The 53,702-nt window shown below is 60.7% G+C and carries 60 protein-coding genes and 5 pseudogenes (1 of these 65 running past the window's edge); 33 read left to right on the top strand and 32 right to left on the bottom strand.

Features of this window, described 5'->3' with window-relative positions; translation table 11 throughout:
* Positions 1-30 carry the beginning of a phosphate/phosphite/phosphonate ABC transporter substrate-binding protein gene (gene phnD, locus ACFP9U_RS01565; RefSeq protein ID WP_378618507.1) on the bottom strand. The gene continues 918 nt to the left of window position 1, outside the view, so the window shows 30 of its 948 coding nt (coding positions 1-30); its start codon is at positions 28-30; the stop codon falls past the left edge of the window.
* A 174-nt stretch (positions 31-204) separates the two neighbouring features.
* Between phnD and ACFP9U_RS01560 the strand changes: the two genes are divergently transcribed.
* From ACFP9U_RS01560 to ACFP9U_RS01530, 7 genes are all read left to right on the top strand, one after another.
* Complete coding sequence (locus tag ACFP9U_RS01560) at positions 205-537, top strand: ArsR/SmtB family transcription factor (protein WP_378618505.1); 333 nt, start codon at positions 205-207, stop codon at positions 535-537.
* Between the two features lie 11 nt (positions 538-548).
* Positions 549-1,058, top strand: coding sequence for an arsenate reductase ArsC (locus ACFP9U_RS01555; RefSeq protein ID WP_378618504.1), 510 nt, complete (start codon positions 549-551; stop codon positions 1,056-1,058).
* Positions 1,059-1,122: 64 nt separating this feature from the next.
* Positions 1,123-2,166, top strand: a complete 1,044-nt coding sequence (gene arsB, locus ACFP9U_RS01550) for an ACR3 family arsenite efflux transporter (protein WP_378618591.1) — start codon at positions 1,123-1,125, stop codon at positions 2,164-2,166.
* 164 nt (positions 2,167-2,330) lie between these two features.
* A complete protein-coding gene (arsH, locus tag ACFP9U_RS01545) occupies positions 2,331-3,062 on the top strand; it encodes an arsenical resistance protein ArsH (protein WP_378618502.1) in 732 nt (243 codons plus the stop codon).
* Positions 3,063-3,144: 82 nt separating this feature from the next.
* Positions 3,145-3,465 (top strand): ArsR/SmtB family transcription factor, encoded by a 321-nt coding sequence (locus ACFP9U_RS01540; RefSeq protein WP_378618501.1) that lies wholly within the window; start codon positions 3,145-3,147, stop codon positions 3,463-3,465.
* A gap of 383 nt (positions 3,466-3,848) precedes the next feature.
* On the top strand, positions 3,849-4,829 hold the full coding sequence (locus ACFP9U_RS01535; RefSeq protein WP_378618500.1) for a sodium-dependent bicarbonate transport family permease: 981 nt from the start codon (positions 3,849-3,851) through the stop codon (positions 4,827-4,829).
* A gap of 4 nt (positions 4,830-4,833) precedes the next feature.
* Entirely contained in the window at positions 4,834-5,145 is a 312-nt protein-coding gene (locus ACFP9U_RS01530; protein WP_378618499.1) for a P-II family nitrogen regulator, read from the top strand.
* Between the two features lie 244 nt (positions 5,146-5,389).
* Here the strand turns inward: ACFP9U_RS01530 and ACFP9U_RS01525 are convergent, their stop codons facing one another.
* Both ACFP9U_RS01525 and ACFP9U_RS01520 read right to left on the bottom strand, forming a co-directional pair.
* Positions 5,390-6,397, bottom strand: coding sequence for a TerC family protein (locus ACFP9U_RS01525; RefSeq protein WP_378618498.1), 1,008 nt, complete (start codon positions 6,395-6,397; stop codon positions 5,390-5,392).
* Positions 6,398-6,495: 98 nt separating this feature from the next.
* On the bottom strand, positions 6,496-6,759 hold the full coding sequence (locus ACFP9U_RS01520) for a zf-TFIIB domain-containing protein (RefSeq protein ID WP_322452835.1): 264 nt from the start codon (positions 6,757-6,759) through the stop codon (positions 6,496-6,498).
* Positions 6,760-7,107: 348 nt separating this feature from the next.
* Here ACFP9U_RS01520 and ACFP9U_RS01515 point away from each other — a divergent pair, with 348 nt between their 5' ends.
* On the top strand, positions 7,108-8,295 hold the full coding sequence (locus tag ACFP9U_RS01515; RefSeq protein ID WP_378618497.1) for an AI-2E family transporter: 1,188 nt from the start codon (positions 7,108-7,110) through the stop codon (positions 8,293-8,295).
* Between the two features lie 215 nt (positions 8,296-8,510).
* Here ACFP9U_RS01515 and ACFP9U_RS01510 read toward each other — a convergent pair whose 3' ends face one another.
* Positions 8,511-8,915: a tyrosine-type recombinase/integrase gene (locus ACFP9U_RS01510; protein ID WP_378618496.1), complete on the bottom strand. Its 405-nt coding sequence runs from the start codon at positions 8,913-8,915 to the stop codon at positions 8,511-8,513.
* Positions 8,916-9,579: 664 nt separating this feature from the next.
* Between ACFP9U_RS01510 and ACFP9U_RS01505 the strand changes: the two genes are divergently transcribed.
* Positions 9,580-9,855, top strand: coding sequence for a hypothetical protein (locus tag ACFP9U_RS01505; protein ID WP_378618495.1), 276 nt, complete (start codon positions 9,580-9,582; stop codon positions 9,853-9,855).
* Between the two features lie 80 nt (positions 9,856-9,935).
* Here ACFP9U_RS01505 and ACFP9U_RS01500 read toward each other — a convergent pair.
* Together ACFP9U_RS01500 and ACFP9U_RS01495 are read right to left on the bottom strand one after the other, a co-directional pair.
* A pseudogene (locus ACFP9U_RS01500) lies at positions 9,936-10,193 on the bottom strand (BrnA antitoxin family protein).
* Between the two features lie 270 nt (positions 10,194-10,463).
* On the bottom strand, positions 10,464-11,300 hold the full coding sequence (locus ACFP9U_RS01495; RefSeq protein ID WP_378618494.1) for a helix-turn-helix domain-containing protein: 837 nt from the start codon (positions 11,298-11,300) through the stop codon (positions 10,464-10,466).
* A gap of 158 nt (positions 11,301-11,458) precedes the next feature.
* Between ACFP9U_RS01495 and ACFP9U_RS01490 the strand changes: the two genes are divergently transcribed.
* Positions 11,459-12,466 (top strand): MBL fold metallo-hydrolase, encoded by a 1,008-nt coding sequence (locus ACFP9U_RS01490; RefSeq protein WP_378618493.1) that lies wholly within the window; start codon positions 11,459-11,461, stop codon positions 12,464-12,466.
* A gap of 372 nt (positions 12,467-12,838) precedes the next feature.
* Entirely contained in the window at positions 12,839-13,708 is an 870-nt protein-coding gene (locus ACFP9U_RS01485) for an alpha/beta fold hydrolase (RefSeq protein ID WP_378618492.1), read from the top strand.
* A gap of 184 nt (positions 13,709-13,892) precedes the next feature.
* Here the strand turns inward: ACFP9U_RS01485 and ACFP9U_RS01480 are convergent, their stop codons facing one another.
* On the bottom strand, positions 13,893-14,480 hold the full coding sequence (locus ACFP9U_RS01480) for a CGNR zinc finger domain-containing protein (RefSeq protein ID WP_378618491.1): 588 nt from the start codon (positions 14,478-14,480) through the stop codon (positions 13,893-13,895).
* A gap of 115 nt (positions 14,481-14,595) precedes the next feature.
* Here ACFP9U_RS01480 and ACFP9U_RS01475 point away from each other — a divergent pair, with 115 nt between their 5' ends.
* Positions 14,596-15,501: an alpha/beta fold hydrolase gene (locus tag ACFP9U_RS01475; protein WP_378618490.1), complete on the top strand. Its 906-nt coding sequence runs from the start codon at positions 14,596-14,598 to the stop codon at positions 15,499-15,501.
* Between the two features lie 616 nt (positions 15,502-16,117).
* Here ACFP9U_RS01475 and ACFP9U_RS01470 read toward each other — a convergent pair.
* The 3 genes and pseudogenes from ACFP9U_RS01470 to ACFP9U_RS01460 form a co-directional block, all read right to left on the bottom strand.
* A pseudogene (locus ACFP9U_RS01470) lies at positions 16,118-16,564 on the bottom strand (SDR family oxidoreductase); the annotation flags it as partial.
* A 153-nt stretch (positions 16,565-16,717) separates the two neighbouring features.
* Positions 16,718-17,389 (bottom strand): hypothetical protein, encoded by a 672-nt coding sequence (locus ACFP9U_RS01465; protein WP_378618489.1) that lies wholly within the window; start codon positions 17,387-17,389, stop codon positions 16,718-16,720.
* Positions 17,386-17,964, bottom strand: a complete 579-nt coding sequence (locus tag ACFP9U_RS01460; protein WP_378618488.1) for a TetR/AcrR family transcriptional regulator — start codon at positions 17,962-17,964, stop codon at positions 17,386-17,388. The genes ACFP9U_RS01465 and ACFP9U_RS01460 overlap by 4 nt, the downstream gene beginning before the upstream one ends.
* A gap of 68 nt (positions 17,965-18,032) precedes the next feature.
* Between ACFP9U_RS01460 and ACFP9U_RS01455 the strand changes: the two genes are divergently transcribed.
* The 3 genes from ACFP9U_RS01455 (at position 18,033) to ACFP9U_RS01445 (ending at position 19,279) form a co-directional block, all read left to right on the top strand.
* Positions 18,033-18,410 (top strand): nuclear transport factor 2 family protein, encoded by a 378-nt coding sequence (locus ACFP9U_RS01455; RefSeq protein ID WP_378618486.1) that lies wholly within the window; start codon positions 18,033-18,035, stop codon positions 18,408-18,410.
* 120 nt (positions 18,411-18,530) lie between these two features.
* Positions 18,531-18,896: a nuclear transport factor 2 family protein gene (locus ACFP9U_RS01450; RefSeq protein ID WP_378618485.1), complete on the top strand. Its 366-nt coding sequence runs from the start codon at positions 18,531-18,533 to the stop codon at positions 18,894-18,896.
* Between the two features lie 101 nt (positions 18,897-18,997).
* Complete coding sequence (locus ACFP9U_RS01445; RefSeq protein WP_378618483.1) at positions 18,998-19,279, top strand: putative quinol monooxygenase; 282 nt, start codon at positions 18,998-19,000, stop codon at positions 19,277-19,279.
* Positions 19,280-19,619: 340 nt separating this feature from the next.
* Here ACFP9U_RS01445 and ACFP9U_RS01440 read toward each other — a convergent pair whose 3' ends face one another.
* On the bottom strand, positions 19,620-21,086 hold the full coding sequence (locus tag ACFP9U_RS01440) for an MFS transporter (RefSeq protein ID WP_378618481.1): 1,467 nt from the start codon (positions 21,084-21,086) through the stop codon (positions 19,620-19,622).
* Positions 21,087-21,210: 124 nt separating this feature from the next.
* Here ACFP9U_RS01440 and ACFP9U_RS01435 point away from each other — a divergent pair, with 124 nt between their 5' ends.
* Positions 21,211-21,810, top strand: a complete 600-nt coding sequence (locus tag ACFP9U_RS01435; RefSeq protein WP_378618480.1) for a TetR/AcrR family transcriptional regulator — start codon at positions 21,211-21,213, stop codon at positions 21,808-21,810.
* 297 nt (positions 21,811-22,107) lie between these two features.
* Here the strand turns inward: ACFP9U_RS01435 and ACFP9U_RS01430 are convergent, their stop codons facing one another.
* Positions 22,108-22,572, bottom strand: a complete 465-nt coding sequence (locus tag ACFP9U_RS01430) for a winged helix-turn-helix transcriptional regulator (protein WP_378618478.1) — start codon at positions 22,570-22,572, stop codon at positions 22,108-22,110.
* A gap of 107 nt (positions 22,573-22,679) precedes the next feature.
* Between ACFP9U_RS01430 and ACFP9U_RS01425 the strand changes: the two genes are divergently transcribed.
* Positions 22,680-23,132, top strand: coding sequence for a nuclear transport factor 2 family protein (locus ACFP9U_RS01425; protein ID WP_378618477.1), 453 nt, complete (start codon positions 22,680-22,682; stop codon positions 23,130-23,132).
* 46 nt (positions 23,133-23,178) lie between these two features.
* Here the strand turns inward: ACFP9U_RS01425 and ACFP9U_RS01420 are convergent, their stop codons facing one another.
* From ACFP9U_RS01420 to ACFP9U_RS01410, 3 genes are all read right to left on the bottom strand, one after another.
* Positions 23,179-23,871 carry an SDR family NAD(P)-dependent oxidoreductase gene (locus tag ACFP9U_RS01420; RefSeq protein WP_378618475.1) on the bottom strand — a complete coding sequence of 231 codons (693 nt, stop codon included), beginning with the start codon at positions 23,869-23,871 and terminating at the stop codon, positions 23,179-23,181.
* A 333-nt stretch (positions 23,872-24,204) separates the two neighbouring features.
* On the bottom strand, positions 24,205-25,263 hold the full coding sequence (locus ACFP9U_RS01415; RefSeq protein ID WP_378618474.1) for an acyltransferase family protein: 1,059 nt from the start codon (positions 25,261-25,263) through the stop codon (positions 24,205-24,207).
* A 296-nt stretch (positions 25,264-25,559) separates the two neighbouring features.
* Positions 25,560-26,072, bottom strand: a complete 513-nt coding sequence (locus tag ACFP9U_RS01410; RefSeq protein WP_378618472.1) for a DUF995 domain-containing protein — start codon at positions 26,070-26,072, stop codon at positions 25,560-25,562.
* Between the two features lie 223 nt (positions 26,073-26,295).
* On the opposite strand from ACFP9U_RS01410, the pseudogene ACFP9U_RS01405 reads away from it, so the two are divergent.
* The 7 genes and pseudogenes from ACFP9U_RS01405 to ACFP9U_RS01380 form a co-directional block, all read left to right on the top strand.
* Positions 26,296-26,556, top strand: a pseudogene (locus tag ACFP9U_RS01405) (IS3 family transposase); the annotation flags it as partial.
* A 147-nt stretch (positions 26,557-26,703) separates the two neighbouring features.
* Complete coding sequence (locus ACFP9U_RS01400) at positions 26,704-27,156, top strand: Lrp/AsnC family transcriptional regulator (protein ID WP_378618471.1); 453 nt, start codon at positions 26,704-26,706, stop codon at positions 27,154-27,156.
* Positions 27,157-27,433: 277 nt separating this feature from the next.
* Positions 27,434-27,739 (top strand): annotated as a pseudogene (locus tag ACFP9U_RS25435) (ArsR/SmtB family transcription factor); the annotation flags it as partial.
* A 12-nt stretch (positions 27,740-27,751) separates the two neighbouring features.
* Positions 27,752-28,198, top strand: a complete 447-nt coding sequence (locus tag ACFP9U_RS25430) for an SRPBCC family protein (RefSeq protein WP_417629213.1) — start codon at positions 27,752-27,754, stop codon at positions 28,196-28,198.
* Between the two features lie 37 nt (positions 28,199-28,235).
* A complete protein-coding gene (locus ACFP9U_RS01390) occupies positions 28,236-28,655 on the top strand; it encodes a GFA family protein (protein WP_378618468.1) in 420 nt (139 codons plus the stop codon).
* 101 nt (positions 28,656-28,756) lie between these two features.
* Complete coding sequence (locus ACFP9U_RS01385; protein ID WP_378618466.1) at positions 28,757-29,560, top strand: hypothetical protein; 804 nt, start codon at positions 28,757-28,759, stop codon at positions 29,558-29,560.
* Between the two features lie 216 nt (positions 29,561-29,776).
* On the top strand, positions 29,777-30,841 hold the full coding sequence (locus tag ACFP9U_RS01380; protein ID WP_378618465.1) for a proline racemase family protein: 1,065 nt from the start codon (positions 29,777-29,779) through the stop codon (positions 30,839-30,841).
* A 234-nt stretch (positions 30,842-31,075) separates the two neighbouring features.
* Here ACFP9U_RS01380 and ACFP9U_RS01375 read toward each other — a convergent pair whose 3' ends face one another.
* The 3 genes from ACFP9U_RS01375 to ACFP9U_RS01365 form a co-directional block, all read right to left on the bottom strand.
* Positions 31,076-31,279, bottom strand: a complete 204-nt coding sequence (locus ACFP9U_RS01375; protein ID WP_378618463.1) for a hypothetical protein — start codon at positions 31,277-31,279, stop codon at positions 31,076-31,078.
* Between the two features lie 783 nt (positions 31,280-32,062).
* Entirely contained in the window at positions 32,063-32,590 is a 528-nt protein-coding gene (locus tag ACFP9U_RS01370; RefSeq protein WP_378618462.1) for an AAA family ATPase, read from the bottom strand.
* A 307-nt stretch (positions 32,591-32,897) separates the two neighbouring features.
* Positions 32,898-34,079, bottom strand: a complete 1,182-nt coding sequence (locus tag ACFP9U_RS01365) for an MFS transporter (protein ID WP_378618590.1) — start codon at positions 34,077-34,079, stop codon at positions 32,898-32,900.
* Positions 34,080-34,211: 132 nt separating this feature from the next.
* Between ACFP9U_RS01365 and ACFP9U_RS01360 the strand changes: the two genes are divergently transcribed.
* On the top strand, positions 34,212-34,778 hold the full coding sequence (locus ACFP9U_RS01360) for a TetR/AcrR family transcriptional regulator (RefSeq protein WP_378618460.1): 567 nt from the start codon (positions 34,212-34,214) through the stop codon (positions 34,776-34,778).
* Positions 34,779-34,992: 214 nt separating this feature from the next.
* Here ACFP9U_RS01360 and ACFP9U_RS01355 read toward each other — a convergent pair whose 3' ends face one another.
* Both ACFP9U_RS01355 and ACFP9U_RS01350 read right to left on the bottom strand, forming a co-directional pair.
* Positions 34,993-35,712, bottom strand: coding sequence for a transporter substrate-binding domain-containing protein (locus ACFP9U_RS01355; protein ID WP_378618458.1), 720 nt, complete (start codon positions 35,710-35,712; stop codon positions 34,993-34,995).
* Positions 35,709-36,071, bottom strand: a complete 363-nt coding sequence (locus ACFP9U_RS01350) for a MerR family transcriptional regulator (RefSeq protein ID WP_378618457.1) — start codon at positions 36,069-36,071, stop codon at positions 35,709-35,711. Before ACFP9U_RS01350 ends, ACFP9U_RS01355 begins: the two co-directional genes overlap by 4 nt.
* Before the next feature lie 325 nt (positions 36,072-36,396).
* Between ACFP9U_RS01350 and ACFP9U_RS01345 the strand changes: the two genes are divergently transcribed.
* Both ACFP9U_RS01345 and ACFP9U_RS01340 read left to right on the top strand, forming a co-directional pair.
* Positions 36,397-36,735: an antibiotic biosynthesis monooxygenase family protein gene (locus ACFP9U_RS01345; protein WP_378618455.1), complete on the top strand. Its 339-nt coding sequence runs from the start codon at positions 36,397-36,399 to the stop codon at positions 36,733-36,735.
* 19 nt (positions 36,736-36,754) lie between these two features.
* Positions 36,755-37,627 carry a sigma-70 family RNA polymerase sigma factor gene (locus tag ACFP9U_RS01340; RefSeq protein ID WP_378618453.1) on the top strand — a complete coding sequence of 291 codons (873 nt, stop codon included), beginning with the start codon at positions 36,755-36,757 and terminating at the stop codon, positions 37,625-37,627.
* 164 nt (positions 37,628-37,791) lie between these two features.
* Here the strand turns inward: ACFP9U_RS01340 and ACFP9U_RS01335 are convergent, their stop codons facing one another.
* A complete protein-coding gene (locus ACFP9U_RS01335) occupies positions 37,792-38,829 on the bottom strand; it encodes a GlxA family transcriptional regulator (protein ID WP_378618452.1) in 1,038 nt (345 codons plus the stop codon).
* A gap of 237 nt (positions 38,830-39,066) precedes the next feature.
* Between ACFP9U_RS01335 and ACFP9U_RS01330 the strand changes: the two genes are divergently transcribed.
* The 3 genes from ACFP9U_RS01330 (at position 39,067) to ACFP9U_RS01320 (ending at position 41,632) form a co-directional block, all read left to right on the top strand.
* Positions 39,067-40,368, top strand: a complete 1,302-nt coding sequence (locus tag ACFP9U_RS01330) for an FAD-binding oxidoreductase (RefSeq protein WP_378618450.1) — start codon at positions 39,067-39,069, stop codon at positions 40,366-40,368.
* An 82-nt stretch (positions 40,369-40,450) separates the two neighbouring features.
* Entirely contained in the window at positions 40,451-40,684 is a 234-nt protein-coding gene (locus ACFP9U_RS01325) for a hypothetical protein (protein WP_378618449.1), read from the top strand.
* A gap of 357 nt (positions 40,685-41,041) precedes the next feature.
* Positions 41,042-41,632: a thermonuclease family protein gene (locus ACFP9U_RS01320; protein WP_378618447.1), complete on the top strand. Its 591-nt coding sequence runs from the start codon at positions 41,042-41,044 to the stop codon at positions 41,630-41,632.
* Between the two features lie 128 nt (positions 41,633-41,760).
* Here the strand turns inward: ACFP9U_RS01320 and ACFP9U_RS01315 are convergent, their stop codons facing one another.
* Positions 41,761-42,522: an ion channel gene (locus tag ACFP9U_RS01315; RefSeq protein ID WP_378618446.1), complete on the bottom strand. Its 762-nt coding sequence runs from the start codon at positions 42,520-42,522 to the stop codon at positions 41,761-41,763.
* 239 nt (positions 42,523-42,761) lie between these two features.
* Positions 42,762-43,046, bottom strand: a complete 285-nt coding sequence (locus tag ACFP9U_RS01310) for a TrbG/VirB9 family P-type conjugative transfer protein (RefSeq protein ID WP_378618444.1) — start codon at positions 43,044-43,046, stop codon at positions 42,762-42,764.
* Positions 43,047-43,074: 28 nt separating this feature from the next.
* Here ACFP9U_RS01310 and ACFP9U_RS01305 point away from each other — a divergent pair, with 28 nt between their 5' ends.
* A complete protein-coding gene (locus ACFP9U_RS01305; RefSeq protein ID WP_378618443.1) occupies positions 43,075-43,251 on the top strand; it encodes a hypothetical protein in 177 nt (58 codons plus the stop codon).
* 173 nt (positions 43,252-43,424) lie between these two features.
* Here the strand turns inward: ACFP9U_RS01305 and ACFP9U_RS01300 are convergent, their stop codons facing one another.
* The 4 genes from ACFP9U_RS01300 to ACFP9U_RS01285 all read right to left on the bottom strand — a co-directional run bounded on the left by ACFP9U_RS01300 (position 43,425) and on the right by ACFP9U_RS01285 (position 46,536).
* Positions 43,425-44,387, bottom strand: coding sequence for a DMT family transporter (locus ACFP9U_RS01300; RefSeq protein ID WP_378618441.1), 963 nt, complete (start codon positions 44,385-44,387; stop codon positions 43,425-43,427).
* Positions 44,388-44,442: 55 nt separating this feature from the next.
* Positions 44,443-45,297, bottom strand: a complete 855-nt coding sequence (locus tag ACFP9U_RS01295; protein ID WP_378618440.1) for an arylamine N-acetyltransferase family protein — start codon at positions 45,295-45,297, stop codon at positions 44,443-44,445.
* Positions 45,294-45,896 carry a DUF6506 family protein gene (locus ACFP9U_RS01290; RefSeq protein WP_378618438.1) on the bottom strand — a complete coding sequence of 201 codons (603 nt, stop codon included), beginning with the start codon at positions 45,894-45,896 and terminating at the stop codon, positions 45,294-45,296. Before ACFP9U_RS01290 ends, ACFP9U_RS01295 begins: the two co-directional genes overlap by 4 nt.
* A 64-nt stretch (positions 45,897-45,960) precedes the next feature.
* A complete protein-coding gene (locus tag ACFP9U_RS01285) occupies positions 45,961-46,536 on the bottom strand; it encodes an NADPH-dependent FMN reductase (protein WP_378618437.1) in 576 nt (191 codons plus the stop codon).
* Between the two features lie 91 nt (positions 46,537-46,627).
* On the opposite strand from ACFP9U_RS01285, the gene ACFP9U_RS01280 reads away from it, so the two are divergent.
* The gene (locus tag ACFP9U_RS01280; protein ID WP_378618435.1) at positions 46,628-47,566 is read left to right on the top strand and encodes a LysR family transcriptional regulator; all 939 of its coding nucleotides are present in this window, start codon (positions 46,628-46,630) and stop codon (positions 47,564-47,566) included.
* Positions 47,567-47,854: 288 nt separating this feature from the next.
* Here the strand turns inward: ACFP9U_RS01280 and ACFP9U_RS01275 are convergent, their stop codons facing one another.
* From ACFP9U_RS01275 to ACFP9U_RS01255, 5 genes are all read right to left on the bottom strand, one after another.
* Positions 47,855-48,244, bottom strand: coding sequence for a cupin domain-containing protein (locus ACFP9U_RS01275; protein WP_378618433.1), 390 nt, complete (start codon positions 48,242-48,244; stop codon positions 47,855-47,857).
* Between the two features lie 67 nt (positions 48,245-48,311).
* Complete coding sequence (locus ACFP9U_RS01270; RefSeq protein ID WP_378618432.1) at positions 48,312-49,721, bottom strand: amidase; 1,410 nt, start codon at positions 49,719-49,721, stop codon at positions 48,312-48,314.
* Between the two features lie 12 nt (positions 49,722-49,733).
* Positions 49,734-51,056, bottom strand: a complete 1,323-nt coding sequence (locus ACFP9U_RS01265) for a TRAP transporter large permease (RefSeq protein ID WP_378618430.1) — start codon at positions 51,054-51,056, stop codon at positions 49,734-49,736.
* Entirely contained in the window at positions 51,049-51,534 is a 486-nt protein-coding gene (locus tag ACFP9U_RS01260) for a TRAP transporter small permease (protein ID WP_378618428.1), read from the bottom strand. The genes ACFP9U_RS01265 and ACFP9U_RS01260 overlap by 8 nt, the downstream gene beginning before the upstream one ends.
* A 73-nt stretch (positions 51,535-51,607) precedes the next feature.
* Positions 51,608-52,612 carry a DctP family TRAP transporter solute-binding subunit gene (locus tag ACFP9U_RS01255; RefSeq protein WP_378618427.1) on the bottom strand — a complete coding sequence of 335 codons (1,005 nt, stop codon included), beginning with the start codon at positions 52,610-52,612 and terminating at the stop codon, positions 51,608-51,610.
* Positions 52,613-52,963: 351 nt separating this feature from the next.
* On the opposite strand from ACFP9U_RS01255, the pseudogene ACFP9U_RS01250 reads away from it, so the two are divergent.
* A pseudogene (locus ACFP9U_RS01250) lies at positions 52,964-53,702 on the top strand (thiolase domain-containing protein); the annotation flags it as partial.

Below are 53,702 nucleotides of genomic sequence, written 5' to 3'. Positions count from 1 at the left end.
GGCGGCCAGAGCGGCGGCGATACTTTTCATGACGTTCTCCATCGGCTGAATGCTTGGACCGAGGCCGAGCTATCGCAGGCGCGTATCAGTTATGTGACAGTTGTTGTGCTGCTCTTCCCACCCACGCCCCCTACCCTCAAGTTCGAGGTTTACGCGATGCGGTTCTCAATGCTATATGACTCATAAATCGGGAAACACAGATATATGGAAAAGAGAACTGCTCTTGTCGCCCTGGCGGCGCTCGGCCAGGAAACCCGGCTCGAGATCTTTCGACTCCTGGTCAAAGCAGGAGCGGACGGAGTTCCGGCGGGCGAAATCGCCTCGCGGCTCAATACCGTGCAGAACACCACCTCGACTCACCTGAAAACCCTTACCCATGCGGGACTGGTTCGGGCCCAGCGCGAGGGTCGCGTCATCCGGTACTACGCCAATATGACCGGCTTCCGCGATCTTCTCGCTTATCTGATGGAAGACTGCTGCAACGGTGCGCCGGAACTTTGCCGCCCCGTGATCGAGGCCGTGACATGCGACTGTTAGGAGATGATCCCGTGAACGATAGAGTTTTCAACGTCCTGTTTCTATGTACGCACAATTCGGCCCGGTCGATCATCGCCGAGTGCCTCTTGAACCGGCATGGAGAAGGCCGTTTCAAGGCCTTCAGCGCCGGCAGCCAGCCGCGCGGCAGGGTGCATCCCTACGCGCTCGATCTGCTCCGCCAGAGGGGCTACGAAACCGCCGGGCTGCGTTCGAAGTCCTGGGACGAATTTGCGGGGCCGGACGCGCCGAAGCTCGATTTCGTTTTCACCGTCTGCCACGATGCCGCCAATGAAACCTGCCCGGTCTGGCCCGGCCAGCCGGTGACGGCCCATTGGGGCGTTCCAGACCCGTCCACCGCAACCGGAACCGAGGCGGAACAGCGCTTTGCCTTTGCCGATACGCTGCGCATGCTGCGGCAGCGGATTTCGATTTTCGTCAATCTTCCGGTAGGCAGCCTCGACAGGCTCAGCCTGCAGAACCGGCTGGACGAGATCGGCCGCAACATGGCGAAAGCCGGCTGAAACAAAGACAAGGACCACCATGACCGATCATGCGATCGAGACCGGAGAAACCGCTCCGGCAGGCATCAGCTTTTTCGAGAAGTACCTGACCATCTGGGTGGCGCTGTGTATCGTCGCGGGAATCGCCCTTGGCCATGCGCTGCCGGGGGTCTTCGGCATCATTGCCGCCGCCGAGGTCGCCCAGGTGAACCTTCCCGTCGCGGTGCTGATCTGGCTGATGATCGTGCCGATGCTGCTCAAGGTGGATTTCGCCTCGCTCGCCCAGGTCGGCAACTACTGGCGCGGCATCAGCGTCACGCTGCTCGTCAACTGGGCGGTGAAGCCGTTCTCGATGGCCTTGCTCGGATGGCTGTTCATCGGCTGGCTCTTTCGCCCGTACCTGCCAGCGGGTCAGATCGATTCCTATATCGCCGGCGTCATCATCCTGGCCGCCGCTCCCTGCACCGCGATGGTCTTCGTCTGGTCGAACCTGACGCGCGGCGAGCCGAACTTCACGCTTTCCCAGGTGGCGCTCAACGATGCGATCATGATCGTCGCCTTCGCGCCCATCGTCGGCCTGCTGCTCGGCCTTTCGGCGATAACAGTGCCTTGGGAAACGCTGCTTCTGTCCGTGGTGCTCTACATTCTTCTGCCGGTCATCGTGGCACAGGTGCTGCGCCGCAGGCTGCTGGCGACGGGCGGCCAAGCCGGGCTGGACGGGTTTCTCGCGAAATTGCAGCCGCTCTCATTGGTGGCACTGCTTGCCACGCTGGTGCTGCTCTTCGGCTTCCAGGGCGAGCAAATCATCGCCCAGCCGCTGGTGATCGCGCTTCTGGCAGTGCCGATCCTGATCCAGGTCTACTTCAATTCGGGACTTGCCTATCTGCTCAACCGCCTGTCCGGCGAGCAGCATTGCGTGGCCGGCCCTTCGGCGCTGATCGGGGCATCGAACTTCTTCGAGCTCGCCGTCGCTGCGGCCATCGTGCTCTTCGGCCTCAACTCGGGTGCCGCCCTTGCCACGGTCGTCGGCGTTCTGGTGGAAGTGCCGGTGATGCTGTCGGTGGTCTGGATCGTGAACCGCAGCAAGGGGTGGTACGAACGCGGCGGGGCAGTTCGGGCGAAGGCTTGACGCGGATCGCGCCATGGTCATCGATGCGGACGGCCGGTGCGCCGGTTAAATTCGATATTCTTCGAAATAGGGTTGACTGCGTTTTCCAGTACCGCTATCGGTATTTCGAATTAAGTCGAAATACCGATAGCGGGACGCACCTGCGCTCGTCCGGGAGAATGCGAATGACCGATACCGCCCAGCCGGTGGACAGTTTCCCCAGCCTCGTTGAAGAGCAGTTCCGGCCGATCGATCCCACGGCATTGTTCGACGCGCCCCGCTCCATCCATCCGCCACGCATCCTCATGCTCTATGGTTCGCTGCGACAGCGCTCCTATTCCCGGCTGGCGACGGAGGAAGCAGCGCGAATTCTTCGGCGGTTGGGCGCGGAGGTGCGGATTTTCAGTCCCGCGGGCCTGCCGCTGCCGGACTCCACATCGGCCGACCATCCGAAAGTGCAGGAACTGCGGGACCTTTCCATGTGGTCGGAAGGCCATGTCTGGTGCTCGCCGGAACGTCACGGCTCCATGACCGGCATCATGAAGGCGCAGATCGATTGGCTGCCGCTCTCGCTCGGCGGTGTGCGGCCGACCCAGGGGCGCACGCTCGCTGTCATGCAGGTCTGCGGCGGCTCGCAGAGCTTCAACGCCGTCAACCAGCTTCGCGTGCTCGGCCGCTGGATGCGCATGTTTACCATCCCCAACCAGTCCTCCGTGGCCAAGGCGTTCGCCGAGTTCGACGAGGCCGGACGCATGAAGCCGTCGCCCTACTACAACCGCATCGTCGACGTGATGGAAGAATTGACGAAGTTCACGCTGCTCCTGCGCGACCGTGCGAGCTATCTCACTGACCGCTATTCAGAGCGGGTGGAGAACGCGGAAGAGGTGGCGAAACGGGTCAACCAGCGTTCGCAGTGAGGCCTCTTGCTCCAGTCGCGCAATTTCGATCTTCATCGAAACTCAATTGACCCGCCCCCGCACGCGCGCATAGGCTAATTCCATGAACCACGAACAAGCCGCAGCACAGCTTGAGGCACTGGGAAACCCGACCCGACTGAAAATCTACCGCATACTGGTGCGCGCCGGCGCGGAGGGTATATCGGTCGGCCGGGTCCAGGAGAAGCTTGGCATTCCGGCTTCGACGCTCTCGCACCATTGCAAGCGCCTTTGCGACACAGGCCTGGTTACCCAGGAGCGGCAGGCGACGACATTGATCTGCCGGGCCAATTATCCGAGCATGCAGGCGCTCATCGGGTACTTGGAGGACGAGTGCTGCCTCGATGGAACCTGCCCGCCGGTGGCAAGAGAAACGGCATCCTGAGCAGCTCTCTTTTTGCCTCAATCGTTCGAATTCACGAGAAAATTCATATGGGCGATGTGCCAGCAGCCTCTCCCGTGGCCGTCATCGGCACTGGCCCTGTCATACCATGCGCACGTAGCCTTAGAGGGGTGAAACCGCTCAGGACCGCATATTCGGAGCCTTGGCCCCGCTGTCAGGCTCCGCCCAACCTGGAACCGTCGAGCGTTTCAGGGAGGTGGACGGACGGGTGACCTTCAGCATGTCAGACGCGGAATCCGCTTAAGCTGACGGCCGAAAGCCGGTGCGGCAATAGATCGCCTACGCGAGCTGGTCGCCGAATGTCCGGCCGCCTTTTCGTACCGCAAACTTCCCTCTATGTTCCCGCGAGCTTTCAAGGGACGGGTATGGACGATATCCTGGCGCTGGCGGGGGCCAATCTGGTCTCGCCGATCATTCTGAGTTTCGTGCTCGGGCTCGCGGCGGCTCTCGCCCGTTCCGACCTGAGCTTTCCCGAAGCGATCGCCAAGGGGCTGTCGCTCTATCTCCTGTTCGCCATCGGCTTCAAGGGCGGGGCGGGCGTGGCGGCCCATGGGGTCGATGCGCGGCTGGTGGCGGCACTGCTTGCGGGTGTGGTGCTTTCTCTCCTCCTGCCCTTCATCGCCTTCGTGCTGCTGCGCTCCCTATCGAAAGTGTCCGCCATTGATGCGGCAGCGGTTGCCGGCCACTACGGATCCATCTCCATCGTCACCTTCGTGGCCGCAAGCTCGCTTCTTACCGGGCTCGGGATCGCGGCCGAGAGCTACATGGTCGCGGTGGCCGCGGCGATGGAGGCACCGGCGATTCTTTCGGCGCTGTGGCTTGCGGCCAGGCGTGGCGGCAAAGCCGAGCAGGTGGGAGGCGATCTGTGGCGCGAGATCCTGCTCAATGGCTCGATTGTCCTGCTTCTCGGCGCGTTCGCCATCGGTTGGGTCACGGGTGAAGAGGGGCTGGCGGAGATCGGCAGCTTCATCGTCGAGCCGTTCAAGGGTGTGCTGTGCCTGTTTCTGCTCGACATGGGCCTGGTGGCGGGCCGGGGGCTGCGCGGCAGCCGGGGCGTGCTGTCGCCGGGTGCCGTCGCCTTCGGCCTTCTGATGCCACTCGTCGGCGCCGTGCTCGGCCTTGCCGGCGGGCTGGCGCTGGGGCTTTCTTTGGGCGGTGTGGTGCTGCTCATGGTCCTGGCGGCGTCCGCCTCCTATATCGCCGTGCCCGCAGCCATGCGGGTAGCGCTGCCCGAGGCCAATCCCGCCTTATCGCTGACGCTCGCCCTGGGAGTGACCTTTCCGTTCAACCTGACGTTCGGCATTCCGCTCTATATGATGTTGGCCGCCGCCGTGACGGGGAACTGAAGACATGAAGATGCACAACGCCAAGCGCGTGGAGATCATCATCGAAGCGGTGATGGAGCGGCAGCTTACCAACGCACTGAACGATGCCGGCGTGACCGGCTACACCGTATTGCCGGTGAGCGGCGGATCGGGACGCTCGGGCCAGTGGAGCCGCGAGGGCCAGGTTGGACGCGCCGGCGGCATGGTCGCCGTCATCTGCCTCATCCGCCCGGAGCGGCTGGACGGCCTGCTCGAAGCTGCCTTTGCTGTCGTCGAACGTCACATCGGGGTCGTCAGCGTGTCCGACACGCAGGTGCTCCGGGCCGAGCGCTTCTGACCGGGCCCTGCGGGCCAAAGGATCAGGGCGCCACCATGGATATTGCCCAAAGCACGACCGCCACTTCAGCCAGCCGCGCCCACAGCGCGGGCCGGCATACCGGCCGGCGCTGCGATAGACCCTCACGACCGTGACCACCAGTTACGGCAGCGGAAGGAGATGAACGGCAAATGCCGCCGCCGGAGTGCCGGCAGCGAGCAGTGCGAGGACTATCCCCGGGAAAGCTGACCCGCGCGCGCGTCGGCTACTCCGTATTGGCAGGCTTCTCGGCCGCTCTCTCGGCGGGGCTCCCCGGCACCCAGCCCGTGGGCAGGGCCTGGGGCTCCGGAGCCATGCCGCGCGTGCGGATGAGCGACAGGACGATCGAGCCACCGATGAGCACCACCGTAGTCAAAAGCGCAAGCTCCGTGGGCACGAATTTGCCGCCATAGAAGTAGTTCGCGATCATCTTGAAGCCGATCACGACCAGCACCAGCGACAGCGCGTATTTCAAATAGATGAAGCGCGGCACGATGCCGGCCAGCGCGAAATAGAGCGCGCGCAGGCCCAGAATGGCGAAGACGTTCGACGTGTAGACGATAAAGGGGTCCGTGGTGATGGCGATGATTGCCGGAATGGAATCCACAGCGAAGACGAGGTCCGTGAACTCGATCATCACGAGCACGAGGAACAGCGGCGTGGCGTAGAGCAAGCCGTTCTCGCGGATGAAGAAGCGCTTGCCGTGAAAGGTCTCGGTCAGGCGAAAACGCCGCCGAACCGCTCTCAATACGATATTGTTTTCGAGGTCCGGCTTCTGATCGGCCACGATCAGCATCTTCACCCCGGTTGCGATGAGGAAGGCGCCGAACAGGAGGGCCATCCAGGCGAACTGGTGGATGAGCTGCACACCGGCGAAGATGAGGACGCCGCGCATGAAGAGCGCGCCCAGGATTCCCCAGAAGAGCACCCGGTGCTGGTACTGTGCCGGCACCGAGAAATAGGTGAAGATCAGGACGATGACGAAGATGTTGTCGACGCTGAGCGACTTCTCGATGAAATAGCCCGTCAGGAAGTCGATGCCGTCCTGACTACCCCGCAGCCAGAACAGGCCTGCGCCGAACAGGAGGGCGAGCACGATATAGAAAAGGCTCAGCCACAGCGCTTCGCCGACCTTGATCTCGCGCTCCTTGCGGTGGAGGACGCCGAGGTCGAAGGCCAGCAGCGCCAGGACGAACAGGTTGAACCCGACCCAGAGCCAGATACTCGATTCCATGGTTTTGCTTCCGCTGATCCTCCCGTGCCGGGAGGGGAAAAATGGAGATGGACGAAGAATGGCCGGGCCCTGGCGGGCCGGCCGTCACCGGATGGCGGTCAGAAATCGAACAGTTCGCCGAGCAGCGACTTGCGCTTCTTGTGGCGCGGCTGGTCGTATCCGGACTCGCGATATTGCGGCCGGGCCTCTTCCTGCCGATGTGGCCTCTCCGCGCGCGGCGCTTCGGCGGCGCTGGACCGCTCGATCAGCTTGTCGAGCTCCCCGCGGTCAAGCCAAACGCCGCGGCATTTCGGGCAGTAATCGATTTCGATCCCCTGCCGCTCTGTCATCATCAATTCTGTCTGGTCGATCGGGCATTTCATAGTGTCGCTCCATGATCCGGCCGTGCCGCGGCCAATCGGGCTGCGGCTTGCAACCATTACCTGGAGGACGACGGGGCTTCGAAAAGGGTCGGCCAACAAGCAAGATGCGCGTATCGCAGCTAACTCGAAGTCCGACATCACAATGCCGTGGCACTGCCAGAGGGGCCCGGACCGGGGAAATCTGGGAGCGCGTCGGGCGGCTTTCAAGCCCGTGCGCTGAGAATTTCCCGACGATCCTTCAGCTTGTTCTCGATGCCTTGCCGCCCTGACAGCCATGCGCCGGTTTTGCCCTTGCATTATGGCTCATCTCATGGCTCCGATGCTCGATGGCTTTGGAAAGGTTCGGTTATGGATCCACGCGACGGTGAACTTTCGAAGAGACGCTTGGAGCCTCGCTGGCTCGGCTCCTCTTCTCCGTCGCGCATTGCACTGATCCCGCCGCTGTCGGTTGCGCGTTGGCTTCTGGTCCTCGTCCTTGCCGCCGGAATCTATTTCTTTCGCGACTTTTTGGTGCCCGTCCTTGCCGCGCTGGTCATCGGCTTTGCGAGCTGGCCGCTCTACAGGACGCTGCTGAAGCAGGTCGGCGGCAATCGAACGGTCGCGGCGACCATCGCCATCCTCCTGATCCTCGCCTTTCTCATCGTACCGATCGTCCTGGCGATGAGCTACGCGATCAAGGAGATCGGCATCTGGTTCACCTGGGCGGTGGAGACGAACGAATTGGGTGCGCCCACGCCAGACTGGATCGCGGCCTTGCCCGGAGTCGGTGAATGGCTGAGCCGGCAGTGGGGCAGATATGTCGGCGAACCGGGCGCGATCGGCGAGATGGTGCAGATCACCAGCGGCGCCAATATCGGCAACATCTCCCGCGCGGTGCTGGCGGCGGGGAGCGGGCTGTTCGATCTGTTCCTCACGCTGCTGTTCATGATGATCGTTCTCTTCTTCGTCTATCGCGACGGCGAGGGCTTCGTTGCCCAACTCGACAGGCTGGGCGAGCGCATTCTGCCGGCGCGTTGGGAACGGATTTCGCGCGTGGTGCCGGCAACCATCGGTTCCACGGTAACGGGGATGACGCTGATCGCGATCGGCGAAGGCATCGTGCTCGGGATCGCCTATTGGCTCGCCGGTGTGCCTTCGCCCGTGACGCTGGGCGTCCTCACCGGGTTCATGGCGCTCGTGCCCGGCGGCGCGCCGCTGTCCTTCACGCTGGTATCCATCTACCTGGTGGCGAGCGGTTCGCCCATCGCGGGTCTGGCCCTCTTTGCATGGGGCAGCACGGAGCTCTTCATCGTCGACAAGACCCTCAGACCAAGGCTGGTCGGCGGGCCGATCCAACTGCCTTTCCTGCCGACCTTCTTCGGCCTCGTGGGTGGCGTGAAGACCATGGGCTTCCTTGGTCTGTTCGTCGGCCCGGTCCTCATGGCATTGCTGGTGGCCATCTGGCGCGAGTGGCTTTTCGAGACGATGCCGCCGACATTGCCCTCCAGGGATCCCGATCCCGTGGGGTCAGGTCGGACGTCCGAGCCTGATCAGTGACCGATACCAGATCGAAACCCAACCGACGCTTCGCTGGTCCGGTTCCACGGGAGCACTCCAACACGCGTTGCCGGTTCTCGGACGATTTAATAACGAACGTGGGTGCGGACGATTATCTATGGCTACGCGATGAGCCGCTTTTTTGAACAAGGAGATAGAGCCCATCGCCGTCGGCGCCCGGAGGGTGACAATCGCCAGCCGGAAGACACTGCCGATCACGCCGCGCAAGCGCCGCGCAAGCGCCGCGCCGTTTCTCTTCGGCCGCTCTTTTCGAACTTCTGGAGGAGTTGGAGAATTTCCGCCGGAGTGATCTCTTTGATGGGACGCTTGACGAGCGGGCTGACCAGGTCTTCGAGGAGCCACTTGGTTTTGGTAACGGTGGCCGCCCCCGCCTTCCGTTCCTCCATCCGCCTGACATGTTCCTCGGCGATTAGGCCTAAGGTGGTGCGTGCTTCCGTGATGGCCGCAATCTTCTCCTCCCTGCGTTTTGTAGAGGGGTTGATACCGGCAATAAGCAGCCTCTTAGCTTCGTCGCACTTTTCTCTCGCGTCGAGAAGCGACACCAGCGGGTATTTCCCAAAGGAAAGGATATTCTCCTTCTCCAGGTAGCGATAGCGCAATTGCCTGAGCTTGGAGCCACTTTTTTGGACGAGGAGATGGAGCCGTCGCCGTCGGCGAGACGATACGGCTTGTCCTTGGGTTGGCGTTCTTGCAGGCGAAGTCGGAAAGCGGCATGGGTAGCGGGCCTCCGGGGTAATGGGTGATACCCGGATCGTTACCCACAAACTGATGCGTTGCAATGGTACGTGGCGCGGCGCCATGAGCAGACAGAACCAGATAGCCCATTGATTTCATTGATGGAATGGACGCTGTGAGGAGCCATGGGAAGGGGCGGAATCGAAGATTGGAAAATTGCGCTTGTTTTTTAAATAGTTGATGATTGTCCGGTGGAGCTGATAACCAACAGAAATACCAACAAAATATTTCTGTGGATTGGTTCGGTTCCCGCATATACTTCAATCGGCTTCATCCTACAGCACTGGCGCGAGGCTTCACCCTGCTTGGGGCTCCGGCTGCGGGCCGGCAGCTTCCGGCGTCCAGAACTCGATAGCAGACATACCACCCGGTGGAATTAAGGCCTCAGACGAGCCCTTGTGGTCATCAACGGCCAGTACCGGATTGGCGGTATGCTGCTGTGGCCGGGTTTAACGGCGGTGCCTACGCTGCGGAAAAATGATATCTTTCCATTGCTCTCGACGTGGGAGCCTTGTCGGAGGAATTGTGATGGAGTTGTTTTCGATACGACGCCGCAGCGCTTGGGCCGATGCCTCAGAGCTAGAAGCGACTGCAGCCAAGTCTGCCCGCATCGGTGATGAGGAAATGCCAGACCGCGGCTTCAGCCATTCGGGCTGTACGTTCGAGACCGCCGAAGGCAAAAACGTGGAGCTGAAAGATTGGAGAAGCGCTGCGGGCGTGGATGTGCCGCTGTCGAACATCTCGTCGACACGCTGTTTGCGCCGCTCTTTCCCGTCAGCAAGCGCATTCGCCTTCTCGGCGTGACGTTGTCGTCGCTCGACGAGGGATCGCCCGGCGAGAAAGATCAACTTCGGCTGCAGATCTAAGCGCGCCAGACGATCACGTCAGTCGTCGTGACCGTTTGTCCTCGGCAGCGGTCTCTTGGTGATAATCTGCCGCAAAGCGTCGTTGATCCGATCCTGCCAGCCTGGCCCGTCTTTTTGGAAATAGTCTAGCACGGTGCGATCGATCCTGATTGAAACAACCTCTCTGACATCTGGTGCACCGACGGTTCACGGACCGCCGCCGCCGGCCTCTTGTCTGGCTTAAAGGCAGCCTCGGCGGCTGCCCAGGGATTTATGTCGGCCTGGCGGATTTGCCATTTGATGATCCTGACTGTGCGTTACGTCGGTCGAGGCGGTGCGATGCATACCATAACCCATATGCCATCAGGCTTCCGAATGATGCATTCGAAAGAGAAAGGCTGGACTGTCAGGCCCGGCCAAATAAGGTTTTAAACCTCCAGAGGGGGACGCGCCGGACGTATGGGAGGATACGCCCGACGCGATGCACATGTGGGTCGGCTTGAATGATGTTTCAATGAAATTGGGGTGGGCCACTGTGGCTACTTCATAGAACCAAGGATGCAGAAGCTACAATGCCAATACTGGGAGGTTGGCCCCTTCTTCATGGTGCGCAGTGTTCCTGAGGCCGAGAAGACTGACTGATGGCGGTGCACCGAAAGTCCGGCGGAAATCATTGGTGAAATGGGCTTGGTCCGCAAAGCCCGCTGCATGGGCGGCTGTTGTAAAATTGCTTCCGTTCGCAATCTCGCTTATGGCTACGCGCATTCGGTTCCAAGCCCGGTAGCGACGGAAAGGCACGCCCACCTCCCGAGTGAACATTCGCTGAAACTGGGACGCGGATAAACCCGCGTTCCTTGCCAGCTTCATCACGGGCGTCAGCTTGTCTGAGTGAATTCGCAGGTAATCAGCGGCCGCAGAAACACGCGGATCCATGCGCTTGGCGGCTCGCAGTTTGGAATAGGCGAGTAGGTCGTCTAATGCTTGGCCGGCCCATCTTGCGCTGGCACTGTCCTCCCACAGCTCACGCATGATGGAGAACTCGCCGCTGCGGCCAACAAGGACGCCGTCCACTTCCCAACTATCGCCGGATAGTGGCACGAGCGCGTCGACACCACCAACACTTGGCTCAACATAAAAGACCGCCAATGGATAACCGGCGAGATCAAGTTCGTGAAGCACTCCGGCGGGAATGACGGCTGTGCGGCACCAATGCCAACGACCTCCGTGGATTCGCAACCCGAATTTGCTGTACATTCCGGCCAGGTAAACGGGCGCCCCATGCTGATGAAGCCTATTGTATTGAAGCGGCCCTACGAAAAAGGTGCGCATTTCGTCCACATGCCAAAAGGGGCGGAGCCCTGGACTTACGGCAGCACGTTCGTACAAGCCATCTGGAGCAGGCACAGCTAACCTCCCATTGCTTGCGACCGCCGGGCCCTCATCCCGGTCGCAGCACGCAGTGTAAGCGAACCGTGCAGAAATAGAATGGCAGCACGGACAGGCACTTTGCCAGCAAGTGGAACCGCACTAGCAGGGATCAGTGGCTACGGAGGATACCGCACATGCTTCTACCTCGCTCGACCTTATCTCGGCGAAAAGTTATCGCCTCGGCTGCTACGTTGACAGCAGCTCCGGCGATGTTCGGTCTGTTCGCGTCGGCAGCACATGGCGCCGCAATGCCGCTTGGTCCGTCAATGCCCACCCACTATCGGTTCAAACTCGGCGAGTTCGAAGTAACCAATATTCTCGATGCCGGCGCAGTGATCGATGGACCCTGGCCGATCGTAGGGCATGATCGACCGCAGGCGGAAATCGAAGAGCTGATGCGCCAGAGCCTGCTTCCCGAAAGTAAGTTCCAGCCCGGCTTCACTCCCACGATCGTGAACACCGGAAAAGAGCTCATTCTTTTTGATACCGGTAACGGCGCGGATGGCTTCGTCCCGCGGCCGCATGGCGGCTGGCTTGCGAATCTGCTGGACCCAGCCGGGTTTGCCGCCGAGCAGATCGACCTCGTGGTCCTAACCCATGCGCACCCCGATCATATTGGTGGCTTGATGGAGGGGGGAGAACCGCTGTTTCCCAATGCTCGATATGTAATTGGAGATGCGGAGTTCGATTTTTGGTCGTCCGAGGATCGTCTCGCTGCAGCTCCCGACGACAACGAACATACGTCGGCCAGACTCTTCGCGACGAACGTTGCTCCTTTGGCCGAACGTATAAGCTTTATCAAACCAGGTGACGAGGTTGCCCCCGGCATTCACGCCGTTGAAGCCTACGGACACACCCCAGGACACTTAGCCTTCCACATTGAAAGCCAGGGCAAGCAGCTGTTCGTGTGGGGTGATTGCGCACATCACGAGGTAGCATCGCTAGCGCACCCCGAGTGGCATGCCTTCTTTGATATGGATAAAGCGAAGGGTGCGGAAACCAGACGGCGCATTTACGATATGGTTGCGACTGACCGGCTTCCCGTCGCTGGCTACCACACGTCGTTCCCTTCCCTTGGGTTTGTCGAGAAAAAGGATGGAGGCTACCGCTGGCTGCCGATTTCCTATCAGCTCAATTTATAGGTCTCACTCGATCCCGTACCGCAGGTTCATACTGTGAAAGTCCTTCGTAGTTCTCCTTCGGCCACAATTAGCAAAGAGGAGAACGAAAGGTCGAATGGGGGCCGCAAGCGGTCTGTCCGTTATCGGGTTAAGTTCAGCGCATTGCTGCTCGGCAGCTTAGGGGCTGAGAGCGGTCCGTCCCGTTTCGGTCAGCGATCGGCATAAGCTGCCGTTCCGTTGCCGACCTCCGATCCGCCCACCAGCATGTGTCCGCTGTTCTCGGTTCCATAGCCGAACCGGACGGACCATGTTCCATCAATGACCGTTCTAGCGATGCAGGTGCTTGGGAACCTTGACCCGGAAAGGCGCCCTTCCGCAAATGGGAGCGATCGCATGGATACACGTGTCAGGCACAGCAGGGTCCAGACTGGGCAGGTTGACACCTTTTACCGAGAGGCGGGCCCAGAACACGCGCCTGTTGTTCTCTTGCCGCACGGCTATCCCTGTTCATCCTACGAATTCCGCAACTTGATGCCGAGACTGGCGGATAAATGGCGGCTTATTGCTCCTGACTATCCTGGGTTCGGCTATAGCGGTACACTAGATGATTTCGACTACAGCTTCGACGGCTACGCCAGGTGGCTCGATCAGTTCGTGCAGCAGTTGAAGATCGAGCGTTTCGTGATCTATCTCCATGATTTCGGCTCACCGATCGGCGCTCGGTTGGCAATCATGCGACCCGAGAGAGTTGTTGCCCAGATTATCCAGAACGGTGACATCCCGTACGAAGATGCGCTTGGTCCAAAATATGCCGACATCGAAAAGGCCTGGTCGCTGCCGGATAACGAAATGCACGCTGCCGCTGCCATGCGTGAGGCTGTCACCGAAGAGAACTTCCGCGATGAGTTCCTGAACGATATCCGCGAGGAACTTGCCGACCTCGTCCCACCAGACCTTTGGCAGTTGCACTGGTTGCAGATGACCGAGCGGCGAAAGGACGTCACTGCAGACATCTTGTTCGGCCTCAAGGCAAACCGCCAATGGTTTCCCGAACACCGAAAATATCTTCAACAGCACAGGCCCCCCACATTGATCGTCCGGGGCCCGCAGGATCACTACATGCCCGAAGGGTCGGCGCGCGCCTATCTGCGCGACTTGCCCGATGCCGAACTGCATCTGTTGGATGGCGGTCATTGGCTGCTTGAAACTAACCTCGAGGAAGTCGTGTCGCTTATCCGGCCGTTCCTCGACCGGATCGAATAGCTTCTTCCAGTGACGGCAGCTATCTGCAGTTCATTGGAGAGCGGTCTGTTCGCATGGGCGGGGGCTTCGTTGAACCCTCATTATCAGCGTCGGCGATGAGATCTCAGTTCCCGTGACGGCCGGCGATCTCCCCCATAACCTTGGTCTCCCGCCCACGGTGTCACGATGAATCCGTTCGCCTAGTTCAGTGCTCCCTGTGGCGCGACACCTTCTCGCGGTTTCCACAGGTCCGCATGCTGCACCAGCGTCGTTTCCCGCCACGCGACGTGTCTAGGAAAAGCCAGCCGCAGCGTGGACATTCGCGCAGCCTTTCGCGCGGCAGGGTGAAGATGGCTTCCACCGACAGCAGGGCCAGGAAGGCGGTAACAGCGGCCGGGTCCCGCCACTCATTCAAGGTGAATTCCGGTCGTGCGCCATTCGGTTCCAGGGATCCGGCGGCAAGCCCCCTAGCTGCATCAGAAAGCAGGAAGCCCAGCGCCTCCACAGGCGGGGGCTCGCCCGCGGCGATCGCCCCGAAGACCCGGGCCGAGGCCTCCCGCACCGCGTGGACCCATTCCACGAAGGGTCTGCCTGATAGGGCGGCGACCGCTTCTGCCTGGCGAGCATCGGCGAGCCCCCGCGCCTTGAACCAGTTTCCGATGTCCCGAGCGGATTTGAGCAATTCGTTATCGGGCTCGGGCACGCGACGGTTGAACACGGCGTTCGCGAGGTCGAGGGCGGGATGCCCGCCGATAAAATGCTCCGGTACCCATTTCGTCTCAGCGTCCGCCACGGAACTTAACCTCATTATTGGCGTTATCCGGTTACATAGCTCTGTAACCGCAATACTACGGCAGTCGGGTTTCAGAGGCCAGGGCGGGTCCGGCACGAAAAGGAGGAAATGAGAGATGCAGAACTATCGCCACAAGACTCGCCACGAGACCATCGATGTCAACGGCCTAGATATCTTCTACCGGCATGCCGGCGATCCTGAAATGCCGGCTATCCTCTTGCTGCATGGCTATCCGACGTCGTCCTATATGTACCGCAACCTCATCGAGCCTCTGGCGGAATCAGCCTATGTCATCGCGCCGGATCTGCCTGGTTTCGGCTACTCCTCAACGCCATCCGCAGATGCTTACGACTACACGTTCGGGAACATCGCTGAGACGATCGATGCGTTCCTCGCTGCGTTGGGAGTCGAGAGGTTCTTCCTGTATATCCACGATTTCGGCGCGCCCATTGCCTATTATCTTGCGACGCGCCGACCGGAGCGCGTCCGGGGCCTGATCGTCCAAAACGGTAATGCCCATGACGAGGGGTTGGGCGAGGGATGGGATGCCCCGAAGGCGTACTTTGCCGACCCCAGCGAGGAGAACAGGGCCAAGCTGCCCGACTGGATGAATTTCGAGACGACCCGATACCAATATGTCGGAGAGCAGCCGGAGCGCTTGGCACGTCTCTATCCTCCCGAGGGCTGGCATCTTGACTGGGAGCGCCTGTCGCGGCCCGGAATCATCGACATCCAGTTCAAGATATTCTCCGACTATGGGTCTCACATTCGGCGTTTCCCAGAGATCCGGGCCTACCACAGGGAGCACCAGCCGCCATGCCTTCTGCTTTGGGGCAGGCACGACCCCTTCTTCGATATCAATGAGATTATGGCTTATCACCGAATTCTCGATGCGCTGGAGATCCACGTCTTCGAAAGCGGTCACCAGCTTCTGGAAACCCATCACCGGGAGTGCGCGGCTCTTATCGCTCGATTCGTACTGGACGTGGAGGCCGGGGCGTTTCGAGATTCCGCCAAGTGACGGCGGAGAGATCGGCGAGGTGCATGAGCGTTGCCTTGGCGGCTCCGGTTCGACCGGAGCCGCCGCTGCTCTTGCGTAACCGCGACCTATAACGCGGTCGCCGGCTATGTCCGTTTCCACGCGGTGGCGAAGCGGTCATCCGCGGATCCTCTGCGGAAGTCGAGTTTGGGTCAACTCGGCCGGGGCGATGATGTTTCTCTGGCGTGCTCCAGCGTAGGAGATAAAACGAGAGGGTATCGAGTCCAGGGAGCGCTGCCACCAATACAGTCCTGCAACCGAATTCATTTGGTGAGGTATACCCACATGCATTCGGAATCGCGCTGCGACACGCTCTCGCGGGATCGAGTACCTCCAAGATAGTCTGGACTTCCAGTTAAGCTATCGAACCGCAGGCAGCGCCAGGAGCGACTATTCGGATGTGTTCCGGAATGGCTGCAGTGGGCCACAGCTGACTGTCCGCTATCCGGAAGCATTTCGCTGAAGCGGACAATCCGCATGCGACCCCAATCCGGCACAGCAATTTACAGCTCCACCCGGTGGGGAGCGGCCGGCAGCCTTCGGACCAAAGCTCGCAACGCGAGGGGCGCACGCCTCGGCTCCCCTCGCGTCTTGATGATCAAGCGCCAAACGCGCCATCAATCGTATGCATCGCTCCTGTCACGAAGCTGGCCTCCGGCACTGCCAGCCAAGCTACCATCCCGGCGACTTCCTCAGGCCGCCCGTGGCGCTTGATGGCCATGAAGCTGTGCATCAGGTCCTTCATCGGCCCGTCCGCCGGATTCGCGTCGGTATCGATCGGTCCCGGCTGCACGATATTCACCGTGATCCCGCGCGACCCGAAATCCCGCGCCAACCCTCGCGCTAGTCCCTGTAGGGCCGACTTGCTCAGCGCGTAGGACGCCATGCCTGCGACGGGCATTCGGTCACAGTTCACGGAGCCGATCACGATGATCCGGCCGTCCTCCGGCATCTGCCGCGCCGCCTCGACAGAGGCATGATAGGGAGCGTGGATATTGATCCGAAACAGCCGATCGATCGCGTCCGGGTCCTGGTCCAGCGCATCCAAGGCTCGCCGAAGCCACTACGGCTGACCGCAGATCGCGCCGCAGGTTAGCATGACCATGCATCCGATGAGCGCGAAACATTTGGTCGTTTGGTTGCCTCCATCCGTAGTCGGAAGGTGCCGCCGCAGGCTCTCCGATGTTCTGGCCGTTGTTCAGCGTCCCTCATCACTCAGCATGTGATCCGCCAGGCTGTAGCAGTGGCTCGCCTGATAGGCGTTCCGGCCCCGGTTCATGTGGGTCAGGTTGAACGCCCGGATGGCCCGCAACGCCCGGCTCGCCGCGAGGAATTTGCCGATCGAGGAGAAGCCGCGGACCTTGATGCCGAACATGTCCTCGCCTCGGGGAAAGAAATAGCTGATGTCTTCCGGCGTCACGACACAGCGCTCAAGAAAAGCCTCGTCCACCTCGCCCTGATCGAGTGAATGGTCGGTGGTGAAATCGGAAAGTTGCGTCACGAAGAGCGCGCGGACGCCCTCGCCGTCCGGATGGAGCGAGAAAAGCTCCATCCAACTCGCATTGACGCGAACGAGCGCCTTGCCCGGAGTCGACGGCAGACAGGAAACCGACCAGTAGAGCCGCTCGGTCCGGCGTGGGATCGGGATGCAGTCGCGGCCGTAGCGCCGGAGAATCTCCAGGACTTCTTGCGCCTGCGGCCGGCGCAGCAGCTTCTCGAACCGCGCGGCATATTTGAAACGCAGTTCCAGGGACTCCGACCGCTCGTCGGCGTCGGCCACGATTGTCTTGCCCTCCATCCAATCGCGCTGTTGCTGGAGATCAAGGAATCGGCGCAGACCGGTAGTGCTTGGGCGGCGAGCGGCGCTCATCGGCGGTCCAGCAGTCTCGTCACCGCCTCGTGAACAAGGGCGGGGACGCTTTCGGCATCATCCAGATAGGCACTTTCCAGCAGGCCGTCCGAAAGCGCGACGAGGAGGGAAGCGGTGACAGAAGGAGCTGGGTCCCCGTCCTCCGCGAGAAGATTCTCGAGGCTGTTGTGATACCAAACGCGGCGCGCATTGATCGCCTGCCGCACAGGGCTGGCTGGATCGGGATATTCGGCCGCCGCGTTGAGGAACGGACACCCCCGCCAGCCTCCGAAAGTCACAGCCTCGCTGATACGCCCCATGATAGCCGAGATCATTTTCCGAGGAGGTTGCTTCGGAAGCGCGGCCACTGCCGCCCGCCCGAGTCGGTCTATCTCCTCAAGATAGGCGACGACGAGGTCATCTTTCGAGGGAAAATGATTATAGAAGGTCGCTTTGGCCACGCCGGCTTCCGCGATGATGCGATCGATGCCGACAGCATGGATGCCCCCCTCGTAGAAAAGCCGTGTTGCGGTGTCGAGCAAGCGACGACGCGCGGAACCTGCTTCAGGCTGGCTTTCAGCTTTTTTTTGCCTCATCGCTTGACTCTAACAGACAGGTCTGTCTATTGCAAATCTAGACAGACCTGTCTGTATATGAGAGCACCATGCAAACGAGAGACACAGCCGAAGTCATCCGCCGGTTCAATCAGGCGTTTGAGGAACACAATCCTGCAACCTTCGAGGACTTGGTCGCACCGGATTGCGTCATGGAGTCGATCCAGCCCGCACCCGATGGCACGCGCTACGAAGGCTACGATCTGAACCTGGCGTTCTGGCAGGCGATGGCGGCCGACCGCGTTAGCCGCTTCGAGGTGGAAGACACTTTTGTCATGGGCGACCACGCCAACATCCGCTGGCGCTTCCATTTCGGCGATGGCGGTTCGCTTCGCGGCGTCAGCCTGATCCGTGTCCGCGACGGTCGGATCGTCGAAGCCCTGGCCTATGCCAAAACACCCGGTCAGTCGGCGCCCTTGCCCGAGTAGTCCGCGGCAAGGATGACAAGACAGTTGAAAGCAGTCGTTTTTCTTCAACCGGAGCCTCGTTTCATCATCGGACACGCGCTCGGGATCGACCGCGGCTCCATGGCTCAATGAGGTGAGACAATGACCACCGAAAGCAAAGTTACCCGCGAGATCGTGGAACGCTTCCACAACGCATTTGAGAAGCATCGCCCCGAAGACCTCGATAATCTCATTGGCGAGGGCTGTGTCCTCGAAAATACGGCGCCGGCTCCGGATGGAGCACGCTACGAAGGGCGTGAGGCTTGCCTCACTTTCTGGCAGGGCGTGGCGTCGTCCGCCAACCTTGTCTTCAAAGCTGAGGAAATCTCGGCGATGGGCGACCGCGGGATCATCCGCTGGCAGCTTCGCTGGAGCGAGCGCGAAGAGGATCGGGTCCGAGGCGTCAACATCATGCGCGTCCGGGACGGAAAGATCGTCGAGGGTCTGGGCTACGTGAAAGGGAGCTGACGTTCCGATCGCGAACCGCGGCGATCCTCGCGGGTCGCTATCCCAGACCATGCATGGCGGTGTGCCGCCGGAATAGGGCACCAGCCCGAAGGAGCAGACTCATGATCATCATAGCCGGCTACACTCGCACCGAGGCTGAGAAGCGGGACGACACCGTGGCAGCCTTCAGAGGCATGGTCGAACGCGCGAGGGCGCACGACGGCTGTCTCGACTTCTCCATAAGCGCGGACGCGGTCGATCCGGAGCGCGTCAATCTCTTCGAATGCTGGCGCGACCAGACCGCGCTGGACGCCTGGCGCAAGGTCGCGAAGGGGCCGCGCGGGAAACCTCGGGAGGTCGCCGTAAGCCTCTATCGCACCGACAATGCCGAAAAGCCTTTCTGAGGACGGGACGCCGCAGACCCGCCGCCCGATCTGGCGACGGACGGTGTCCATTTCCCAGCTTCCGACCAGCCATCCATATAGGTCCATGTCTTTCGCTCGGTCGGCTGGCGGGCCTTCGGATTCGAGAGCAGTGAGAAACGGAGAATTCGTCATAGTCACAAGGCCTTTCGTTGCGCGGGAGCCATGGGGAGAGAAGTATCGCACAGTCTTCCTGACAGCGGCACGTCAGGAGGTCTCAGTCTTCCTTCACCATTGGCGGAATTCGATGGCAGCGAAATTGCCTCAACATAGAAATGCGAATCCCTCCCATCCAGTGATCAATCATGTGACGGTAGAACGATCATTCCGGCAGTCTTCGCGGCAACCAGAGCCACGCGATAATGCCGACCGCGAGCGTGAGCAGACCGCCGGTGCCGACCGCGACATGCAGGCCGGTGAGGAAGGCTTCTTTGGCTTGCACCACGGTATCGGAAGCGAGGCCGTGCTGATCGAGCGTTTGATCGAGTGTCCCAGCCACGCCGGGACCCAGCAGCCGGAAGCTCAGTGCCGCGAGCGATCCGAGCACGGAAATGCCGACCGCGTTGCCCAGTTCATTGCTGGTTTCAGCGATGGAACCCGCCGCGCCGGCGCGCTCGGCGGGAACGGCCGACACCGCAATTTCCGCAACGAGGCTAAACGACAGGCCATATCCGATACCTGCGACCATGGTGGAGGCAATAAAAGCCGCAATGCCGACTTCGGTGCCCGTGAACAGCAACAGGAAGACGCCTACGCTGATCAACAGATGTGTAGCCACAAGCGCGGTCTTGCGTCCGATCCGCTCGACGATGTGGGCAGTGCCCAGGCAGGTCGCCGTCAGCACAATCGCACCCGGCAACATCAGCAGTGCGGCGGTGAAGACATCGAAGCCGAGCACCGACTGCAGGTAGATGCCGGACAGAAAGCCGGCGGCGGACCAGACGACCAGCGACAGGAGGCCGGTCAGGATCGCGATCGAGAAGATGCGGTCGCGGAACAAATCGAGGTCGAGCAGCGGATATTCGATCCTCGCCTGTCGGCGAAGGAACAGCGCGAGAGCGAGGACGCCGACGATCCCGGCGATGAATTGCGTCGCTGTTAGGCCATAAGCGGCCGCATTCTTGAGTGAATAGGTGAACAGCAGAATGCCGGCAAAGGACAGCACGAGGCTCGGCAGGTCGATACGGCCATAGGTCGTCGAGCGCACTTCCCGGAGCAGGATCGGCGCGATCATCAAGAAGCCGAGCACGACGGGGACATTGATGAGGAACACGACGCCCCACTCGTACTGTCGCAACAGCATGCCGCCGATGAGGGGACCGATAGCAAAGCCGGCCGCGAAAGTCGCCGCGAACATGCCGATAGCCCGGGCACGCAACCGAGGATCGGAAAACAGCGCGCTGACGATCGCCAGCCCAGAGGGCAGCAATGTTGCACCACCCAGGCCCATAAGAGCACGTGAGCCGATGAGGCTTGCGGGCGTCTGCGCGTAGGCCGCCCCAAGCGATCCGGCGCCAAAGACCACCGCACCGACCATGATCAGCTTCAACCGTCCAAAGCGGTCGCCAATATTGCCGAAAGTGATCAGCAGCGACCCGACCACAAAGCCATAAATGTCGAGGATCCAAAGCGCCTGGTCGGCCGTCGGCGTGATTGCCGAGGTCACGCGCGGCATGGCGAGGTAGAGAATCGAGCCGTCCATGGCCACGAGCAGGACCAGCGGCAGCACCGCCATCAGGCCCAGCCAGGCCTTTCGGTTGGAGGAGCGTTCAACGGAAATATCGGTCATAGGGCAAAGTCCTCTCTGTGCGGCATGCACGAGGCACGCCGCTTCGGTCGCCGGCACCTGGCGACGGCGGTTGCAAAAGAAGGGTAGCGTCTATATACTAAAGGTAAGATACTTTTGGTATATAATGATGTCAAGCACGACGACAAAGCGCCTTCGACTCAGCCGTGAGGAGCGGCTGCGCCAGCTCCTGGACGTAGCGTGGCGGCTGGTGCGGGAGGAAGGCACGGATGCCCTGTCGCTGCCGAGGTTGTCGGCCGAAGCCGCTGTCGCCAAGCCGGTGGTCTATGACCATTTCGGCACGCGCAACGGCTTGCTGATCGCGCTCTATCGGGATTTCGATGCTCGGCAGACGGCAATCATCGACGCAGCCCTTGAGGCCAGGGAACCGACGCTGGAAGGGACAGCCAGGGTCATCGCCTCTTCCTATGTGGACTGTGTGCTCGCGCAGGGTCGGGAGATGCCCGGGGTGCTGGCGGCCCTGGAGGGTTCGCCCGAGCTGGAAAACGTCAAGCGGGATTATCAGTTGGTCTTCATCGGAAAGTGCCGGAACGCACTAAAGCCCTTCACCGGGCCACGTGGCATCGCGCAGTCCGGTTTCTGGGCGATGCTTGGAGCCGGCGACGCCCTGACCCATGCTGCCGTAATCGGTGAGATTACAGCCCGACAAGCACAGGACGAGTTGTTCGAGGTCATCCTCGCCATGGTCGGCAGGAGCAATCGATAAGTCGCCAACGGTTCTGCCGTCGCGCGGCGCAAGGGCGCTGATGCCCGAGTCAGAGCTAGTTCTCATCTGGTTCCTGCAAGGCGGGCCGAGTGCGATGGAACCGAGAACTATGTCTACTCCATGGCCCTCCCGAATGGCCTCCGAAATACGGCCTAAACCCGGTTGGAAACACAGAGGTTTCCAACCGCCCCCGCCCCATGCCGACTCTCTTCGAGATTTGGCTGTCGCGGTCATCAACGGGCCATCCTGAACTACTGGCTCGGCCATGGTTGTTATCATCCGCTAGCGGCGCGCAATCTAGCTGGCTGATTGAAGACGCTTCGCCAGAACCTTCGTGCCGGGCGCGGCCCGCCCACCAGGGCCGACCTTTGCCGACACTGTATCAGCGCTCAGCGACCCGCCGCACACCGAGCAATTGACGGTCGGATGGAACTGATGTCCGCAGCATGCGTGGACGAACAAGATCGGCCGACCTTCCTTTGGGCCGGCCCAGCGATCCCCCCACTCCGTCAACGCCAGCAGAGCCGGTATCAGATCGCGCCCCTTGGCGCTCAGCTGGTATTCCCAGCGCTTCGGCCGATCTTGATAGCTGTGGCGCTCGACAACGCCAGCTTCGATCAGTGCCTTGAGCCGTCGCGTCAACAAGTTGCGAGAGATGCCCAAGTCCTCGACCAGATCGTCGAAGCGCCTGACATCAAGAAACAGGTCCCGGATGATCAGAGGCGACCACCAATCTCCGATCAATTCCAGGCCGCGCGCCAACGAGCAGCGCATCTCCGCAAAGCTGGTTCTTTCCATGCATCGACAGTAGTGGGTTGCATCATTGAACGCAACTAGTTAGGTTCAATGATTGAACGGAGATGGTGACAATGTATCATGCCTATGTCAGACGGCAGGTGAGACAGCTGTTCCAGGCCGTGAACCGCGGCGATGCGGAGCCCGTCCTGCGTCTGTTTGCGCCACAGTTCGAGCACCTCTTTCCCGGAGATCACGCCCTGGGTGGCCGGCGCACGAGCCTTGCAACGGCGCGGGAATGGTATGCGAGACTCTATCGGCTGCTGCCGGACATCCACTTCGAGTTGCACGATATCTGGGTCAGCGGCGGCCCTTGGAATACGGTTGTGGTTGTCGAATGGGATGAAGCCAATTCGGGAACGGACGGCGTTCGGGTCACCAATCGCGGCATCCACGCACTGCATCTTAGATGGGGGCGTGCGACGCGGCTTCAGATTTGGCCAGACACCATCCCGTTGAAGGCAACTTTGGATCGGCTCGCCACCGCCGGTAATTCCGAGGCCCAAGCGACGCCCATAGTCGATTGAGGGCAAAGGCGTGGGCTCACGGCCCAAAAAGGCGATACGGCGCGGGTTACCACGGCGCTTCGCCATCTGGTTCAACGAATCGGCCGGACCCGTCGCCGCCCAGAGCATACTGGACGGGCAGCCTTGCGCCCTGTTCCGGCGTCATCATGCCGTAGCCGGTCAGGTCGGTCTTAACGAAGCCGGGGCTCACCGAATTGACCGTGATTCCCGTCTCGCGCAGTTCTTCGTTCAGCTGGATCGTCAGCATGTTCAATGCCGCCTTCGAGGCGTTGTAGCCGATATATTGCTGCGAATAGTGAGTTGAGGTCGAATCGCCATTCAGCTTCAGCGACCCCAGCGAATTGGACAGGTTCACGATACGGGCTGCCGGTGCAGCCCGCAGCAGCGGCAGCATCGCCTGGGTCACCGCCAGAGCGCCGATAAAGTTCGTCTCCATCACCCGACGGACGGCGACGATAGAGGCCTTGCTCGGGGTAGCGTCAGCAAAGTCGAAGATGCCGGCGTTGTTGACGAGAATATCGAGCTTGCCAAGCGCATCCCCGATCTCTTTCGCAGCGGCCGCGATGCTTGCCGGATCGTTGAGGTCGAGCCGGACCGATTGCGCCGACAGACCTTGGCGGTGAACCTTGTCGCCATGCGCACCAAGGACGGCGTGGCGTCGCTCTCCGAAAAAAGCTGGGTGACGATGAACCATAACGTCGCTGAGGCGATCAGCAAGATGAGGACGCGTTGTATCCATCGGGCGAGGCGAGTCATGGCGCATCATAAGCGCCAAAGCCGCGCCAGCGATAGCCGGCAGGGCACCCGCGTCGGCGCCCGCCGCCCTGCTGTCACTGGCATCTGCGACGGCTCACAGCTCGAGTTCTGTTTGGGGACAAGGCAAGCCGGCAGCGAACTGGCGGAAGTCTAGGGATAATCCTAGGAATAGCCGATGACGTTGTCGAGAGTTGAGGTGATCACGTCAATGGAGAGACGCCGTCGCTGCTCACGCGAAAATTGGGCGCCGATCCGGGGTGCGCGCCGATGGGTGCCGACAGGTCAGTTGTCTGCCGATCCCCCACACACTCGAAGCTCACGCGGCCCTATAGGCTGGTTTCGGCGTTGCCGTTTTGAGCCGGAGAGCAGGCTTTTCCACCAAATGCCATGACAGATAGGCAATCAGCGCGGTCACAGGCAACGCCAGGGCTGCCATTTCATATCCCGACAGCCCATCTCCCACCACCGCCCGGATAACTTGAGTGACTGGCCAGCCGTAGAGATAAACACCGTAGGAAATATCACTGCGGGTATTGAACCAACCAAAAGCCTTGAAGTCAGCTGCGCCGATCCAGATGAGCGGATAAGCGGCAATATAGCAGAAAGTCTCCGGCAGGATCTGAAAATGAACGGCCGGGATGAACCCTAGCGCAAACAGTGCGGCGAGCCATCCCCGCGGTTTATGGAACTGCACCAGCCAATTCATAATAATACCGCAGCAGAACGACGGAAGGACAAAGAGCAGCGCCGCCATCCATTCAATTGAAACCACCTTGCCATAGGCAACTGAGAACCCGATCAGGCCGAATGCGATCAATGTCGCTATGATTTGTCGACTTCCTTTGAAAAGGGACATTGCCATTAACAGGGCAATCAACGCGTAACCGATCACCTCCAACCGAATCGTCCACAAAACCCCATTTGCAATGCCAGGCAGATAGTCCGCCTCACCTGGTGGCGGATAAAACGCGACATTGGAGAAATACAGGCCATCGCTGTGCAGAAAGATCGCCTGCATTGCCACGCTCATGACTTTTGGATCGAGGACAAATGCCGTCGCGCCATCAAGCGCAAAAGGTGGGCAGATCACGTAGGTTATGAGCAGCGTACTGACAACCAGGGCCGGAGCGATCCTCAGGAACCGCTTCCGGAAATAGTCGGCCAATCCTGCCGAGCGCTTGGCACTTTCGGTTACCAGAAAGCCGCTGAGTATGAAGAATACGAACACGCCATATACGCCGGCAATCAGGCCGGTTCCGTGTAGCGGTTCGGTTTCTTCCGATCCGGTCGCGATCAGGAATGCATGCGAGAACACGACCGACGAGGCCGCAACAATCCTGAGCGTGTCAAAATTGGGATACCGAACAGAGGACATAGCGTCACCTTGAGCTTGCAATCACCGCGTTGCGGTTCAGCCAAATCCCTGTAACCGGGGTTTTATCATCATTCCCATTTGCCCGTCCCCGTGTGCATTTTGGCCCCGACCCTATCAGTTCAACGCGACAGACCAGCTTTTCACCCCGGTCTCATCGCGTGAATTCCTGCTGCTTGCGGCACATCATCCCTATTGGCCCCACCTCTTGAGAGAGTCGCGCTGCCGACGTTCGCCAGAGGATTATCCGGCCATGCTTGAGAGATGGAAATGCTTGTGAGCAGTCAGGCTTGCGGCAATCAGCGTAGCGCCTCCAGCCGCTGCAGATGATTCTGGACGAGATCACCCCGCCGTAGTTTTCTTGCTTCATCGTCGGCACGGGATGGGTTGTTTTTGAATACATACCATTTACCGCCGAGAGAAGGTTTCTGGTAGATGACGCCGTCCTTCTCCCGATGCAAAAAGCAGGTCGTATCCGGCGCAGCGTTCATCTTCGTAAACCACAGTGCACGCATGCAAACCTTTCCACTGTCCGTTGTGTACCAGCGGCCTTTGGCATAGCTCCAGTAAGCGCCCTTCTGGGACCAGCCAGAAAAGCGCCGTCCATCATTGGAGAAATAGCCCGCACCGTCTCCCCAATTCCAGGAACGCCCCGCATAAAGCGCATCAAGCTGTTCGGACGACATTGGCACTCCTGCCTTGGCCTTGAGTGCAGTCTCGCGAAGATAATCGCTCTTCGCATCCGCCCATGCCGAAGTCATAAATAATCCTGAGATCGCGATTCCCGCCGCAATTAGCCCCAACCTGCCCATGTCATTCTCCAGTTCGATGTTTCATCCAGGGTGCTCGGCTACGCACCCGGTAATGGTCCCTGCCGGTTCCGCCAAAATGGACCTTGCGTTCATTTAAGGGCGCGAAACCTGGCATAGCCGTTTCAAGTCGATGCATTCAGTAGCAAGATAGGCGGCTTGAGTCGTTGCCTGGTAATCCGGGAACTTTTCAATATGTCCATTTTTCATAATGAGATGTATGCGCGGATATCGCCTACTGCACCTGCTCTTGAGGCGGGAGGGCGTGGCAGTGAACTGAAAGAAGCTCTATCGGCTCTACAAGGGGGAGCGGCTGACCGTGAAGAAGCGCGGCGGCCGCAAGCGAGCGCTCGGCACGAGAGCGCCTATGGCGATCCCGCAGGATCCCAACCAGCGCTGGAGCCTCGACTTCGTCTCCGACACGCTGACCGACGGCAGGCGCTTCCGGATCCTGTGCGTCATCGACGACTTCAGCCGCGAGTGCCTGGTGGACGGCGAATCTGAGCGCTGACATCTCGGTCTCCCCAAATTGTTGCCGTCACTACCTAGCCTGACCCCATTCGCATTTGCGGTCAAAAATTGCGCCTCCGTGCATTTTTATTGCATACTGGATTATGCGATTTTGGAGATGTGGATGGATCGGATCGACAGGAAACTGCTGAACCTGCTGCAGCACGATGCCTCACGAACGAACGCCAACATGGCCGATGAGGTCGGCCTGTCCCCTTCGAGCTGCTTGCGGCGGATTCGACGGCTACGTCAGGCGGGTGTCATCGACCGGATTGCCGCAATTTTGAACCCTGCCAAGGCCGGGCGCACCTTGAGAGCCGTGGTGACAGTGGAACTGAGGCTTCACGGTGAACCGAATACGCGGCAGTTTCTCGATTTAGCGGTCAGGGAGGATGCAGTCGCCCAAGCTCATGCCGTCACAGGGGACGTTGATGCCGTCTTGATGCTGCGCCTGCGCGATATGGAAGAGTATGATGCACTTTGCCATCGGCTGTTCCAGGACCGGACGAATGTTGCACGCTACTGGACGATCATGGTGATCCGCACCGCCAAAGATGAAACTGCAATCCCACTATAAAAGGCGCTGGGTCGATGCAATTGCGTAGACGGCTGTGGCTCAAGCAAGTCGTTCATCGCATTCGGGATCGACGAGCCATGAAACCACTGCACGTGACTCCTGACCGCACTACTGCCGGCCGGCGTTGCATCCTCATGTGCGGAAGACACCCTAAGAGCGTTGGGGCCTCTGAATATTAAAGGAGCCAAATGGGTGTGCATTCCAATATGCAGGTGCTTACCTGCTATTGATATGCAGGCAAAAACCTGCGTATTGTTGCGTCGTGATGGAGAATCCGATGGACGATGACAAGGTGTTCAAGGCGTTGGCCGACCCAGGCCGCAGGGGACTGCTCGACCGTCTTTATCAAAGGAACGGGCAGACGCTCGGTGAGCTTTGCAAAACCATGGACATGAAGCGTCAGTCGGTGACCCAGCATCTGGGGCTTCTCGAGGAGGCGAACCTCATCAGCACGACGCGGCGCGGGCGTGAGAAGCTTCATTTCATCAACCCCGTCCCGCTGCATGACGTCTACGAGCGGTGGGTTCGCAAGTTCGAGCAGGAGCGCCTCACCCTCTTGCACGACTTGAAACAGGAACTCGAAAGGACCGACAACATGACCGATAAATCAGCAAGTTTTGTATACGTCACCTATATCCGCACGACGCCGGAAAAAGTCTACGAGGCGATCACGTCTCCCGAGGTCGCCCGCCGCTACTGGGGGCACGAGAATGTGTCCGAGTGGACGCCCGGCGCGAAGTGGGAACACATCCGCGCAAACGAAGAACGGCCTATCGAGATCGTTGGCAAGGTCATCGAAACCGATCCGCCGCGGCGGTTGGTTATCACCTGGTCCGCAGCCTCCAAGGCCGGCGATCCCAACGAAGAGAGTCGCGTCACCTTCGACATCGAAGAAACTGACGAGGGGATGGTCAAATTGGTTGTGACGCACGACCAGCTTCAGCCCGGCAGCGGCATGGAAAAGGGAGTCAGCAAGGGCTGGCCGCTCGTGCTGTCGAGCATGAAGTCCTTCCTCGAAACCGGCCAAGGCATGGATCTCTGAGCCAAACGCCGATCATCCAGAAAAATAGGAGCTACCCATGAATCAGAGGACCTATACAGGCGGCTGCGCGTGCGGCGCCATCCGTTACGAGGCGACTGGCGAGCCGATTGCCGAACTTCACTGTCAGTGCCGGCATTGCCAGATGCGTAGCGGCACAGGCCATTCATCCTACGTCGTCTTCGCCGGAGTTGGTGCGGTCACTGTGACTGGCGAGCCGCGGAGTTGGCGCATTGCCGGTGACAGTGGCAACGAGAAGATCCACGCCTTCTGCCAGACCTGCGGCACACCAACCCATGTCACATTTGCTGCGAATCCGGAAATCACGGCAATCCACCCCGGCAGTCTTGACGATCCGACGTGGTTTCACCCAACCCTCATGACCTATGGCAGCCGGGGCCTTGACTGGGACCGGCACGATCCGGAACTGACCGTCCTAGAGAAAGGGCCACCGGCCTGATCAAGCAGGCCAGAACCAGTCCGCCACAGATTGCAATCTCTATCCGGTCCACTCATCGCATTGCCGCCGGTGGTCCGGTACCCTCATTCAAGGATAATCACATGACCAGGACATCATTCCGTTCATCTCAGCGCTCGAAGCCCGCCCGCAGAGGCCTGGCCCAGCATCTTGCCACTATCGGCACGATCATGCTGACGACGTGGGCGGTCTCCGCGATCGCTCAGGAGCAGCCCACGACGCTGGAGCAAATGCCCGCCGAACTCGAGACACGCTTCGCGCTCAGCGCGCTTCCGCCCCAACTGAGGGACGAGGCGGCAGTCTACCTCCTCGACCCGGAGAAAGGGTATGAACTGGCTATCGAAGGAACAAGCGGCGTGACCTGCATCGTCCAGAGAACGGTTTGGGAGATGGCCGACTTCCGGGACGATATCTACATCCCGCTTTGCTACGACGCAGCCGGGGCATCTACCTACCTGCACGTCATCATGGAAGCAGCCCGGATTCGCGCTGAAGGTATGGGGCCGCAAGAGCTGAAATCGACCATTGCGCAACGATGGGAAGACGGAACATATCAGGTGCCGGAGCGTGCAGGCATGTCCTATATGGTTGCCCCTGTTCAGCGCACGATCGGGCCGCCGGACCTTGAAGTGGTTACGTTGTCGCTGCCCCATTTCATGCCTTACGCTCCCAATGTATCAAATCAGGACATCGGCGCGCATCCGGACCTGGCTGACCCGGCAAGCCTCCAGAACCCGTTCATCGACCGCCAGGGAATCGATGAGCAAAGCTATTTTATCCACATGGTCGGCGTTGATGAAAAGGCCGACATCCTCAACAGGGAAGCAGACCTGGTCGAAGATCTCTGCGCCTATCGCGACGTTTTGTGTTTGGCGGATGCAGACTAACAATATCAGAGGCCGAACCTACCGCGATGATGATTGGCCGACGCATTGGCCGATCATCCCCGGTTTGACAAAGTCTACCTCGACCAGGTCCAATTTACATTCAGGATTGAACGATGCCGCTGACGCGGCATTTGGCCACCCGGTATTCAAACCCGAGAGATGCCAGTCGGTGTTCTCGCACTGGATTGCCGCAATGACTACGGAACGAGTAAAAGCATGGATGAATCCGCAGGACGCCATATTCTCGATGTCATTGATGCTCATGCCGGTGGCGATGTCGGCCGCGTCGTGCTCGGGGGTGTGGGCAATCTGCCAGAAGGTAGCGTGGCTGACCGCGCGCGCTTCCTACGGCACCACGCCGATAGGCTGCGCCGCCTTCTTATCAACACGCCCTATGGCAATCCCTCTCAATGCATCAATCTGGTCATTCCGCCTTCCGATCCTGAAGCAAATGCCGGGCTGATCATCATGGGCACGATGGGCTATCCGGATTTCTCCGGCTCCAATGCCATGTGCACAATCGCAGCCCTGGCCGAGACCGGGCGACTGACATTCGAGGATGAAGAACGGACCTTTGCGCTGGAGACACCGGGAGGGATTACCAGACTGAATGTAAATCGGCGTTCGGGAGAACTGGTATCTGTTGCCTATGATGCGCTGCCTGGCTTTGTTGCCGTCGAGGAGAATCTCGCAGATGTCGAGGGTTGGGGATCGGTCCGCTACAGCCTTGTCTATGGAGGCGTCTTCTATGCCGTTGTTTCCGGAGCGGATGTGGGCCTCGATCCGGTGGGAACTCCCGTCCCGGAACTGACCCGGTTCTTCAATTCCTTCCTTCCTGTTGCTGCGCGCCAGGAGCTCCACCACCCGGTTCACGGCGCCATGCCGCCGCTTAAACTTGCCTTGCTAGCCGGCACGGTGGATCGGGGCGCTTCGGAGGAGCCGAGCGCTCATGTCGCAGTTTATATGGATCCGGGCGTCATCTGTCAGGGCCCCACAGGCACGGGGACAACGGCGCTTCTCGCATGGCTGGAGCGCCGGGGTGAGATTGCGTTCGGCTCAACAATCCGCACGATCTCGCCCTTCGGCAACGAATTCACCGGCACGCTCACGGAGGCCGTTACCGTCGGTGGGTACGCCGGTGTCGGATCGTGCATATCCGGCAAGCCGCGCCTATTGGCGCACAGCCGTGTGATTGTCCATTCCGACGATCCGCTCATCCAAGGGGGTGAGCTTGCAGAGATCCTTGTCCGTGAGGACAGCGACCTTGGCACGACGGGTTAGGTCGAAGCTGTTTTCTTCATATGTTTCAGCTGATTCCCCACCCATATGTGCCGGCCGGAAGGTACATGTTAGCATATTGTCCGCCAACTGCCTGAATGTGATGTTCGTTGGATTTTCAGGGAGTTCGCGCCCCATCACCAACGCATTTCCCGCTCCTTGAGTTTCACCACCGCGAATGGCACATGTTGCTTTGAGAAGCTGGCGCGGAGCTTGTTGCTCCGCGCCTTGTTAACCTCAGCTCCTGGGGATGACGGCCATGAGGCTTTCGTCGTCCCGGCCCGGGTAGCGGCCGAGATTGGCCCGGAAGATCCGGTTGGGCGTGTAGGCGGTGAGCTGGAAGTACTGGTTGCCCTGCTTGCTCCGCTGCTTCCAGATGCCGCCGATCTCGACCCTGCGGCCGCGCGGGCTGTAGCCGAAGAGGCGGTAGACCGGGGGCACCCTCGTTGGTGCTGTCGAGCGTCTCGCCCATGACGTTGAAGTCGAAATCCAGGGCTGCAATGTTGCCGCTCAGCGTGCCGTCCTCGTTGAAGCGGATGAAGTTGGTCCGATCGGTCATTGGTGTCACTCCGTGTTTAGATCTATCGACAGGGACGCCAAAAAGGTCCGGGAGAAGAGCGAACTGCACCCGAAGGGCCGAAACGGAGTGGAGGGCGACGGCGGGCGTGAAAACGGAAGGTTCGCCGCTTGCCGGTGAAAGCCATTTTTCTCGACCGGCGGCGTTGCGGCCGCTCGCCGGGCCTTAGTCCCTCGGTCGATAGAATCGACGAAAAACACGGAGTGAACCTGGCTGATGAGCGGGTTGACCACACCGTAGCCAACAGCGCCCAGGGACGGCTTTCAGCGGCTTTGCGCCTGCCCGATCGGCCTCACCTTGGCGTCGGCAGCACGATCGGCACTGGAGGACCGCCCGCACCTGATCGCGGCTGCCCGCCGCGGCCGCCCTCGTGCGATCGGCTGGACGAGGCGAGGATCAGAGCACAGACGGGAAACGCCCCTGCCCTGCCCTGCACCCCCTCGGCCGTGTTTCCGGCTTCTGGCATCGGCTTCCTGGAACAGGTCGATAGCTTATGGCTTGGCATGACGCGGCTGTGGGAAGGAAGCGACAGAAACGCACCACCCGTTTCCAGCCTCCTGTGAAATTCAGAAATGCAGCGTTCACAAGAGAAGTGAAGTGGAGGCACTTGGGGGAGCGTCGCAGTATGGTGGAAAGCGGACGGCCTGCTACAGCTCGGTAGCGCTGCTTCTAATTGTAGCGTTTAAGCGTGCTTCGATCGCGGCAACGGCATCGCTAGCAGATAGAAGCGCAGTATCAACCACCAACCGGTCGGTAGTCCACGGGGCGTATTCGCGGGCTTTCACCGCCGCCCATGACGGAAGCTCGAACCCAGCTATATCTGCAACCCGTGTTTCCACACGCCGCCTGTGCTCGTCCTCGTCACTGCAAATCATCTCGGCCTCAAGGAAGGTTACTCCAACCTTTTGAGCTACATCCCGCCAACCCTGTCGGCTTTCCGGCACCGGATTGACGCTATCGGCGATGACAAGATTGCCTAGCTTGAGGTTCGAGGAAGCAATGGCGAAGGCTACAAGGTATCCTGCGGGACCGATATCGCAGCCTGTGTCCGCGTTGTGCACGAGGGTGTGTTCGATCTCGTCGACTCGAACGTAGGTGGCGGACCGCTTGGCGGCCAACGCCTTTCCGATGGTCGTCTTACCCGTACCCGGCAATCCGCTAAGGATGATAAGCATATGGAGTGCTTTCGGCTGCTTTCCTATGTCCAGTTATATGCGTTGGCCGCACGAACGGGAATGACCGACTAGAGGTCGGTTGCCGAACGGCGGCTTACTCAGTTTTTCGGCCAGGACCAGACAGTCAGCAGACGGCCCCCTAAGCTGTATCACAAGATGCAAGACTTCTAGGTAGCAAGCGGTAATCGGCGACAGTTGTGTAGCCATGGTGCAGCGGATCATCGGCGAGATATGGCCTAACGTAAGCTTCGAGGTCGATCTCCAAAGCGTATCGGGCTACGCGGCACTGGAGATCGATATTAGCTACTTATGCTTTTTGTCCTGCCAGATGTGAAACAGCAAGCGCAATGATAGCCAGGGTTGCGGCGATCAGGCTGACATACTGCGCGCCGACCCACTGGATTCCGACAGCGCCCACCACGCCCGACATGGCGATGGCGAGGTAGAGAACCGCCTGGTTGAGCGAGATCAATACGGCGGCGGCATCGGGCCGGAGCGACATCAGCCGGTGCTGTTGCGGTGTAGTGATGGCAAAGGCGGCCAGTGCATAGAAGGCGATCATTGCGACGGCAGCGCCGTACTGTGTCGTCGTCCACGGCAGGATGACAGTGCTGACGGCCAACCAGATAAGCGCGATGGCGACTACCCGAGCGCCGCCGATCCTGTCGGCGAGAAAGCCTGCCCCGAAGTTCCCGATCGCGCCGACGACGCCCAGCGTGAACATGAGGACGGCCAGTGCGACACTGCTTCCTGCCGTTGCCGGAGCGAAGATGACGCCGACATATGTATAGGGAATGAAGACCGCCGTGAAGCCGATAAGCGTCGTCGCCATCACCGCCATCACTCGCCGGTCCACAAGCGGGCGTAGCCGTTCCGCCAGCGTTTCGGGCGTCTCGATCGGCACATGCCTCGGCACCAGGGCGAGCACGCCGAGAAGTCCCGGGAGGGCGAGCGCGGCCGTGAACCACATCGTTGTACGCCAGCCGGCAAATCCGCCAAGTGCAGTGCCGAACGGCGCACCGAGCGACACAGCTGCGGTGAAGCCGGTAACGACGATGGCGATGGCACGGCCCTGAAACTTCTGCGGCACGAGTGCTGCCGCCGTAACGGAAGCATTGGGGATGAACATCCCCACGCCGGCCGCAGCTATAATCTGCGCCAGCAGCACCTGCGCATAGGTGGATGCCAGGGCAGTGCCAGCCGAACCGATCAGATAGATAACGGTCGCTACGACGAGCACCGCCCGGCGCGGCCAGGAGGCCGTCAGCGTGGTGAGCAAAGGCGCAGCAATCGCGCAGGTCATGGCAAAAACCGTGACGATCTGGCCGGCCTTCGCCGCAGAGATAGTGAACGACTCCATCAACAGGGGTAGCAAACCAGCCAAGACGAATTCGCCCGTGCCCACGGCGAAGACGCCCAAGGCCAGGACGGTGACTCGCCCGAGCCCAGGAGAGTCACCGTCCGTCAGATTTTCTGATTTGGCTCGCATATCCATGACAGCTCCTTGCCCCCGCTCGCTTCAAGGCTGGACGGGCCGCTTTGCATCTCATAAGTTGGAACCGATCAGTTCCGTTCATGCATTCGGTACTGATTGGTTCCGTATCTGTCAAGGACTCTGTAGATGCCGACACGCGCACGTGAACGTTTGATCGAAACTGCCGAGAAGTTGTTCTATGCGGAAGGCATTCAGGCGGTGGGTCTGGAGCGGCTTCTATCCGTCTCGGGCGTTGGTCGCGCCTCTTTCTACCGGCACTTCGCCAGCAAGGATGATCTGGTCGTCACCATGCTGCGCGGCCACGATAGGGCGTACCGCGAGTGGCTGGAAACGCGCGTCCGCGATCTCGGCGGGGATCCGCTGGCCGTCTTCGATGCGCTCGCGGAAAGGTCGGACTGGTCGGATTATCGCGGTTGCGCATTCATCAACGCAATGGCCGAGATCGCCGACCCCGCCAGTCCGGTATTCCGGATCGCCAAAGAACATAAGCGCGCCGTGGCGGAATTCCTCGGAAAATGTCTAGTCGCCGCCGGTTACCGCGATGCCGAAACGCTCGCTCCGCAACTGGTCCTGCTCATCGACGGCGCGACGGTGACCGCGTTGCACGAGCGAACGAACCAACCCATGCGAGAAGCCAAAGAAATTGCGCGAGGCATGCTGTGGCGGTCGAACGATGCGTTGGCGAACGGATAGCGTTTTTGATCCGTCAGTTCATCTTTGAACGTGGATTGTCGCAATGTCCGCTATGGAAAATCCGAACCTCAAAGCTGCCGGTCGGCTCGCGGCCCCCAGGCTGCCGAGCAGGATTGCGCCGCATCTCGGCTGTAGAGGCCAGCTTTTCCGCCATTGCCTGCGACAAGGCTGGAGGTCGCGGGTGCGGACGAAGCTGCCGTTGACTGAATGTCCGCTATCGGTTTTCGCTCAGTGCTACCAAGTCCACTTCGATGTCCGAGAACCCGTATTTCTTTGCCATATTCCTGTGCTCTGCGGTGCCGAGGAAGAAAGCGAGGGCCTGGTTGATTTCGGCCACAAGTTCTCGATCTTCCCGCGCAGCGGCAAAGGCGCCGAAGGCAGGAGGCTTCTCAGTGACCGGCACGCTCGTCTCTTCAAGACGCCATTCCGGGTTCTGCTCGATAAACCCTGTATGAGCGCGGCCCACGCTCGCATAGGCGTCGGCGTAGCCTTCCCGCACCGCTGCGGCGGCCTCGGTGTATGTTTGGAATACACGCAAACGCTCTTTGGGTACCCCGAATTCTACGGCCGAGCGATGTTGGAATTGATCCTGGATGACGGCCAGCACAGCGGCGCCGTTTGCGGCAACCGAACGATAGCCAATAAGGCCAAGAGGATTGCTTTCTCGGACAAGCAGTCCGTCCGGCAGTGCCCAGATCGGGTGCGTGAAGGCCGCGATTTTCTGACGCTCCGCCGTTGCGAACAGGCCGGTCGTCATCTGCCAACGACCATCAGAGAGTCCCGTAAGTAGTTGCGCAAATTCGGTTTCCATCGGTTCGAAGCTCTGACGGAGTGCACCGCAGACTTGGCGCGCAATCTCGACGTCATGGCCGAGGATTGCCCCGGACGCATCCCTGTAATTAAACGGAGGTTCGATCAGAAAGGCAAATTTCATCCCTCGTCCTTCTCTGTGGCCGCATAACTTGCGATCTTGATCGCCAAAACTTCGTCACACCGATCCAGCGCCTTGCGCTGGCGCATGAGTTCCTCGCGGTGCTCAAGAAGAATTTGACGTCTTTCCGCCAGTCCATCATCACCCTGCTTGGCGAGTCGGGTGAATCGGCGCATCGCGCTGAGGGACATTCCTGTTTCGCGAAGCCAGTAGAGCAACGTGAGCCACTCAACATCTTTGGGAGTGAAGTGCCGATGGCCGTCTTGGCCCCGGCTGATCTCTGGCAGCATTCCGCTTTTGTCGTAGAACCGTATCGTATCGCTTGAGAGCCCGCATTTGACGGCTGCTTCTGAGATCTTCATGATGTTCACTCCTGCCCGATGTCATACGGGCTTGGAGTTACTCCAAGTCAAGATGGAACCGGTCGTTCGCTGCAACGAAACGAATGGGCAAAGTGGGCTCGTTCGTGACCTCAACCCCAGCAGGTTGAACGACAGCTATCGCTTCCCCAAAGCCAAAAACCGACAGTCGTCCTACGGCCCCTGCCGGGCCACAACGCGCGCCCCATGTCTGATGTTCGGAGCTCAAGTTCCGGACTCACCTAAGAAGACGTTCTCGACGCATGTCACATTTTGTGAGCCATCGTTGTCATGTCTTTTGTAACGACAACTCTCAAAGGAGATGACGATGACCAACAAGACAACAGCGACGATTGATTCTCAGGCGGAACACCTGACACTCATCAATGTGTATGAGGTCGAACCCGAAAAACAGGCCGAATTGGCGAAGGTGCTCTCGGAAGCGACCGCAAGCACGATCCAGCATCAGCCCGGTTTCATATCGGTCAGCATTCACAGCAGCCTCGACGGCCAGAAGGTAGTCAACTACGCGCAATGGACGTCGAAGGAACACTTCGAGAGCTTCATGAAGAAGCCGGAGACGCAGGATCAGCTTAAGCAGTTCGCCGGGCTCGCGAAGTCCGTCGCGCCCAACCTCTATAGGGTCAATTCGGTTCTGGCGGAATAGTCGGCAAGAAGGTGGCAGAATGAATGACATCCATTCCGATCCGTCATTCGTCGATTTGCGGCCACGCCTCGTCCGACTGGCGTATCGGATGCTGGGATCGGTGGCGGACGCCGAGGATGTCGTTCAGGATGCGTGGGCACGGTGGCTGGCCGCGGATCGCGATGCGGTGCGTGCACCGGCGGCCTTGCTGCGAACTATCGTCATGCGCCTTTGCCTCAACGAGCTGAAATCCGCTCGGCGCAGGCGTGAGACCTATATCGGGCCGTGGCTCCCTGAACCCATCGTCGAGGTCGAGGAACCCGAAACCATCGATGACATCACGCTTCCGCTGATGATCGCACTGGAACGCCTTTCGCCGCTGGAACGCGCCGCATTCCTGCTCCACGACGTTTTTGGGATAGGCTTTGGTGATGTGGCCGGTGCCATCGACCGTGAACCGGCTACCTGCCGCAAGCTTGCCAGCCGGGCGCGGGAGCATATCCGGGCCGCCCGGCCGCGTTTCGTAGTGACGAAGGAACATGGGCTGGAAATTGCTGCGGCCTTCTATGCCGCTTCGCGCAATGGTGACATGGGGACGCTTCGGTCGCTTCTCGCCGAAGATGTTACGGCTTGCACGGACGGTGGGGGCAAGGTGCCGGCCTCCCCGCGTCCGCTGGTTGGCCTCGCCGAAGTCATGGCACGGCATGTCCAACTTGCGCAGGAGTTTAGCCAGTCGCCGTCGCTTCTCATCCGCTACGCTGTCATCGACGGACTTCCCGGCTTTATCACCGTCGAAAGCGGTGGTCTGATGCAGACCACCGCCTTGCAGATCGCGGAAGAAAAGATCGTCGCGATCTACATCACCAGGAACCCGGACAAGTTGCGGCACTTGGACAGTGTTTCCGTGCAGTAGAGGATTTTTACTGCATTGGCAGCAAACGATCGCTCCAGGCTCTGTTGAGCCCGGCATGAACGTCCGCAATCGCTTTGCCGATGACGGAAGCAGTCAGTCCTCTAGCGCCCCCCTCGCGACCCGTGGCACGGGCGAGGCGCAATTCGCTGCGTGGCACAGCGAAATCAATGGGCCTCAAGCGGTCTGGCTATCTGCGAGATACGCTGGAACTTCTTCCTGTAGGCAGACGGCGACAATCCCACGCCACGCTTGAAGACCCTGCGAAAAGAGGCCGGGTCGTCATATCCGACCGAAGCGCCGACCTCGTCGACCGACAGAGTGTCCGTCTCCAGCATTTGCTTCGCTTCCTCGATTCGCATTGCCTGCACGTATTCTATCGGCGCAAAGCCCGTCGCCGCCTTGAAACGACGCGAAAAGGTGCGCGCGTTCAGACCAGATCGCGCGACCATTCGTTCCACCGGTTTGGCCATTGCGTAGTTGTCGGCGATCCAGACTTGGCAATCCGAGATCGGCCCGTCTTCCGACGCCATTGGACGGGTCATCACCGCATAAGGGGATTGGCCTTCGGAATGCCCGCTGATCAGGAATACTTTCGCAGTCTCGATCGCTTGCTGATATCCGCAGTACCTGGCGATCAGATACACCGCCAGATCATGCCAGGCGCTGACCCCGCCTGCGGTGACGATGCGGTCGCCTTCCGCCTCCAGACAAAGGACGGACTCGTTGCGAAATGCGATTTTGGGATAGTTGCGCTGGAACATGCTTCGATAGGCCCAATGGGCCGTCGCCCTATGCCCATTCAAGAGACCGGTTTCCGCGATCAGAAGAGCCCCGGAACAAACCGAGCAGATGAGCGCCCCATCTCGATGGAGCCTCTTCAGCCAGGCCGCCTCCCGTGGGTAGCGCCCCATGGGCACATCATAGATCGACGTATACATGTCGCAGACGATCACGGCGTCCGCCTTGTCCAGATCGTCGATGGCAGCGTGCGGCTCGACCGGGATATTGCCCAAACAGTGAAAAGCCTTGCCGTCCGCCGAGGCGATCTTGACCTCCAGCAATTCCTGACCCGGCGTGCCGGCGACCATGTCGGTGTATACCGCCCCGGCCGATAGCAAGACGTCATAGAGGCCATAGAGGACCGAGGCCGAGGTTTCCGGCTCCGCCAGCAACACGATCAATGGCTTTTTCGAACTGCTCACAGCGGTCTTCTGGCTCTTTTGGCGCGGTTTTGGCGCGTATGCCTCGGTCGCCTGTCCAGTATGGCCCGTTCATGACCAAATCGCCACTGCCCCGACCGCTGAGGCCGTCGTAGCTCCATCGCAACGCTGCAAAGGAGTTTTGAAATGGACGATCTGAGAACGGCTCTTGACCCAATCACTGAAGATTTTGGCGGAGAGATATTTCGACCCGGCGACCCGGGGTTCGACGAGGCGAGAATGGTCTGGAACGCCATGATTGACCGGCGCCCGGCGCTTATCGCGCGCTGCAAGGACGTGGATGACGTGATAACGGCCGTATCGATGGCTGTGGCGCGGGATCTGCCCATAGCGATCCGTGGCGGCGGTCACAATGTGGCGGGTCACGCAGTCTGCGACGACGGCGTAATGATCGACCTGTCGCTCATGCGCGGCGTCACGGTGGATGCCGAGGCGCGCGTTGCCGTCGTTGAAGGTGGCGCCCTGTGGCGCGATGTCGACAAGGCCAGCCAGGCGCATGGCCTTGCGACGCCCGGCGGTCTCATTTCGGAGACTGGCGTGGCCGGGTTGACCCTGTCCGGCGGGATTGGATGGCTGCGCGCCAGGCACGGACTTTCGGTCGACAATCTGATCGCGGCGGATGTGGTCACGGCAGATGGCGCGCTTGTCCGTGCCAGTGAAGACGAGAACCCTGACCTGCTCTGGGCGCTCAAGGGCGGGGGCGGTAATTTTGGCGTCGTCGTACGGTTCGAATTCGCGCTTCACCCCATCGGCCCCGAAGTGATGTTCGCGGCCCCCATATATGCCGTCGACGACGGTCCCGGCCCGATCCGCGCGTGGCGCGAATTTCTGGCCAGGCATGGTGATCGTGTCGGATCGCTCTGCGAGTTCTCCACTGCCGGCGGCGAGGATTTTCCCGAAAAGTATCGGGGAAAGCGCGTCTATACGCTGGCTTGCGTCTACAACGGCGATGCCGCGGAAGGCGAAGCGCTGCTTCAGCCCTTGCGCGAACTCGGCACCATGGTCGCCGATTTTTCCGGTCGGATGGCCTATTGCGATGTTCAGCAGCTCTTCGACACGTTGATGCCGTCAGGCGATTTCCGCTGCTACTGGAAGGCGCGGTATCTGACCGGCCTGAGCGACGAGATGATCGATCTTGCAATGCAGAACGCCAAGGCTGCCCCTTCTGACAATACGCTGTCATCTCTGTGGAATTTCGGTGGGGCGACGGCGCAGGTTCCGGCCGAGGCCACGGCTTTCGGCGACCGGTCCATGGGGTGGATGTATTCTCTGGACGGTGTCTGGTCCGATCCTGGCGAAGATGCCGCGAACATTGCCTGGGCCCGCGATGGTTGGAAGGCGTCGGAGCGCTTTGGCCATCACGGCCGCGTCTATCTCAACTTCCCCGGCCACGGCGAAGACGGCGCCGCGCTGACCCGCACCAGTTTTGGATCGAATTACCAGCGTCTCGTGGAGATCAAGACGAAGTACGACCCTGAAAACCGGTTCCGCTTCAACCAGAACATCGCACCGGGGGCTTGAGATGCGCGCGCCACCCTCACCACTTCCCTTAGCCGGGTCGGGCACCGTCTTCTTCACCGAAGGGGGGTCCGAAACCGAAATCATGTACCGTCATGGGTTCGAACTGCCCCAATTCGCCATGTTCCCATTGCTTGACATCCCGAGCGCTGTCACCGTCATGCGCGACATGTTCCGCGCCCAACTGGATGTGGCAGCCGAGTTCGGCCTCGGTTTCCTGCTGACTGGGCTCGACTATCGAGCGAGCCCGGACTGGGGCGCCAAACTGGGCTATTCGGCACCAGCGCTGGCGGATGGGCGCACCGTGTGGAGACGCTAGCGCTAAGTATCGAGCGTTGGCTTCTATGGACGTCTCTCCAGCGAAGGCCCTCTTTTCAAGTGTCTTGGCCCGAGACGGCCGCGAAAGGGTTGAATCAGGACAACTCCTTTACGGTGCTGAACGTCCGCTCACCAACATCTTGCAACAGAAGCCGCCAGTCTGCTCTTGATGCAGTGGACGGCTCTCCTCCGCCTTGCGGCTATAGTCGCTGCGCCAGAGCTGGAGGAGAGGTGAGATGGGCGCTCGCAAGCGTTTACCGATACCCTCGCAATTCCGATGAACTACGGGTGGAAGCGGCTTGGCCACTGCTTCCAAAACTGCGAAGAAGACCGGGAATAGACGCTGTGGGGGGCAAATGTGATCGAGTTAGTCAGCACTGCTGTCTTGACGTGCCTCTCCCTATCAGCGGTCGACGGCGACACCATCAAATGCGACGGCGAGAACATGCGCATCATGGGACCGGGTGCCCCAAATCAGTCCGCGGTGGACACACCTGAGATCTACAGCCCGGAATGTCAGCAGGAGAAATTTCTTGGCGAGCAGGCAAGGCGCCGTTTGGAGGAACTGCTTCGCCAGGACGTGAAGGTGGAAGACTCGGGCGTGAGGGACCGGTGGGAACGTCCTCTCGTCTGGGTAAGATTGCCGAACTGGGGAGACCGCCGGGGAGGTCTTGCTCAAGGACGGATACGCGGTGGTCTGGCGACCGGGGAATCAGATCTCATGGTGCGAGCGACCGACGGTGCGGAACTGCGTGAACTGATCAATGAAAGCAGGCCAATCGACAATACTCGATATAGGCGGTTTCTTCTGAGTGCCACGAGCCGCATATCGGACGTCGACTTGTTTGAGCTACGCCTTGCGGCCCTTGAGCTGGCCGAGTTCATTGGCACTGACGGGAAACTCGAAGCTGAACAGATCGCGGAATTGCTCGACGAGATCGATCACTAGGCTGGCCGAGCTAGCCCCGAGAAGTCGCCACCTTCCTCGCCCAGCTATCGACCGACGGAACGTTGAAGAAGTACCCGGATATTCACTTAAAATCTGGTACATCACCAGCCGTGCCGAATGGCTCTTTCTCATTCGTCGGGATCGGGAATCTTGAGGGGATAGCCGCAAGCCTTGCAATGAACCGCATCGGGGTCGTGGCGTTGCAGCCCGCATTGCGGGCATGGATATCGGACCTTGTAGGGGCGAAAGATCGCCTGGGCCAGACGAATGAAAAGCGAAATGCCGGCAATCATGATGACGACCGAGGTCAGCTTACCCCACATACCTGGCAGGAGGATGTCACCGTAGCCGGTCGTCGTCATGCTCGTGACCGTATAGTAGAGGGCGTCGACATAACCGGCGAAACCTGATCCCTCCCGGAAAAAGAACGTGTAGATGAAGCCGGTCACCACGAATAGAAACGTGACCAGATTGAGAGCCGAATGGACAACCTCCCGCCACGATCCGTAGCCCCACCGGGCAAGTGGGCGCCACAGAAAACCGCTGCGCGAGAGCGACCATAGGCGCAGGACGCGCAGGAAACCGAGATTGGCCAGCCAGAGTGGCGCAAGCAACGTCAGCAGGATGAAGAGATCGACGACACTTGTGGGCTGCCGCAGCCAGCGTGGAATGTCATTGGCGGCAAGGGCGCGCGCCGCGATGTCCGCCGCGAGCAGTGCCGCGATAGAATAGTCGATCCAGAGAAAGGATGGCCGCTCGCGCAGCACCGGGCTCGCAACGAAGAACGCAATGATCAGAAGATCGACGACCATGACAGCGAGTTGGAACCGCAACGCGCCTTGTGAATGACCGTGGTAGAGACTGCGTAAGCGTGCTCGCAGGCGGCCCATTGCGTTCACTTCCCGTTCAGTGCCGCCGGTTCCTGGGGAAATATTCATCGTCTATTGGCCAATGCATTTTGTGGGAGCGGTTTTCGGTAACAGCGGCTGGAGTCGTCCGCACCTAGCTTATCTGACCCAGATCAGGGCACCTAGGCCATGGAATAATAGGAAATGAGACACGATATCCGGTTGAGCGGAACATCCGCTTTCCGGAGACGATCTTCTTAGGAACAAAAGTCGGGATAGGGTCAATAGCTGCCATTGACCCGGTAATTGACGAGCTGGTTCTCGCCATTCGGGCCGACGACGAAAAGCGGCGGCGCCTCGCCCTGATCGAGCCGCGTGGGGAACTGGATATAGACCTTGTGGGAGTCGTCGAAGCCGCGTACCGGCCGCCAGGGCGGATTGTCGCCGCTGATCGCGTAGCGGAAGTTGAGCCGATCGAGGCGCAGCCCCGCATCGACCGGCTGTTCCGCCTGGGCCTGTTCTTGCGGCTCCGCAAAGCCAGACGCTCGTCGCGCGGATAATGTCAAAGCGCTGCGCATCGAGGAGGCGAAGCAGATGCTCGAGACCGGCTCCGACCCGGTGGACGCGATCGGCCGCGAGGTCGGCTACGAGGACGCGGCCTCGTTCCGGCGCCTGACAGGCATCTCGCCGGGCGACTACCGCCGCCCCTTCAGGATCGCTGGCTACGCCGGCCCGCTCCTCACGATGCGCGGCCCGACAACAAGATGTTGAGACCAGAACCAAGTTGGCATCATTTACTTCCGTTCACTTGTTTCGTGTGCCCAGCGGCAGAGTACAATCACCTCTGCAGCCCTGCGGCGAGCGTTGACTGAGCTGATGGCGGGTTTTGCCCTAAAGCCTTAAGATCGAGAACACTGTTTGCTACCTCGGTTTCCTTTTCAGGCTCAGCCGGTTGCCGGTCGGGTTTTCGTGACAGGTGCCTCGCGCGGTGCGTTTGCGGACCGACGCAACATGAGCCCGATCGCGAGCACGACTGCTACGCTGCCGGGAAGCCACAGCCATCCAATCTCGTCAGGCGCCGTGGCAAACAGGGTGAGCATTGACACGAAAGGAACGAGATAGGTGTAGGCAGTCACCGCGCCTGGTGTGAGAACCCCAGTTCCTCGCTGCATCAACCAGAACGTAACGCCGCTCGAAAAGATTCCCAGGTAGGCTACCATAAGAAAATCGAAGAAAGTCAAATGTGCGAGCGCTTGCGTTGGCTCGAAGGCCAAGCCCAGTAGTCCGATCAGTACACCACCGGCCAAGAGGCTCCAGAAGGTGCGTAGCGCAGCACTGTCGGAAAGCCATCCACGCTTGATCCCCCACTTGCTGAGTACCGGGTAAAGAGCGGACGCGACGCACCCCAGGAAGAAAGCAGCCTCGCCGAGGCTGAACTGCAAGCCACCATTCCCTCCGCTGTTACCGACCCAGGCGAGCCACAAGGCGCCCGCTGCACCAAGCGCTAATGCGGCCAGCAACCCACCATCCGGCCGCTCCACACCGATCATCCGGCCAAGGCCGTAGGCAAGCAACGGTACGCTGACATACAGCGTGGCCATCGACAGTGCGGTAACTTGATGTGCGGCCCAGAACATGGCGCCGAAGAAGCCGGCAAGGCACAAGCCCATTACTGCATAGAGGACGAGGCCAGGAGGGCTTGGCCGTCGATCGGGCGTACGCCAGACGAGCGCTCCGATGGCGGCGGCCGCTAGGGCGAAGCGGATCGCCGTCAGGAGCAATGGTGGTAGCCCCTCGCTCATTAGTCCCACAGCAGGGAATGACAGTCCGACAATCAGCGCCCATAGGAACATTCCCGCGTGTGCACCTCCTGGCGCCACCATGAAGGCGTTCAGTCTGGACTGCATCGGATTTCCCCTCGGTGGCGTCGGACATTCGTCCGACCGGATGAATCAAGTGGTTTCAGACAGTTTGAGACTCTGCGATCGCCGCCGCCAGGATTGGGTCGCTGCCGGCAGGGACGTCGATGAGGAAGTGGTTCTTGAGGACATCGTGCAACTCCGTGATATCGGTCAGCAGCCTTCGCTCCGACGGCCCATCGATGGCGTGGACCGTCAACCGATTGTCGAGAAGCGCGTAGCGGCCTTCCGCGAATGGCCGTGCTGCAATCAGCATATGTCGGAAATGGGAGTCCGGATGTGACGAAAGATAGTGGTTGGTGATCTCGTAATCGGCCTGGACCTGCTCCTGCAGATCGAAGCGGTAAACCGGTCTCCAGTCGGCGCCGATCCGGGCGTCCAGGCGGAACAGGCCATCTTGCTCGACAAGGCGGAAGCGCTCATGCGGTGTCTCTTGTTCAAGATCGGGCTGCAGGCGCAACGGCGCCGTAAGCGTCAGCGCTCCAAAGCCGACGTCAGCAATGCAGTCCTCGCCGCCTGCGTGAACCCTGAGAAGCATATGGCCGCGGGGCGTCTTCGCTTCTTCGGGCTGGTTCCACAGGATACGTGCAGCCAGACCTGAAACGCGAAACCCCAGAGCTGACAACATATGTCCAAAGAGCAAATTCTGCTCGAAGCAATAGCCGCCACGTCTGCCGCGGACCAGCTTGTCCATCAGCGAGGCCGCATCCAGCCGGACCGGCAGGCGACCGAGGCGTGGGTCGAGGTTCTCGAAGGCGATTGCCTGAGGATGCAAGCGATGGAGTGAATGCAGCACCGCCAGCGAAGCTTCGCGCGACCCCGAATAGCCGATGCGCGCGAGATAGGCGTTTAGCTCGACCGCTTCGTCCGGTACTGCAAACAGTCGGTCAGTTGTCATTGCTCCCTTTCCTGATTGGAGCGGGCCTTGGGCGGCTCGTGCCCGAAGCCACTCACGCCGACGGCAGATCGCCCCGCGACAGCTTCGATAATCTCCGAAGCGGTTTCATCGGAGAAGCCGCCATAGAGTTCAATCAAGCCGACTCCCTGGTCCACCAACCGGCGCGCAACGTCAGGCGCGGCTCGTTCGTTCGCCATGATGAAGGTGGTGTTTTGAGACCCTGCAATGCGGACGAAACGGTCGGCAGCGGGATTTGCGCCTGGAGCAGACACGATGCAGGCCTCCGCAGGGGGCTTGCCATCCGTGAAGGCCCGATTGAATTCGGCCGCCTGCACGATCGATTCAATGCCGAACGAGACGGAAGCGACTCTGGTATTGCTGGGTACGGCCGCCCTAACTTTGGCGCGCACCGCCAGAGGCATGCCGCCACACAACTCAACCAATTCGATTCCGGTGTCTGCCATCGTCCTCGCGAGCGCCGGGACCTTGGACGGATCGTCTACCAACACTATGGTTATCCTGCCGGTCGCCGTCTTGTAGGTGAACTGGTCTGTATCGGGATCTGCTTCTGGAAATTCGTAGAATACGGCGTGGTGCATCTGCGGTCTCCTGGCAGCCTGTGCCTCTTGCCGGCGGTTGCGAGTTTAGGGGAGTCAGGCTTCGTTATGCTCCATAAGGCCGCTCCGCGCGCGCATTGCGAAGCGCGGTGGCCCACCACAAAAGCTGATCCAGCATAGTCCTCGCCGCTGCATCGGGACCGGACGGCTCCTTGAGAAGGCCGGCCTCATCGAACAGCCCATGGCAATTGTGCAAACTGATACAATCGCGGGTCGAAACCATGTGCAGTTCCGCACAGACCTGGCGGAGTTGTTCGACGGATCTGAGGCCGCCAGCTATGCCGCCATAGGAGACGAAAGAGACTGGTTTGGCCATCCACTCTTCTCGTGCCGAATCGAGCGCGAACTTCAGCGAAGCCGGATAACCGTGGTTGTATTCGGGCGTAATCATCACGAATGCGTCCGCATCGGCCAGGCGCGACTTCATTGCCTCTACCTCTGGCGGCGGCACATCTTGGAGAGTGGCAGGAAGATCGGCTTCTGCGAGGTCTATAAGATCGATGTCGATGGCTTCGTCCAACGCCGCGCGCCCGACGAACCATCGCGCCACGGTATCTGCAAAGCGCCCTTCACGGGTGCTTCCGACAATCACTGCCGTGCGGATTCGATCTTGAGACATCATCGCTTCTCCTCACTTCTCAGCGTTCAGCTTTCGCGTCGTTTGCGAATGGCACTGGCAACTGTTCTGGGCAATTGCTAAAGTTTCGATAGAATTGTTCGAAAGGATCGATCAGATTCTCGACGCACTAACGCTTGACCAGTTGCGAACTTTCGTTTCGGTTGCCGAAGCAGGAAGTTTTCGCGGCAGCGCGCGACACCTGTCTCGCGTTCAGTCCGCGATAAGTTACTCTGTGGGAAACTTGGAGTCGCAGTTGGGAGTGGCGCTCTTCGACCGCTCCGGGCATCGACCAAAGCTCACACCACAGGGTCAATCCTTACTGGCTGATGCGCGATCGATTCTCCTGAAAGTCGATGCGATGCGGGCGCGAGCTCGCGGACTCGGCGAGGGAGTGGAACTCGAGTTGTCGATCGTGATCGACTCGCTCTACCCGATGCCCTGGGTCATGGCGGCGCTACAAACCATCCGTCGCAGCTACATTGGCGTGAGTATCCAGCTGCAGGTCTTGCCACTCGGCGGCCCGCCGGCCGCAATTCAGGATGGGCGAGTGACGCTTGGCATTCTGGCTGGCGAAGACTTGACGGATTCTCGCATCGCGCTTGAGGCAATGCATTCGCATCCCTTTGTCGCAGTCGCTGCACGAACACATCCGCTGGCAGCAGCGGCGGAAGATTTAGGCACCTTGGAGGCTGTGGCGCTTGCTGAGCACGTACAAATCGTCTTGTCTGATCCGACCCAACTTTCTGAGGGCCGCGATTTCGGCGTCCTTTCGCCAACCACTTGGCGCGTCAACAACCAAGAGACAAAATGCGCAATGATCCGGGCCGGTCACGGCTGGGGGCGACTACCCTACTGGGTCGTGGCAGAGAACCTCAAATCCGGGGAACTCGTTCGACTTCCTGTAGTCGCGCTAGGCTCCGGCGGCCAGATTGAAGTGCAGTTCTATCTTGCGCGAAGGATCGACCGCCCCTTCGGACCTGTGGCCCGAGCTTTCAGAGAGGCCATTCTCGCCAACCACGCTTCCGAGACATGAAGGATGCAGCGTCGTTTGTTACAGTACTCGAGGCACGATCATGTTGGGCCGCGGCACGGTACTTGACATGCCTTTGTAGACGAGGATCCATGACAGCATCCGGTTTCTGACCCGATCCCAGCGAGAAACCAACAGCTGCAGCAGGCCAAGAGAACCGTTCCGGTGCGGGTAGTTTTCAAGAAGGCGATCTGACCTCGGAAGGTCTGAAATGGGTCAGTCACGAAGATACTCGTGCCGACTTGAATGTCCGTTCTTGAAGATCTAGTCTAGGTGGTAGTGCCGGGCCATCTAGTCGAGGTCGGTCTGGATCCAACGCGGCGAATGGTGGACGTCTATCGTCTGTAAGCGCCCTGGTCCCAGATTTTCGAACCGGTGCGGGATGCCGGCCGGGCCAAACACAACCTGACCGGCAGTCGCCTCGAGAACTGTGTCTCCAACGAAAAAGCGGGCCCGACCCTCGGTCACGACAAACACCTCGTCATAGGGATGCACGTGAAGACGTGGGCCTTCGCCAGTGCGGTCGGTGCCGTAAGCGAGCACGGTCATCGGTGCTCCGAGTGCTTCACCCGGCAAAGAGCCACGCCAGGGACCTTCAGCACCTGGATCGAAAAGCGTTGCCTGAACAGGCGCGCTTCCGCTTGGCCTGATCGAATTGACGTCGAAATCATTGCGCGTCATGTCATCTCTCGCGAATGGTCCATCTCTGTATCTCGCAGTCCAGTATGAAGCCCGCCGGCGTTCTTCGTCACCGGTGACGCGGATCGATCGGCATTAGAGTGTTGAGGTCGAGCAGGCGCTCGAGCTCGGCGGCGGCACCCAACAGATGCGCTTCGCCGCGCGGGCGGGCGACGATCTGCAATCCAACCGGCAGGCCCTCGGCCGTGAAGCCGCAGGGCAGCGAAAGTGCCGGCGCGGTGGTGAGCGAGACGGCGTAGGCGATCGCCAGCCAGTCGATGTAGTTGTCGAAGGTGATGCCCGCGCATCCACTCACGTAGCGCTCTTCCACCGGATAGGGCGGCACGATGGTGGCCGACGTCATCAGGAGATCATATTCCTCGAAGAAGGCGAGCGTTCCCGCGATGATATCGCGCCGCTCGGCTTCGGCCTCGATGATCTCCTCTACCGAGAGTTTCAGGCCCTTCTCCACGTTCCAGACCATTTCCGGCTTTAGAAGTTCGGGGTAGTCCTTCAGCTTCCGGGAATGGGAAGCGGCGAAACCCACGGCACGCAATGTCTGGAACGCATGCCGCGCTTTGCTGAAGTCCGGATGCGCCTCCTCAACCGCGATGCCGAGCTCGGCAAAGCGCGAGACGGCGCGGCGGCAGATCTCGGCCACCTCCGGGTCAATCGGGGTGATGCCCAGATCGGCGCTGAAGGCGACGCGCTTCAGCCGCGGTGACCTGCGTGCTGCTCCGAGGAAAGAGGTGCCGCCGCGCGGCAGCGAAACCGGGTCGCCCGCATCCTCGCCGCACATGGCGTCGAGCAGCAGGGCAAGATCCTCGACCGTGCGTGCCATCGGACCCTCGACACTCAGGAGGTCGTCGACCTTTACGCCCAGATTCTTTGCGACACGGCCGGGGCTCGGCCGCATGCCGACGATGCCGCAGAAGCTTGCGGGATTGCGCAGCGAGCCGCCCAGGTCGGAGCCGTGCGCCACCCAGGCCATGCCGGTGGCGAGCGAGACCGCCGCGCCGCCACTGGAGCCGGCAGCCGAGCGGCTGGTGTTCCACGGGTTGCGCGTGGCGCCGAAGACCTCGTTGAAGGTGTTGGCGCCGGCGCCGAATTCGGGCGTGTTGGACTTGGCGTAGACGACCCCGCCCTCTTCCTCCAGATGCCGCACCAGGATGTCGGAGCGCTCCGGCACGTGATCCTTGAAGATGGGCGAGCCGAAGGTGGTGCACACGCCTTCCACCTCGATGAGGTCCTTGATGGGGACGGGCAGGCCGGCGAGGACACCGCGCTCTTCGACCGGCAAGTCCATCAACCGGCGTGCATGCGCCCGGGCGCGGTCGAAGCAGAGCGTCGGCAGCGCGTTCACAATCGCATCGACCTCCGCGATGCGCGCCTCCAGCGCGTCGAGCAGATCGAGCGGCGTGATCGCGCCGGCCTTCAGTTGTTCAACGATCGAGACGGCCGATTGACGGATGAGATCCATCTTTCCCTCCCTTCAGCGCAGCGCATCGACGAGGAAACGCGAAAGCTGCGGGAAAGCGGCGATCAAGGCAAGGCCGACGAAGCTGGTGAGCAGGAAAGGTAGGGCCCCTCGCGCGATGCGCTCCAGCGGCAGCCGTGTGATGTTGGCCGCGACATAGAGATTGATGCCGACTGGCGGCGTGAACAGGCCGATGGCGAGATTGACCATGACGAGCACGCCGAACCAGACCGGATCCCACCCCATCTCGCGCGCAACCGGCAGGAAGATCGGCAGCGAGATGAACATGATGGTGATGGCATCCATGAACATGCCGGCGACGAGAAGCACCAGCATGATGACGAGCAGGATGACCCATTGGTTGTCGCTCAAGCCGATCAGCAACGACGAATATTGCCCGATGAGGTCATCCACCGTCACCACCCAGCCGAACAGCCCCGCATAGGCGACCACCAGCATCACCACCGCCGAGGAGGCGCTCGCCTCGACCAGCGATTTGTAGAGGCCGGAAAGGCTGAGCGTGCGGTAGACGAGGCCGCCGACGAGCAGCGCGTAGACGGTCGCGACGATCGCCGCCTCCGTCGCCGTGAAGGCGCCGGAATAGATGCCGCCGAGGATGACGACCGGCGTGAGAAGCCCCCAGAACGCGTCGAGGAAGCTCCGCCAGAGCCTCTTGCCATAGGGCAGCTCCGCATGGGGCTGCGGCATCAGCTTTTCCAGGCTGGCAGCACCTCGCCCCGTCTTGTGCTTGCCGGCGAAAGGGAGCGTCAGCAGCATCAGGAGGCCCATGGAAAGACCGGGGATGATGGCAGCGATGAAGAGCTCGGAAATCGACGTTTCGGCGATCACGCCATAGATGACGAGGCCGATCGAGGGCGGGATGACGATGGAAAGGGCCGCCCCCGTGCACACCAGGCCGGCGGCGAAGCCGCGCGGATAGCCATCCTCCTCCATGCCCTTGACGATCAGCGGGCCGATGGCCGCAACCGAGGCTGGACCGGAGCCGCTGACGGCGCCCCAGAAGAGGCACACCACCGTGCCGACGATCCCCATGCCGCCCGGCAGCGCGCCGACGAGCACGCGGAAGAAGCGCACCATGCGCTCGGCGATGCCGAGCGAGCCCATCAGCGTGCCCGCGAGGATGAAGAAGGGAATGGCGAGAAGCGAAAACCTGGCGATGCCGGCAGCGATGAGATCGCCGACGAGGTCGAGCCCGAAACCCAGCACCCACATGGCATAGAGCGCCGAGAGGCCGAGCGCGAAGGCGACCGGCAGACGCAGCGCAAGCAGCACGAAAAAGAGGATCACCATCTGCGTGCCGGCCCCGATCTCAGCCATGGCCGTCCGCTCCCGCATCGAGCGTGCGCCAGGTCTCCCGGGCATGCTGGACATAGCGGACGAGCACCAGTGCGAAGGCAAAGGGCAGGCCGGCGCTGTAATACCAGGCCGGGATCTGCAGCGCATAGGAGCGCGAGCCGGTGGCAAGCTGGTTGGAAAGGAGCTGCCACGAAAACCATGCCGAGAGCGTCAACAGCAGCACGGCCAGCGCACCCGACAGGAGGAGCAGCACCTTGCGGGCGGGCGGCGGCAGGAGGTCGTAGACGAGGGTAACGGCGAGGTGGTCGCCGGTGCGCGCGGCGACCGCGGCGCCGAAGATCGTCAGGAGCAGAAAGCCGTTGACCAGCAGCTCCTCGGTGGCGGCGAGCGAATAGTTGGTGAGGTAGCGCACGGCGACATTGACGAAGCCGAGGGCGGTCATCGCCAGAAACAGCGCTGCGCAGATGATCTTTTCCGCATCGCGCAGCACGAACCGCATCTCGCCCTCCCCTCCCGGAAAACACGGGAAGAGGACCGGTATGGACGGTCCTCTTCCGTAAAGCGCGCAGGCTTCAGTTGGACGCGTCGATTGCGTTCTGGAAGGATTGGACGATGTCCTCGCCAACCTTGGCGGCCCATGTGTCGAAGGCCGGCTGGGTCGCCTCGCGGAAGGCCCGGATTTCCTCGGGCGTCGGCTCGTAGACCTCCATACCCTGCTCGCGCAGGAAGTCGATGCCCTTCGCCGTGTCCCCGCGGGTGATCTCTTTCTGATAGGCCATCGCCTCGACGGCGGCTTCCTTCACCTTGGCCTGCGTCTCCTCGTCCCAGGACTCCCACAGCTTGCGGCTGACGCCGAGGAAAAGGGGGTCATAGGAGTAATGCCAGGCGGTGAGATATTTCTGCACCTCGTAGACGCGTTGCGGGATGATGACCGCACCGATGGGATTTTCCTGCCCGTCGACGACGCCCTGCTGCAGGGCGGTGAAGGTCTCGCTCCACTGCATCTGCTGCGGGTTGGCGCCGAGCGCGTTCATGACGTCGATATACATCGGCCCGGCGACGCGCATCTTCAGGCCCTGCAGGTCCTCGGGCGTCTTGATAGGACGCACGTTGTTGGTGACCTCGCGGAAGCCGTTCTCGCCCCAGGCCAGCACGATGACGTCGTGTTCGGCCATAATCTCCGCCATGCGCTCGCCCGGCGCGCCGTCGGTGGTGGCGTCCACGTCCTCATAGGAGGAATAGAGATAGGGCAGGGAGAAGACCGCCATCTCCGGCACCAGCGGCGTGACGTTGATCGCCGAGGTGACGACGAAGTCGATCGCCCCGCGGCCGACCATCTCCGCCTGCTTCATCTGGTCGCCGCCCGAAAGCTGGGCATTGGGGAACACACGCACGCTGAAGGCGTCGTCCGTCGCTTCGCTCAGGAGTTCGCCGAACTTCTCCGCGCCCCTCTGCCAGGTCGTCGTGTCGCCGGTATTGTGCGACAGACGGAACGTCTCCGCCTGTGCGGCGCCCAGCGCGGCCATTCCGGCCAGCATGGAACCAAGGGCGATCGCGCCCAGCTTTCTCAACCTCATCGGATGCTCCTCCGTTCATTTTTCAGACCGGCCCGAGGCGACCTCCTCCACCGTTCGGCGGCACCATAGATTCGCGTACCGGCTTGTCAATTGCGACACCACGGCTGCCGCTCCTCGCTCCTGCTTGCGAGCCATCGCATATGGGATGGATTCCGGCCGTCGTTCCACTCAGCCTGGAATGAGGGCGGGGTGACCCACCTGCCCGCGTCCCGCTCTTGCGTTTGCGAAGCTCGTTCCTTTACTTCGCAAAATCCGGGCAATAAGCTTTCTCTCGGTTGGCATGCTCGCCTCTCCTGCGAGTTGCCTGGATAAGAGGAAGACCCTCACAAATACCCGGAACGAGAGCCCGCCATGAACAAGGCACAGATCGTCGGCTGGGCGCATGCGCCCTTCGGGAAATCGGAAGAGCCCGACACGGAGGCGCTGATGGCTTCGGTCGTGGACCCGGCCCTCACGCATGCAGCTGTCGAGCCGGGCGAGGTGGACGGCATCTTCGTCGGCGTCATGAACAATGGCTTTTCCAAGCAGGATTTCCAGGCCGCGCTCGTCGGCATGACGGATGAGGCGCTCGCCCACACGCCCGCCATGCGGCTCGAAAACGCCTGCGCGACCGGCTCGGCCGCTATCTACACGGCGATGGATTTCATCGAATCGGGGCGCGGACGCATCGCGCTGGTTGTGGGCGCGGAGAAGATGACCGCCACGCCGACGGCGGAGGTGGGCGACATCCTGCTCGGCGCCAGCTACCGCAAGGAGGAAGCCGATATCGACGGCGGCTTTGCCGGCCTTTTCGCCCGCATCGCCCAGAACTACTTCCAGCGCTACGGCGACCGCTCCGAAGAGCTCGCCATGATCGCCGCCAAGAACCACGCCAACGGCATGGCGAACCCTTACGCCCATATGCGCAAGGATTTCGGCTTCGACTTCTGCAATACGGTCTCGGAAAAGAACCCCTACGTGGCCGAGCCGCTGCGCCGCACCGATTGTTCGCTGATCTCCGACGGTGCGGCCGCACTCGTGCTGGCCGACGCGGAGACGGCGGCCGCGCTGGAGCGCGCCATCGCCTTCCGCGCGCGCAGCCATGCCAACG

The sequence above is a fragment of the Nitratireductor sp. GCM10026969 genome (assembly GCF_042660605.1).
Classification (GTDB): domain Bacteria; phylum Pseudomonadota; class Alphaproteobacteria; order Rhizobiales; family Rhizobiaceae; genus Chelativorans.
The sequence above is the reverse complement of the archived record's forward strand: the minus strand, read 5'-3'. Positions and strand labels throughout refer to the sequence as shown.

Coding starts and splice junctions, on each gene's coding strand:
- ACFP9U_RS01560 (WP_378618505.1), top strand. CDS start 205: ATGGAAAAGAGAACTGCTCTTGTCGCCCTGGCGGCGCTCGGCCAGGAA.
- arsH (WP_378618502.1), top strand. CDS start 2,331: ATGACCGATACCGCCCAGCCGGTGGACAGTTTCCCCAGCCTCGTTGAA.
- ACFP9U_RS01540 (WP_378618501.1), top strand. CDS start 3,145: ATGAACCACGAACAAGCCGCAGCACAGCTTGAGGCACTGGGAAACCCG.
- ACFP9U_RS01535 (WP_378618500.1), top strand. CDS start 3,849: ATGGACGATATCCTGGCGCTGGCGGGGGCCAATCTGGTCTCGCCGATC.
- ACFP9U_RS01530 (WP_378618499.1), top strand. CDS start 4,834: ATGAAGATGCACAACGCCAAGCGCGTGGAGATCATCATCGAAGCGGTG.
- ACFP9U_RS01525 (WP_378618498.1), bottom strand. CDS start 6,397: ATGGAATCGAGTATCTGGCTCTGGGTCGGGTTCAACCTGTTCGTCCTG.
- ACFP9U_RS01520 (WP_322452835.1), bottom strand. CDS start 6,759: ATGAAATGCCCGATCGACCAGACAGAATTGATGATGACAGAGCGGCAG.
- ACFP9U_RS01515 (WP_378618497.1), top strand. CDS start 7,108: ATGGATCCACGCGACGGTGAACTTTCGAAGAGACGCTTGGAGCCTCGC.
- ACFP9U_RS01505 (WP_378618495.1), top strand. CDS start 9,580: ATGGAGTTGTTTTCGATACGACGCCGCAGCGCTTGGGCCGATGCCTCA.
- ACFP9U_RS01490 (WP_378618493.1), top strand. CDS start 11,459: ATGCTTCTACCTCGCTCGACCTTATCTCGGCGAAAAGTTATCGCCTCG.
- ACFP9U_RS01485 (WP_378618492.1), top strand. CDS start 12,839: ATGGATACACGTGTCAGGCACAGCAGGGTCCAGACTGGGCAGGTTGAC.
- ACFP9U_RS01475 (WP_378618490.1), top strand. CDS start 14,596: ATGCAGAACTATCGCCACAAGACTCGCCACGAGACCATCGATGTCAAC.
- ACFP9U_RS01465 (WP_378618489.1), bottom strand. CDS start 17,389: ATGAGCGCCGCTCGCCGCCCAAGCACTACCGGTCTGCGCCGATTCCTT.
- ACFP9U_RS01460 (WP_378618488.1), bottom strand. CDS start 17,964: ATGAGGCAAAAAAAAGCTGAAAGCCAGCCTGAAGCAGGTTCCGCGCGT.
- ACFP9U_RS01455 (WP_378618486.1), top strand. CDS start 18,033: ATGCAAACGAGAGACACAGCCGAAGTCATCCGCCGGTTCAATCAGGCG.
- ACFP9U_RS01450 (WP_378618485.1), top strand. CDS start 18,531: ATGACCACCGAAAGCAAAGTTACCCGCGAGATCGTGGAACGCTTCCAC.
- ACFP9U_RS01445 (WP_378618483.1), top strand. CDS start 18,998: ATGATCATCATAGCCGGCTACACTCGCACCGAGGCTGAGAAGCGGGAC.
- ACFP9U_RS01440 (WP_378618481.1), bottom strand. CDS start 21,086: ATGACCGATATTTCCGTTGAACGCTCCTCCAACCGAAAGGCCTGGCTG.
- ACFP9U_RS01435 (WP_378618480.1), top strand. CDS start 21,211: ATGATGTCAAGCACGACGACAAAGCGCCTTCGACTCAGCCGTGAGGAG.
- ACFP9U_RS01425 (WP_378618477.1), top strand. CDS start 22,680: ATGTATCATGCCTATGTCAGACGGCAGGTGAGACAGCTGTTCCAGGCC.
- ACFP9U_RS01420 (WP_378618475.1), bottom strand. CDS start 23,871: ATGGATACAACGCGTCCTCATCTTGCTGATCGCCTCAGCGACGTTATG.
- ACFP9U_RS01415 (WP_378618474.1), bottom strand. CDS start 25,263: ATGTCCTCTGTTCGGTATCCCAATTTTGACACGCTCAGGATTGTTGCG.
- ACFP9U_RS01410 (WP_378618472.1), bottom strand. CDS start 26,072: ATGGGCAGGTTGGGGCTAATTGCGGCGGGAATCGCGATCTCAGGATTA.
- ACFP9U_RS01400 (WP_378618471.1), top strand. CDS start 26,704: ATGGATCGGATCGACAGGAAACTGCTGAACCTGCTGCAGCACGATGCC.
- ACFP9U_RS25430 (WP_417629213.1), top strand. CDS start 27,752: ATGACCGATAAATCAGCAAGTTTTGTATACGTCACCTATATCCGCACG.
- ACFP9U_RS01390 (WP_378618468.1), top strand. CDS start 28,236: ATGAATCAGAGGACCTATACAGGCGGCTGCGCGTGCGGCGCCATCCGT.
- ACFP9U_RS01385 (WP_378618466.1), top strand. CDS start 28,757: ATGACCAGGACATCATTCCGTTCATCTCAGCGCTCGAAGCCCGCCCGC.
- ACFP9U_RS01380 (WP_378618465.1), top strand. CDS start 29,777: ATGGATGAATCCGCAGGACGCCATATTCTCGATGTCATTGATGCTCAT.
- ACFP9U_RS01370 (WP_378618462.1), bottom strand. CDS start 32,590: ATGCTTATCATCCTTAGCGGATTGCCGGGTACGGGTAAGACGACCATC.
- ACFP9U_RS01365 (WP_378618590.1), bottom strand. CDS start 34,079: ATGCGAGCCAAATCAGAAAATCTGACGGACGGTGACTCTCCTGGGCTC.
- ACFP9U_RS01360 (WP_378618460.1), top strand. CDS start 34,212: ATGCCGACACGCGCACGTGAACGTTTGATCGAAACTGCCGAGAAGTTG.
- ACFP9U_RS01355 (WP_378618458.1), bottom strand. CDS start 35,712: ATGAAATTTGCCTTTCTGATCGAACCTCCGTTTAATTACAGGGATGCG.
- ACFP9U_RS01350 (WP_378618457.1), bottom strand. CDS start 36,071: ATGAAGATCTCAGAAGCAGCCGTCAAATGCGGGCTCTCAAGCGATACG.
- ACFP9U_RS01345 (WP_378618455.1), top strand. CDS start 36,397: ATGACCAACAAGACAACAGCGACGATTGATTCTCAGGCGGAACACCTG.
- ACFP9U_RS01340 (WP_378618453.1), top strand. CDS start 36,755: ATGAATGACATCCATTCCGATCCGTCATTCGTCGATTTGCGGCCACGC.
- ACFP9U_RS01330 (WP_378618450.1), top strand. CDS start 39,067: ATGGTCTGGAACGCCATGATTGACCGGCGCCCGGCGCTTATCGCGCGC.
- ACFP9U_RS01325 (WP_378618449.1), top strand. CDS start 40,451: ATGTACCGTCATGGGTTCGAACTGCCCCAATTCGCCATGTTCCCATTG.
- ACFP9U_RS01315 (WP_378618446.1), bottom strand. CDS start 42,522: ATGGGCCGCCTGCGAGCACGCTTACGCAGTCTCTACCACGGTCATTCA.
- ACFP9U_RS01305 (WP_378618443.1), top strand. CDS start 43,075: ATGCTCGAGACCGGCTCCGACCCGGTGGACGCGATCGGCCGCGAGGTC.
- ACFP9U_RS01300 (WP_378618441.1), bottom strand. CDS start 44,387: ATGCAGTCCAGACTGAACGCCTTCATGGTGGCGCCAGGAGGTGCACAC.
- ACFP9U_RS01295 (WP_378618440.1), bottom strand. CDS start 45,297: ATGACAACTGACCGACTGTTTGCAGTACCGGACGAAGCGGTCGAGCTA.
- ACFP9U_RS01290 (WP_378618438.1), bottom strand. CDS start 45,896: ATGCACCACGCCGTATTCTACGAATTTCCAGAAGCAGATCCCGATACA.
- ACFP9U_RS01285 (WP_378618437.1), bottom strand. CDS start 46,536: ATGATGTCTCAAGATCGAATCCGCACGGCAGTGATTGTCGGAAGCACC.
- ACFP9U_RS01275 (WP_378618433.1), bottom strand. CDS start 48,244: ATGACGCGCAATGATTTCGACGTCAATTCGATCAGGCCAAGCGGAAGC.
- ACFP9U_RS01270 (WP_378618432.1), bottom strand. CDS start 49,721: ATGGATCTCATCCGTCAATCGGCCGTCTCGATCGTTGAACAACTGAAG.
- ACFP9U_RS01265 (WP_378618430.1), bottom strand. CDS start 51,056: ATGGCTGAGATCGGGGCCGGCACGCAGATGGTGATCCTCTTTTTCGTG.
- ACFP9U_RS01260 (WP_378618428.1), bottom strand. CDS start 51,534: ATGCGGTTCGTGCTGCGCGATGCGGAAAAGATCATCTGCGCAGCGCTG.
- ACFP9U_RS01255 (WP_378618427.1), bottom strand. CDS start 52,612: ATGAGGTTGAGAAAGCTGGGCGCGATCGCCCTTGGTTCCATGCTGGCC.